Raw genomic sequence first — 57671 nt, forward strand, 5'->3', positions numbered from 1 at the left:
GGTGTAGTAAACACTCCGCAAGCTGTTTTAAATATATAAGGTCCGGACCACTCTCCGTATTTTCCGTTTCCACAACCAGTACGAACGTAAAACTCGTACACCGTATTATGCTTTAAATTGTCTCCATTCTTGTCTTTAGTTACAACAACTTCTTTATTTTTAGCTGTTGTTGTTTTAGTAACAGAAATTGGTATAGGTCCGCCCGCTTTCTGCACAACATATTCCCAGTCAGAACCAAAGTCATCCTGCCAATAAATAGTTGCTTTATTTTCCTTTTCATCTTTACTGCCAAGCTCAACCGGTTCAGGACAGTCTATTTCTTCAAAAAAGACATTGTCTATATATAAATAAGTTCCTGTATCAGGAGTAGTCACATGCCATCCAATATTGATATCTCCGCTTTCTCCTCCTATAATGATTTTTTGTTCATCCCAACTAGGATTACTATATCCAGCTTTTGCCAATAATACTTTTTTAAATTCAGAAAGATTCGTTCCATTATTGGAAAGCAAAACTTCAAAATCGGTCTTATAACTAATATCCGTTTTATAGTGGTATTTCAGTCTGTAATATTTAGCAGCATTTAATTTAAAAACAGGAGATATCAACCAGTCATCGTGTGGACTTTTTGACATATCATTTTGATATCCATAAAAATACATCATTTGATCACCTTCATATACATCATAATCAAATATTTTCCAAATATTATCTCCATTATTAATCACATCCTTATTATTGTCTACTATAATCCAACAACTCAATGTTGTGGAAGTTTTATTAAACCCTTCCCAAAAAGGTAGAGGCTGCACATCACATGGAGTTTTAAATGCAAATGGTCCTACCCAGCCACTGTTTTTTCCCGATCCGCAAGTAGAGCGAACCCAAAACTCATACTCTGTATCAGGCTCTAAATTTCCGCTGCCTGTGCCATTAGTTCGTGTTGCGGTTACTGGTTTACTGGTCACTAAAGTACCGCTGCCCGTGGGTTTTCCGCTTCCTGCCGCCTGAACATAGGTCTCCCACTGAGAATTTTCGGTATCCGTCCAGTTAAACTTAGCCTTGTCAATCTCCAGATCCCTAATTGTTATATCGTCTTCCGGACCGATACAATCAATTTTTTCAAGCTTAATATCATCAAGATATACATAAGTGCGATTACTATTACCTGACATTACATGCCATCCTATGTTGGCATCTCCATCTACCCCAGTAATGTATAATATCTTTTTTTCATAGTTTTCATTCTTATAAGCTTTCGATGCTAGTAAAGTAGTTGTAAACTGACTTGGATCTGTTCCTTTAGTTGACAACTTTACCTCAAAATTATTCTCATAAGATTCATTGGTTCTGTAATAATAAGTCAGTTGGTAAATATCTGTATTTTTCATCTGAATTACGGGTGATATCAACCAATCATCGTATGTTTTATTAAGCCCTCCATAAAAGCGCTGGCTGTAAGTTCCCCCATATGCATGTGCAGAACTACTGTAAAGTCCCCATGTATTTAATATTGTTGTAGTACCTTCTGAATCACCATGGACATCTATAATAGTCCAGCAATCCAACGTAGTAGAATTGGTTTCAAAAGTTTCTATAAACGGCAAATTAACTGCTGAACACTCTGTTTTAAAAACAAAAGGACCTATCCAATCGCCAAATGTTCCATCTATACACTTGGCACGAACATAAAATTCATATTCTTTATTAGGGTTTAAATTAGCTCCGCTATTTGTTTTAATTACTGTTACCTCATTAGTTGTTGTAGATATACCTACATTATTTGGATATCCTCCATCTGCTTCCTGAACAACATATTCCCAACTCGTATTCAAATCATCCTCCCATAAAATAGTAGCCTTGTTAGACTCAATATCTTTTACATCTAAATTTACCCCCTCCATACAATTTGCTATAACAATTCTAACATTGTCTAAATATAATACTGTTGAAGATAAAGGAGTAGTTACCTGCCAAGCAAGATTAATATTCCCTGAAATTCCTTTTATAAATAACGCCTCTGTTTCCCAAGTAGTACTACTATGTCCTTTCTTGTTAAGAAGTGTTGTTGAGAAATCACTTTTAGCAATTCCTCCTTTGGATAATAGTACTTTGAACTCATTACCAACAGAAAATGCCGATGTTTTATAATCATAAGTCAGTTTATAAACTTTAGTTGAATCTAGCGTGATTACGGGCGATATCAACCAGTCATCATGAGGAGCATAATTAGAAAGTGACGAAAAACGTATGCTTTGATCTCCCTCGCTAAATGATGTATCATACGTATGCCATATATTACTTGTAGCAGTTGGAATTCCCCCATTAGGATTAGTATATATTGTCCAACAATCTAACGTTTTTGAATCCGTATTAAAACCCTCCCAAAAAGGAATAACAAAAGGAGTACATTGTGTATTATCATCAGTAACTATATCACGTATTTCCATTTTATATTCTTCAATATAATCAGCAAATAGCATAGTGCTTTCAAATCTACAACATGACAATAAGCATAAATCTGAAAGATGAGAACTCAAATCCCGATTTCTTTTAGAAGTTGCCTGCATAATAATAGAACTAAGCAGCAACAAAGTAAACCATAAAACATATTTTTTTTTCATAATTTATTGTTTTTTATTATTAATCATTTTTTTGAGCAACATTTATAAATATGAAAAGTTTAATTATTGTTATTAATTTCAAGATACTCTCCTTTATTTTCATAGCTCCTTCTTTACTGTTATAATCTATTCAATCCTATCCTACTTTTTAATCATCAAGAAACATTACAGGAATCAAAGCTGCTCTTTTTGATATTATCGTCACTTATAGCTCCATAAATTGAACTAGTCTCAATAAGCAGGATATTTAACTTTAAACTTTTCTATTTTTGTCAACTATACTTGATATTATAAAAACAACTTTACTCTACAATTAAAGATCTTTCAAAGTAGTATTGATTTTTCTCTCCATCATTTTATAATCCTCACAAATGCGGAGTGAAGCTTCACTAGTTCTCTCACCTCTTAATGATTGCCCAATAAACTGTGGAGTAAATCCATACTTTTCAATTAATTTCCTAATAATTGCGGGGTTATAAGTTTTATACGCTGCTTTTTTTCTATTTTTGTCCATTGTTTAAATTGTTTCAATTTATCCAGCACTATATTTCTATGGCACAATATATAAACAAATGATGTTATAATCAACAAATGATGTCTAATTTTCTAAATATTAACAAAAGAATACTCTATATTATTGACAATATATGTAATGGAAGTCAAAAAAAATTCGCAGAACGCATAGGTTTTGCTCCTCAGGTTATAAACAATATTATATCAGGAAGGCAAAGCAAACCTAGCTTTGATGTTTTAAACGCAATAATAACATCTTTTGTTGATTTAAATCCAGAATGGCTTTTAACAGGCAAAGGAAGTTTTTTAAGAGATTATACAAATTTTGAATTTCAATTTCAGTCAGCTAGTTCTGATCAATTCTTAATACCTTTACTCGGAAATATCGATTCTAACCAACCAGACACAAAAAAATTTTCCTCTGATCAGCTTTATATTAATACTCAAATTCATTTTCCAGAAGCTACCTCCGCCCTTCAATACAATCATCAAAATATGTTAGAATTTCCTAAAGGAAGTATTATTATTTTAAAAGAAGTTTTAGATAAAGATTTAATTGTATGGGGCAATAATTATTGTATAGAAACTTCTGAATACAGAATTATTAAAAAGATACAAAAATCAGATAAAACAGATCATATTTTAGGTTATAGCACCAACCTAGAAAGATATAACGATGGAAAACTTATACATGAAACAATAGAAATTTCTTTAAAATCAATTAAAAGGTTATTTAGCATTGTTGGATATAGCATTAGACTATAAATTCCTATTATTGATCTCTTTTGCTAAGAATAAGAATTCAATAAGCTAGATATAAAGAACTATATTTTTAAAGTTTCGAAACTTCCTACAGCCTACAATTTAGATTATTTTTTATAAAAATCACAATATATAAAGGGAGTATTTTTCTTGAAGCAGTTTTGACATCTTTCTAATAAAAATCATTTTTTTTTCAGATCTGCCCATATACTCAAATTTACACTTATACGACTAAAATATATTTCTAGAACTTCTAATAAAAGGTAGCTCTTCAAAGTTTCCATATTTTCCAGCATACATGTAATAAACAGAATTTCTTTACTATATATAAAGAATTCATCGTAGTCATTTTATACTTAATAAAAATTTATATTAAATAAGGGGCTGTCTTCAGTTGTAAGACAGCCCCTTTTTAACTCAATTATATTTAAAAAAAGATAAGTTATTTATTTATCTGCACCCATCCTGTTCGGGTTTTTCCATGTGCAATAATCACATAGTAATACGTTCCGTCAGGAAGCTGTTTTCCGTTTTTGCCCTGACCATGCCACTGAGTAGTATAGCTTCCATCATAAGAATAAACTTCAGTTCCCCAACGGTTGTAAATCTTTATATTTTCCACTCCATGAGGAGTAAGGTCAAATACGTCGTTTAATCCGTCATTGTTAGGTGAAATTCCTCTCGGAATAGGACAATCATCATAATTTATAGTAAAACTACTCTCATCAATACACAAACTATCCTTTGAACTAGCATAAACATAAATTGTCTGTTTTTCGACAATTGTCATACCTTCATATAATTCTATACCTCCTCTTTGTGGTTCAGTATGATAGCTATTGTACTGTGAAAGCGGTTTTAATTCATAGTACTCACAGCTCAGCGTTGTATTTTCGAACACATCAGCAAATACAGGTGCTGTTATATCAACCCTATATGAAGTTTCTTCATAACAACCATCTTCACTATTTAGTTGTAGCAAATAAATTATATGTTCACCCGACTCAGCCAAAATGTCTCCGGCTTTATACTTTTTGCCATTTCCTCCAGATTCTGTATAATAATACTGATTTCCATCAACTTTAGGGAATATATATTCTGCACATACTGCAACGTTTTCAGGTTTAGAAGGAGTAACTCCCTGCTCTACCTGGATATGCAGAACAAATATCTCATGACAGCCTGTACGAGTATCCTCTACACGAATGTAAAGATTAACATTATTTGTCCCTTCTACCCTATAGGAGGTTTCATCAATAGTATTTTCTCCTCCTTCTAAAGCCTCTTCTTCCGTTAAATAATAAGCTATTGTATAATCTTCTTTGTTAACATCAGCAAACATTTCAGCCTCTACAAGGGATAAATCTACAATTCTATCGAACAATGAAAATCTACAAGTTTCAAACGCTGCAGGTTTGTGAACTACTTTTGAAATAGCAGGATATATTTCGATTCTTATATTGCCTTTAAACTCGCATTTAATTTCAGGATATCTAACAACCAATTCATAATCTCCTGTTTCATGTACTTCTAAATCAGGATTAGTAGCTCCGTCTATAATATTTCCATCTTTATACCATTGAAATTCTGTATTGCCACACTGATCAGTTTTTACACCCGATTTAATCGTATATACTTCCTGATCACATAATGCATTATTAGTCTCTACCAATAAGTCTTCTCCTAAATCAATATTTCCTAAATCAAAGCTTCGCGCATTGAAAAACACTGCAGAGGTATGACCTGAACTAGAACAAAAATCAGCGATTGCCAATTTAATTCTATACTTATGGCAAGACTTAACCTTCACCATTTCTGAACTTAGTGGTAAGGTCAATCCTACAAAATTAATAGGCGCATCTAAAATATTGTCAAAACCTCTATCATAATGTTTCCAATAGAATTCTTTATTTCTACTTTCACAAGAATGTCCTGATTTTTGTGTATCTCGGATTGTCGATAGAGCAATTGGCTGATTTGTTCCCGGAACTAAAGCCAAATTCTGTCCTTCTCCTGTTTCAAGATCGGTTAACCAAGCCGCAAACAGTGCTCCTCCTTCACTACATCCTGAAGTAGTGCAACTTATATGATAACTTTGAGATGCAAATAAGTATTCAAATTTAATAGAATCCGTTATAGGTGTAAAATCAAACTCTAATACAGCAACATGCTTATTACTTCCAAAACCGCTTCCACCAAGATCGTCAATTACTTTATTTAAATCCGGATCACCTGTCCACGTAGGAATTTTATCTCTTTGATCGTTAATACTCTTATAGGTATAAGGTCCCGGAATATGTTTAACATCTCCTGTTGCTAAAACAATTCCTTCTTCAAATGGAAACATAGAATTACTTTTATTAAAATACCCCAATGCATTTATACTATTATTTCCATCTCCTACCTGATATCTAACGTTCTCAACTAAATCACAATCTGAACCAATCAATACATCTTTAACTAACTCTTCTACAGAATATTTTTCTCCACTAGGACTTACTTCTACTGGTCCATACTCTGATGTAGTAATACAAATTGTAAAAATAAAATCTGGTTGATCTTCTTCTAATTTACCTTTATCATCCGCACGAACATAATTACCCAGTCTCACAAATATTTTCTGTCCAGGAGACATTCCCGTCATTAAAATATCATCACCTTCCTCACCTACACTAAAACATCCTATAGGTGATGCTGTCATCTTGGCACAATCCTGCACGTAAATTGCTCCATAAAGAAGTGGTGTTAAAGAAGTTGTTTGAAGTGCTTTTACTTCTTTTATACTAAAAAGATGCGTTTCAGAAGTTGCTGTAAATTCAAACCATACATCATTTTTCAAGTTACTTGCACAATTTGGAGCCGGAATACTGGATTCTGTTGCTCCGAGCAAAGTTCCACTTACAGTTTTGATACATTCTAAAGAGTTGTTTACCGGAATAACTTTTGCTCCTGTACAATCATCATATCCTCCCGTAACTTTGGTAACAGTATTAATAGGTGTGCTCCAGTCACTTACAGTACTACCATCTACACATTTAGCTCTAACATATATTGTATATACTTGTCCTCCTATAAGTCCGGAAATAGTTGCTTGTGGCAGTCCTTTAACACTTTGTTTTTGTATTGGTAAACCATTTTCATCATCTCCATAATTTACTACAAGTACTTCCCACTCAACCACACCTCCTTCTTGTTGCCATTCTATATCAATAGTCGTAGAAGTTTCACCTGTTCTTTTAACATAATATGGTTCAGGACAAGTTTCGATCTTCTTCACAATAATATTATCTATATACAAGTTTGTTCGTATAGACGATTTAGCATTAATATGCCACGCTAAATTAACATCTCCTTTTATTCCATTTATAAATGACACTTGTTCAGTATACTGATTGGTGTATTTATTTTGTAAAGGAACAATTACAGAAGTAAATTTATCATTTCCAATTCCATCTTTAGAAAGTAATACTTCAAATTGATTTTTAGCATTAGTCACTTCATTGGTACGATAATGATATTTAAGTATATACATACCTCCATCAAAGGTAATTTCCGGCGATATTAGCCAATCATCAAGATTTTTAGATGTGTCGGAAGAATATTGATAATAGATTGCCTGATCACCTTCATATTTTGTTGAAGTTGTTTTCCAAGTAGATCCTTCAGGAATTATACCACCAGATTGATCCATAATTGTCCAACATCTTATTGAAGGAATATCTGTATTAAATCCTTCAAAAAACGGAGTTGAGTATACTTCACAAAGAGTAACAAAATAATATGGTCCATTCCATACACTATACTCTCCATTTCCACAAACTGTACGTACATAAAACTCATAGTCTGTATTGGAATCCAAGCCACTACCAAAAGCATCTACATCCACCGTATTCTCTTTTTTTGTAGTAACAGTTCCATTGGTTTTAGGAAGCCCTTCATCTTTTCTTTGGATATAATATTCCCAAGAACTACCTCCCATATCATCTTCCCAAGAGATATCCACTTGATTTGCCTCAATATTATCAACTGAAAGCTTTAAAGGTTCCGGACATCCTTCAACCTCTTCTATAAAAACATTATCTATATAAATATATGTACCCCCTGGTGATGTTACATGCCAGGCAAGAGCTGACTCTCCTTTTACATTATCAATAAACACGTGTTCTTCTATCCATACAGACGAATTACTATATCTTCTGTTTGGTATGATTACTTTTGTAAATTGATCGGTATCTAATCCCGAATCGGATAATAAAACTTCAAATTCATTGGTATGACTAAGGTTATTATCTGTACTATAATGATATTTTAATCTATAAATTTTATTTTTATCAAAATTAAATAGTGGAGAAATCAACCAGTCATCATGTGTTTTATTGCTAGAACCATAAAAACTCATCGATTGGTCTCCTTCATACTTATTAGTTCTGTAATTCCATCTATCGGTAGACATTGTTAAAATTGCATCTTTATTTCTATCTACCACAGACCAACAAGATAATGTCGTTGAAGCCTTATTAAATCCTTCCCAAAAAGGCAAGTCTACAACGCCGCATCCGGTTCTAAATACATAGGGTCCTGACCAACTACTAAAATCCGTATTACTACATTTTGTTCTAACATAAAACTCATACTCCGTATTTGGGCTTAGTGTATTTCCATTCTTGTCTTTATCTATAACAATGCTATTCTGAGTTGAACTGGTTCCCGATACAGGAGCTATTCCTCTAGCCTTCTGAACTACGTATTCCCATTCACTGCCTATTTCATCTGTCCATTTTAATGTAGCCTTGTCCGCTTCAATATCTTCAACACCTAAATCAAAAGGCTCCGGACAGCCTTTTACTTCTTCGATAGTTATATCATCAATAAGAAGCATAGTAGTCACATTAGAAGATGTAACATGCCAGGCAATATTTACAACACCGTCATAACCATTAAGAATTATCACTTCTTCCTTCCAATTTGAATCAGAAGATCCTTTTTTTGAAATTAATGTTTTTGTAAAAGATGTAATATCTATTCCTGAATCCGATATCAGAACTTCAAAGTCAGAACTATATGAACTATTAGTTTGATATTGATATTTTAGCCTGTATGTTTTCGCTTTTTCTAATTTTATTTTAGGAGATATCAACCAATCATCATGAGGTCTCTTAGAGGTACTACTGGTATAACCGTAGTGTCTCATACTTTGATTTCCTTCATAAAATAAAAACTCATAAGGTTTCCAAATATTATCTCCTGTTTCTCCTCCTTGGGAATCATTATTGGCATCAATAATAGTCCAACAATCTATACTTTCTGAGCCCTCTATACCCCCTGAACCTTTATTAAATCCTTCTGAAAAAGGAACACTATATACCCCACACAAGGTTTTAAAAGAAACAGGTCCTATCCAAGCACTCATTTTTCCACTCCCACAACTTGATCTTACATATATTTCATACTCAGTATTTGCTTGTAATGAAGGACTTCCCGATATACTTTCTCTAGTCACCGTAATAGTTTTAGAGTTAGATAACGTACCGCCTCCTACAGGTGAAACCCCTCCTTTCTTTTGCAGGTAATATTCCCATTGAGTGTTGTAATCATCCTCCCAAGAGAAAACAGCTTTATCATGCTCCACTTGATCGATGTTTACATCTACTACCCCCATACAATCAACTTTTTCAATACTTACTAAGTCGATATTAACAGTCATATTTGCACTCGATGTTACATGCCATGCTATATTTACAGATCCTCCGGTGTTTTTAATATATACTACTTTTTTAAGGTATTCGGCATTTTTATATATTTCATTTGGAACTAATACAGTTTCAAAATCACTCGCTTGTGTGCCTTTTTTAGACAATAGTACTTCAAACTCATTACTAGTAGAGCTACTTGTTTTGTAATAATATGTCAATTGATATATTGCCGTTGAATCCATCTCTATGGTAGGCGAAATTAAGTAATCTCTAGTTGTTGAACCGACCACTGGTAAAGGTGATAAACTATTATTCGCTTTAGTTGCTAAAGGTAATTTAGGTGGTCTAGGAATTACAGGACCAGGAATTACAGGACCAGGAATTACAGGACCAGGAATTACAGGACCAGGAATTACAGGACCGATAATAATTCCTCCTCCTTTATAATATCTCATAGAATATGTTCCTTCATAAGGCGTAGTTTTAGATAACGTCCATTTAACCCCATCCCCGTCTTTATTAACAATTGCCCAGCAATCTACTGTTAAAGACTTTTCCTCAAAATCTTCTTTAAATGGTAAATTAACAGATTTACAGGTTGTTCTAATTTTAAAAGGTCCAGACCAGTCACTGAACTTACCATTTAAGCAAACAGCTCTAACATAAAATTCATATTCTTTATTTTCACTAATATTATCTCCTGAAAAATCCTTATTAATAATTACTTCATTAGCAGAAGTTGACGTACCAGCCCCCGAAGGTTCTCCTTCGCCTGAATCTTGTACATAAAATTCCCAAGAGTCATTCAATTCATCTTCCCAATAGATAGTAAACTTATCACCACCAATATCTTTTCCCCCTAAGCTTGAAGGTTTCATACATTCCATCTCTTCCAAAGACAAATGGTCTATATATATATCCACTGCTGCATCATGCGTAACGTGCCACGATAGGTTCTTCACACCACCTATTCCACTTATAAAAACAATTTCCTCTTTATATGCGCTATTAGTAATTGTTTTCGCCGGTACTATAATTTCTTTATCTGAAGCCATTGCTCCGTCTGAAATTACTACCTCAAACTGACCTCTAAAGCTTGTTAAGAAGCTACTTGGTTTTGTTTTATAATAAAAAGAGAGTTTATATATTTTTGTTGAGTCAAATTCAATAAGAGGAGAAGTTAACCAATCATCATGCTTTTTAGTACTTCCGGCACTCAATAACATTGCTTGATCTCCCGAAAATGCAGAAGAATCAGGCAACCAATACTTATCATCATTATTTCCGTCAATAACTGTCCAACAATCCAAAGTAAGTGAAGTGCTATCAAACCCTTCTGAAAATGGAATTGTAAAAACACTTTTACAAAGGGTAACAAAAAGAAAAGGTCCTGTCCAATCGCCATATTTATTATTTTTGCAACTTGATCTAACATAATACTCGTAATCTGTACTAGGTAAAAGTGAATTTCCTTTGCTATCTTTATCTATTTCAATTTCATTCGCATTAACTTTAATTCCAGCCGCTGTAGGAAAACCTTCTCCTTTTGCTTGAACAATATACTCCCACTCATCATTAAAGTCATCTTCCCAATAAATAGTAACTTTATCGCTTTTTATATTTTTAATTCGTTGTTCACTAAGGTTAGGGCAATCTATTGCTCTAATAGCAACTTCATCTATATATAAATCTGTGCTTCCTGTATATTTGATGTTCCAACCTATATTTACTACTCCTTGCTTTCCGGAAATATATATTACATCTTCAACATAAGTAGTGTTCTTTATAGTTTTGAGAGGAGAAAGCACATCAGTAAACTTAGTTACATCAGCTCCTTCGGTAGATAGATAGACTCCATAATCTCCTCTACCCGAACCTGTACCGAATAACCCTCCTCCAGCTGTCCTATAGTAATAGGTCAATTCATATATTTTTGTTGAATCCATCTGAATTGACGGGGTTATCAGCCATTCATCATTCTTAGGTGTGGGAGCTCCAATCTTTTGCATTCCACTAGAAAAATACATTGCCTGATCACCGCTATAGGATGAAGTAGTGGTTTTCCATGTAGAACCATCTCCATTTCCATCCACTATAGTCCAACAACTAAAGGTAGATGAGGTAGTGTTAAAACCTTCTACAAAGGGTATAGCTTGCGTACTACACGTAGAAGTAGATGAAGAAAAATTATTTTTTGAATTTTGTTTATCAAAATTATCATCAGATAATTTTAAATCAGGCTCTTGCTTAGAGTCCTTTTCTCCTGGTTCTAAAGACATAGAGTTGGGTAGGATTAAGTTATCTAAAAGCAAAAAGCTTTTATTAAATCCAGCCAACACATACTGTCCAAAAACAATAAAAACCAAGAAAACAGTAAAAATTAGTAGTTTTTTTTTCATGTTTATGAGGTGTTAGTTAAAAATAAAAATTTCTACTTTTCAACAACTCACTCCGCTTATTTATATTGAAAATTTTTTTAAAAGGAAAAGAGAATGTGAAAGAATAAGAAATTTTAATACTCTATAACAAACATAGACATTAAGAAAAATTAGACAATAAAAATTATGTTAATTAACATTTACCATAATTACAATACTTACAAAAAAACAAATAATTTTTCCTCAAACAACAAAAAAAAACATCTAAAATTTTTTATTAATTAATTATATTCTCAATAAATACACACTCAAATATATTAGTTTAGATTATACATAAAAACAGTAAAGAAATAGCCAAAACCATAAATTTATCAACTTATTTTTAATTTTCATAAAACTTTTATATCATAAATAAGCTTGTTAAATGTTTTAATGAAAGATTTAATAGATAGATATTTCCATTAACATTTTAAATCGTAAAAAGTTAATCCCCGGCAAGCCATAAATTACAAAATACTTGTCCGGGGATAACCAAATCTAACCAAAAAAACTACTTATTTATTTGCACCCATCCGGTACGAATTTTTCCATGGGCTCGGATCACGTAATAATACGTTCCATACGGTAACTGTTTACCATCTTTGCTCTGTCCATGCCACTGCGTTGTATAACCTTCTCCGTGAGCGTAAACCTCAGTTCCCCAACGATTATAAATCTTAATGCTTTCTACTCCATGAGGCGTTAAATCAAAGACATCATTTAAACCGTCGTCGTTTGGAGAGATTCCCCGTGGAATCGGGCAGTCTTCATAATCAATCGTAAAACTACTTTCATCTGTACACAAACCGTTGTCTGAACTCGCATAAACATAAACGGTCTGTTTATGAAGAATCTGCATACCTTCGTATAGCTCTGTGCCCTGTCTTTCTGGCTCAGTGTAGTAACTGTTGTGTTCAGAAAGTGGTGCCAGTTCGTAATACTCGCAACTCAGCGTTCGATCTTCAAAGATATCTGCCGTTACAGGAGCTGTAATGCTCACCTTATATGAGATTTCTTCATAACAATTCTCGTTATTATTGACCTGCAACAAATAAATCGTGTGTTCGCCCGGTTCAACTAAAACGTCTCCGGCTTGATATCTTGTACTCTGACCGCCCGGTTCGGTATAGTAATACTGGTTGTTTGCTGTGGCAGGGAAAACATATTCTGCACAAACGCTCACGTTTTCCAGTTGATCCGGAACCGCGCCTTCTTCAGGTTGAATATGTAATTCAAATACCTCGTGACAACCGGTTATGGTATTTTCTACGCGGATATACAGGATTTGCGCTTGCGGTTCTTTGCCCAAGGCATAATTTGCTACGTTGAGTATTGCATTTTCTGACGCTTCGGCATCTTCGGCGGTTTTGTAATAATCTGTTGTATATATACTTCTGTCTACAGCTGCAAACATAGCGGCTTCTACAGCAGTTAAATTAACTGCGATTTCCTGTAAAGACTGCTGACAAACCACAATTGTTTCCGCCTGATGTACCGTCTCAGAAATAGCCGGGTAAACCTCTACGATAATAGAATCTGACGACTCGCATTCCAGTTCCGGGAATTTAACTTTGATTGCATATTCTCCGGTTTCACTGACTTCTAAGTCCGGATCATTGGCGCCGGGAATTAAAACACCGTCTTTGTACCATTCTATTTCTGTTTTTAATTCTTCGGATAATACAAATCCGGATTTAATAACAACAGTTTCTCCTTTGCATATTGCATTATTTGTATCAATTAATAAGTCAGGCCCTAAATCTAATTTACCAATATCAAAACTCCCTCCTTTAAAAAATACCGCAGATGAATGGGCAACTACTGGACAAAAGTCCATCACCGCAAGTTTAATGTGGTATTTCCTCCCAGGAATTACATCTATTGTCCTAGATTTCATAGCCTTAGTAAATCCAATGAAATCAATTGGTGCATCTAATGGATTATCAACTTCATTATCATAATGTTTCCAATAGTATTCTTCATTTCTACTATCACATAAGATTCCCGACTTCTTAGCATCTCTAATGGTATTAACAGTAACCGCTGTTTCAGTTCCCTCAATCTTTGCTAAATTTTGACCCCTGCCGGTTTTAGTATCCACTAGCCAAACTGCAAAAAGAGCCGCATTACTACATGAGTAAGAACATCTGGAAGCATAGCTGTTTGACGCAAATAAATATTCAAATTGTATTGAGTCCTTGACAGGAATAAAATCAAATTCCAGCTGAGTAACGCGCATAACTGGATTAGGAGAATATGCCATTGGGTGTCCTCCTGCTTCGTTAATAGCTTCTTTCAGATCATCATCACCTCCCCACCTAAAATTATTCGTTCCTCTCTCACTAAATTGACCTCTAAATGGCCCCGAAACATATTCTACCTCATTAGTTGACAACACTATTCCTTCATCAAAAGGGAATATTGATTTTTCTTTACTAAAATATCCAAGTGTATTCATGCTCTTTGTACTAGGACTACCATCTCCAACTTTATACTGAACATTACTTACTAGATTACATTCTGATTTAATCAAAACTGATTTTACCAACTCTTCTTCGTTATACTTTTCATTATTAGGACTCACTTTAATAGCCAAATCATCTGAAGCCGTAGTAATACAAATATTAAACAAATAATCTGAAAAGGCTGTTGAACTTCCAAAACGCACATAGTATTTTTTCCCAGGAACCAGATTTCTCAACATCCAATAGCTACTTGCACTTTGTGCAAAACTTCCAGAACACTCTAAAGAAGCAGTCATACTTCCACAAGGTTGATCATAAATTTCAGCATATAAATTTGGTATTGAACTACCAGAAATACTGACTAAGTTCATTATTTCTAATTTATGATTATTTGAAATAGCAGTAAACTCAAACCAAACGTCTGTTTTACCTGCATATCCATTATTACAACTAGATTTAGGGTTCACTGAATTTGTAGCGCCATTAAGGGTTCCTGAAACTATTTTTACACACTCTAAAGTAGTATTCACAGGTATATTTACAGCCCCAGAACATTCATCATTTCCACCAACTTTTGTTGATGTATGTCTTGGTGAAGACCAATCGCTCATTAGTGAGTTTCCAGAGCATTTTGCTCGAACGTAAATTGTAAAAGGACTTCCTGTGTTTAATCCCGTTAGTGTTGTTTTAGGGGATCCCATTACGTTTTGTGTTAATAGTGGAGTAGCAGTCTCATCATCACCATAATTCACCACTATCACTTGCCAGTCATCAATTCCACCTGTTTGCTGCCATTCTATGTCGATGCTATTGGTAGTTGAGTTAGTTACCGTCACGTAAAAGGGTTCAGGACAATTTTCTACCTTTTTTAAAGTAACATCGTCTAGATAAACATAGCATGAACTTACAGCATTAACATGCCATGCTAAATTGATATCTCCAGGAATACCTTTAAAAAACACTACTCCTTCTTTCCAGTTTGCCTCTTTATAGATTTTACTCGGTAAAACAGTAGTATTAAAATCAACTATATCTGTACCATTAGAAGACAATAAAATCTCGAAAGAACTATTTTGGGTAGCTATAGCACTTGTCTTATAATAATATTTTAGAACATAATCATCTGCACTCATTTTGAATGTTGGAGAAATCAACCAGTCATCATTGGTTTTGCCTGCTGCACCATAAAAATACATACATTGTGTTCCATTCCTAACACCACTAGTATAAGTGCGCCAAATATAGCTGCCGGTTGGCGAGGTAGAATCCCCATTTCCGTCAACGATTGTCCAACATCTATATGTTTTATTCGATTCTTCAAAACCGTCTTCAAACGGGATGTTATAGATACCACAAGCCGTAGTAAATATAAAAGGACCTTGCCAGATACTTTTTTTTCCATTTGCACAATCAGTACGTACATAAAATTCATAGTCAGTATTAGGAACCAAAGAACTACCATTAAATTCTTTGGATACAATATTTTCTTTTTTATTTGTTACAACACCAGAAGTTGCAGGTGTTTTTCCGCCAGTTTTTTGTATATAATACTCCCATCCTGTTGCAATAAAGTCATCTTGCCAATAAATAGTGGTTTCATCATTTTTTATATCCTTTACTCCCAAATTAATAGGTTCAGGACAATCCATTACCTCTTCAATAAATACATTATCTATTGACAACTGAGTAGCAGTAGCACTAGTAATATGCCATGCTATATTTATATCTCCATCAATTCCTGACACAAATACAATCTCCTCAATCCAGTCACTTCCATATTTATACTTTTTCTTAGGTACTATAATAGTAGAGAACTTATCTATATTAACACCTGCTTTTGACAACAGCACCTCAAATTCATAATCGTAAGAAGCTCCTCCTCCTGTTTTATAATGATATTTTAAACGATAGATTTTATTCTTTTCAAAGAACATTGTTGGAGAAATTAACCAATCATCATGTTCTTCTCCAGCTACTTTGGCAGTACCATTAAACCACATCCCCGTTATTCCCTCATAAGCAATACTATGAGCTTTCCAAATATTATTACCCATAGGATTAATCGCATCTTGATTTCCATCAAGAATCGTCCAGCAATATAAAGTTTTTGAATCTGGGTTAAAACCTTCCCAAAAAGGAGCTTTAAGAACAGTGCAAGCTGTTCTAAACTTAAAGGGTCCAGACCACTCCCCGTATAATCCATTTCCACAATTTGTACGCACGTAAAATTCATATTCAGTATTAGGCTCTAATGCTGAACCATCATTTTCTTTTGTAACGGTGATTTCTTTATTGGCTGAGATTATACCAGCAACTGGAAGTAATCCTCCTGATTTTTGAACAGTATATTCCCAATCTTTTCCAAAATTATCTTCCCATAAAATGATAACACTATTACTATCTTCATCTTTAACGCCCAATTGAACAGGTTCCGGACAAGCAATCTCTTCCAAAAAAATATTATCTAAACTTAGTGTTGTAACTGATCCGGGATTACCTTTTATGTGCCAGCCTATATTTACTTCTCCATTAATTCCTCCTATGATAATCTTCTCTTCCTCCCATTTACCTCCTAAAGTCATGTGATCTTTTTTTGCCAACAACAAGGTTGTAAAATCACTGGCTTCTATTCCGTTTTGAGATAGTACCACATCAAAATTATTTTTAGAAACTGTATTTGTAAGAAAATGAAATTTTAATCTATAGTATTTGGTATCTTCAAACTGAAATGTCGGCGAAATTAAAAAGTCATTAAAAGGTGCTGCTGCCACAGCTCCTACAAAGGTTAGATATTGATCCCCTTCATATGGTGCGGTATCCCAAGGAGTGGTTGTTCTCCAAATCTTACTTGTAGACGATGGCTGCATAGATTTGTTGCTTTTATCTAAAACAGTCCAGCAGCTTAAGGTAGGAGAACTGGTATTAAAACCTTCCCAAAACGGTAATGACTGTGTGTCGCATAATGTCTTGAAAATAAGAGGTCCTGTCCATTCGCTGTTTTGATCTAATCCACAAACCGAACGGATCCAAAATTCATATTGTACATCGGGCTGTAGATTTACTGCTCCCACACCATTAGTACGAGTTATTGTGATCGATCTGTTATTACTTATAACTCCACTGCCAGTAGGTGGTATTGTAATACTTCCACCGCTTGGCTTAACATAAATTTCCCATTGAGAATTTATGCTATCAATCCAATTAAATTTAGCACTATCCTTAGTTAAATCACTGATTTGTATATCCGTGGGTTTAGGACAATCGTCTTGGGTAACAATTTCTTTGTTATGAACTATTTTTAAAGCAAAGCCCGAGAGAGAGAGAGTAACTATCAAACAAAACTGTAGCATTAAAAACAGGGTAAGTCTTTTTTTCATAATTTTAATCAAAGGGTTAATTTTAGTTTTGTGGCAATTAAGTTTTTTTAGAAAACACTATTTGCAATTACTCCTTTTAAAAAATACTAATCCAATATTCATGGTATACAAATGGTATACAAAATATGTTTTTAATAAATCACAAAACACTATGTAACAAATAACTACAAAAAAAAGTGTTAAAAAAAGCTATACAAGAGTATATTTACTTTTTATAAAAACGTCTTTTTAATAGGTAAAAAGAAAAATATTATTTGAAAACGAAATAATAAAGAGTAATGTTTTACCATAACTTTATAAGTTCGTCAAGTTCCTCATTTTGCTTAAGATTCAGCTTTTTTCGGATTCTGCTTCTAGCTACAATCACACTTCTGTATTCTATGTTTAACAAAGCAGCTATCTCCTGATTACTCATATTAATTTTAATATAAGAACAAATTCTGATTTCTGTTTTAGAAAGTTGCGGATACTCTGTTTGTATAGTTTTAAAAAAAAGAGGATGTACTTTTTCAAAAGCACTTTTAAACTGTTCCCATCCTTTTTCTTGAATATTTAACTTGCGAATAGCTTTCTTTAGCTCATTTTCAATTTCTCCAATATTTTTATTGTGTTCTAAAACTTTTTCAATTTCTGCCAAAAATTGATTCTTAGACAATAATAAAACATTGATAGCTACTAGTTCCTGATTTTTTTTATCTAATTCATATTCATACTTTTCCTGATGCATTTTTTTTATTTTTTCATCAGATTTTATTTTTTCAAGTAATCCTTTTTTTTCAAGCTCACTGATATAAAAAGCCCTTTTCTTATTTCTGTATAACAAACTCACAACAACAATAGCCCCAACAACAGCGAAAATAATAATTATAGAGGTTTTAGTTTGATTTAGGCGCTTTTGCTTTTCAATTTCATACTGAATGTTGAGCAATTGATTTTTATACTTTTGCTCTTTTATCTCGCTATTCCAGCGTATTCCTTCTATTTCAGACTTTACTGTTGCTCCTTTTAAACTATCCGATACCTGATAATATTTAGCTAAATAATAATTCCCTTTTTCGTATTTTTTTTGGGCAATATATAAATCAGATAGCTGTTTTAATGCTATTTGATCTATATGAGCATCTCCTGCTATATTAATTCCTTTGTGATAATATTCAATAGCTTTATCGGTTTGTTTTTGATCTTTATATAAATGCCCGTAGTGCAATAAAATATGTCCCTGAAAAATTTTATTTTTAAAATAATCTTTTGATTTTTTATAGGCTCTATCCAGATATTCTCGGGCAAAGGCTGTATTTCCTGCATGAATTTCAAGATCACCTAAAAACATTATAGCAATAATTTCATTTTCATAACTATGGTACTTTTCAAAAATTCGGACAGCTTTTTTTAATTGTGTTCTCGCCAAGTCATCTTTTCCCTCCTCTAACAATATTTTGTTTACATTGGCATAATATACCGCAAGTCCCAAGGAGTCATTTCTTTTTAAAAAAATCTCACTAGATTGGTCATAATACGATGCTGCCATTTCTTTTTCTCCAAGCGTATAGTAAATACTTCCCAAACTATTCATAGTATAAGCAACTCCGTCCGGCCTATCATATTTTTTAAACCCTCCCAACGCCTTTAGTAGATAGTCTACACTTTTAGCATACTGATTTGTTTTGGAATAATATAAGCCCGCTTCATAATTGAGTTTTGCTTCCAGATAATCGTTTTCATAATTTTGAGCAAATAAAAATGCTTTTTCTAAAAAAAAGAAATACTGTCGAGCTCAATTTTTTTGCGGTTCATAACAATTTTATGGTAATAAACATAAGCAAGCTTTAGCGTGTCCTTGTTTTGAATGCTTTCCTTATACAAACTGTCTATTTTAATTTCCGCTAAAGATGAGTTACTTTTTAGTAGTGAGTCTATTTCTTTATCCTGTGCAATATATTGAGACCAAATTGGCACTTGCTCTTTTTTTGGATTCCATTTTAAAAAAAACATAATACATCCTAAAGAAATACCCAATAATAACAATCCTATTTTTATTTTATTATTCATATTTTAAATATATTATGTACCTAATCATTAAAAAACAAAGGAATTGGAGTAAACATAATATTATAATAAATTTAATTTTATCTATTAATTAACAATACACGGCTCTATCTTTTAAAGACGCATTTATTTTACTAATTTATAATCCCACTTAAAAATACTAATTTTTTGTTAATATACAATTTTTCAGATGTCTTTGCGTATTTATAATTAATATCTTTCGAGAAATTTATACTATGTATATAAGCAATTAGAAAATTATACTCAAAAATTAATTAATGAAAAAAACAATTATTTTATCCGCCACTTTACTAACTTTTCATTTGTTTAGCTATGCACAAAGCGACTCAAATACTATAGAAAATCAATTTAACACCCTTATTAATCAATCTAATAACTGGCAAAATTATAAAGTTGTAGAAAAAAACAAATTACAACAGTTACAACATAATGTAAAAGATTCAATACACGGTTTGCAAACAACCATTCGTCAGAATAAAACCTCTTTGATAGAACAAAAACAGTCAATAGACTCCTTATCTAACCAACTGCAGATTATTCAAAAAGATTTAACTGCCGCACTTGACCGAGAGAACAATCTTGATTTTATAGGAATCAGCACACATAAAACAACTTTTAAAACATTGGTATGGTCAATCATCATTACTCTTCTTTTAATTTTAGGAATTCTATTTTTTCAATTTAAAAAGAGTTATGCTGACACAAAAGATGCTCGAAAAAAACGAGAGGAAACAGAAATTGAATTAGAAGAATACAAAAGAACATCCTTAGAGCGCGAACAAAAAATAAGACGCCAGTTACAAGATGAAATCAATAAAAACAAACAAAATTAAACTACTTATTACCTCTGATTTTTAACTACAGAGTTTTTTAATAATCATACTTTTAAGGATATTGATACATAAAAGCTATATATTTCTAAATAAAATATATAGCTTTTATAATTTCTTCTATATATATTAATTGTAATCTACAAAATTGCTCCCCAGTATATTTTGATTATCTTCGTATTATCAATAATCTAAACAACATTATGGAATGCATTTCTGTATTTGATATGCTCAAAATTGGAGTAGGTCCCTCAAGTTCACACACGCTAGGACCTTGGAGAGCAGCAGAGCTTTTTATCAAAGAATTAAAAAAGCTACAGTTTTTTCAAACTACAACTCATTTAAAAGTTGATTTATATGGTTCACTTTCTTTAACTGGCATAGGTCATGCTACAGATCTCGCTGTAATGCTTGGATTAAGCGGTGCTGATCCAGAATATGTACCTATTGAAAATATCGACAAAATTATTAATACAGTAAAAGAGTCAAACCAACTTAATTTGGGAGGAGAAAAACCAATTAATTTTAGCCCTAAAGAAGATATAGTATTCAACAAAAACTTTTTGCCATTCCATGCCAATGGGATGACATTTACAGCAAAATACAATAACAATCAATATTATGAATCCACTTTTTATTCAATTGGTGGAGGGTTTGTAGTTAAAGAAGAAAATGCTGAAAATGTTGAAAATGATATAATCAAAGCTTCTTTTCCTTTTCCGATAGACAAAGCAACAGAATTATTAATGTTTTGTAAACAAGAAAATAAATCGATTTCAGAAATTGTTTATGAAAATGAAAAATCTTTGCGTTCAGAAGAAGAAATTCACAATGAGCTATTGCGCATTTGGAATACTATGTTAGAATGTATTTATATAGGTTGTCATACTGAAGGCACTCTGCCCGGCGGACTAAACGTTCGTCGCCGTGCCTATGATATGTATCAAAACCTAAAAGGTGATCTGCCTTATGAAAATGCTCAAGAATGGCTGCAAACTATTAGAAAAACTAAAGTTTATTTTCGCCAAATATTGAAATGGGTAAGCTGTTTTGCTTTAGCTGTCAATGAGGTAAATGCATCATTAGGTCGGGTAGTTACCGCTCCAACTAATGGAAGTGCAGGAGTAATTCCAGCAGTTTTAATGTATTATTTAGTAATTGAAAATCACAAAGCGGGTGATAAAGAAATCAAGCAATTCTTAATGGTGGCAGGAGAAATTGGAAGTATCTTTAAAAAAGGGGCTACTATTTCTGCTGCAATGGGCGGTTGTCAAGCCGAAATCGGCGTATCCTCAGCTATGGCTGCGGGTGCTTTGTGCGAACTCATGGGAGGAAGCCCTGACCAAGTTACAATAGCTGCCGAAATAGCTATGGAACATCATTTAGGATTAACTTGCGATCCGATTGCAGGATTAGTTCAAATCCCATGTATAGAACGCAACACTATGGGAGCTCTTAAAGCTATTAATGCCGCTGAGCTAGCATTGGATACTGATCCTAAGAATGTAAAAGTACCATTGGATAAAGTAGTTAATACGATGTGGCAAACCGCACAAGATATGAATAACAAATACAAAGAAACTTCAGAAGGCGGATTAGCTGTTGCCGTAAATCTCTCTGATTGTTAAGATAATAAACAAATACTATATAATTTACTCTATCAAACAAGCACTTATTTCCATTCTTTTTATCTAATTTTGTATTAAATAACAAATCCAAACACCATGTCAGTAGCAAAAAAAGATTATAAAAAAGTGACTACCAAGTCTCTGATAGATATGAAAGCTAACGGAGAAAAGATTTCAATGTTGACTTGTTATGACTATTCCATGGCAAAAGTGCTTGAAGCCGGAGGAATTGATGTAATGCTTGTAGGAGATTCGGCAAGTAATGTTATGGCAGGACACGAAACTACACTTCCTATTACATTAGACCAAATGATATACCATGCACAATCTGTCGTTCGCGGAGCAGACAGAGCACTGGTTGTAGTAGACTTACCATTTGGTACTTATCAATCCGATCCTAAGGAAGCTTTGCGCTCTGCTATCCGCATCATGAAAGAAAGCGGTGCTCATGCAGTAAAAATGGAAGGCGGTGCTGAAATAAAAGAAGGTATTAAACGTATTTTAGGAGCAGGTGTTCCCGTAATGGGGCACTTAGGTTTGACCCCTCAATCTATTTATAAATTCGGAACTTATACTGTAAGAGCGAAAGAAGATCAAGAAGCAGAACAATTAATAAAGGATGCAAAAATGCTTGAGGATATAGGGTGTTTTGCTTTAGTTTTAGAAAAAATCCCGGCGTCTTTAGCCCAAAAAGTAGCTGAAAGTATTTCTATTCCTGTTATTGGTATAGGAGCGGGTAACGGTGTTGATGGTCAGGTATTAGTCGTACACGATATGATAGGGCTAACCCATGAATTCCATCCAAAATTTTTAAGAAGATACCTGAACATTTTCGAACAAATGAAAGAGGCTGTTTCTCAATATGTCAGAGACGTAAAAGCAGTAGATTTTCCTAACGAAAACGAACAATACTAATTAAATAATGGAAATTAAACGAAATTGAAATTTTTATTCCTTTTAATTTCGTTTAATTTATAAGTTTTTTACCCCCTCTACTAGATTTATTATTTTCTAATGAAAATTATTTCAACTCCTAAAAATTTAGATGTCTTATACGAAGATAATCATCTTATTGTGGTCAATAAGCGTGTAGGAGACATTGTTCAAGGTGACCGAACAGGAGATATTCCCTTAAGTGAAGTAGTAAAGCTATTTTTAAAAAATAAATACAATAAACCCGGAGCTGTTTTTTTAGGAGTCGTACATCGACTAGACCGCCCTACTTCCGGAATAGTTTTATTTGCCAAAACCTCTAAAGCTTTAACTCGTCTAAACAACTTATTTAAAAACAGAGAAACAAAAAAAATGTATTGGGCTGTGGTTAAAAATACACCTGAAAAAGAAGAAAACATTCTGGAACATTTCTTAATCAGAAATTCTAAAAACAACACTTCAAAAGCTTTTTTAAAAGAAATTAAGGGCAGTAAAAAAGCAAAACTGAGTTATAAAGTTATTCAAAAATTAAAACACTATTCTGTTCTGGAAATTGATTTATACTCTGGAAGACACCATCAAATCAGAGCACAACTTTCTGCAATCGGCTGTCCTATAAAGGGTGATTTGAAATATGGTTTTGATCGCAGCAATAAAGATGGAGGTATTCACCTACACGCCAGACAAATAATTTTTAACCATCCTGTAACTCAGGAAGTCATTACTATAGTAGCTCCGCCTCCCGATGACATTTTATGGAAAGAGGTCATTAATACTCTGTAGTATTTATTTTGTTTTTTTAACCTTTTTTATAAACAGATTATTCATCGGATTTATTCCTAATCCCGTAATATCTTTCTGATAGAATCGTATTGCTTTGTCGTAGAACAAAACTATGATCGGGAGCTCATCTGCAATTATACTATCCATTTGAGTATATAGTTCTGTACGTTTAGCGAAATCATTTTCTGAATAAGACAATTGATAAAGTTTATCAAATTCAGCATTTGAAAAACGCGTATAATTGGGTCCTTGAGGAGGAATATTTTTTGAGAAAAATAATGATAAATAATTTTCGGCATCTGGATAATCTGCAATCCAACTACCTCTAAAAAAGGCCGCTTTTCCTGAAGCAATTCCTTGTCTCAACGCAGAAGGAGGCGATATATCCACTGTTACGTCAATTCCTATTTTTTGCCATTCACGTTGCAGATACTCTGCAATATCTGCATACGAATCATTTATAGACAGGGTTACGTTAACCTGTTTAGTATTCGTTTTTTCCTTGTATTGCTGTACTAACTTTTGTGCTTCAACTTTATCATACTGCTTAAAACCATCAAAATTTCCATTCAATCCTTTTGGAATCATTCCCCCAACACTTCCATCCCCCATTCCATTGCGCAAATACCTCAACATTTTTTGCCTGTCAAAACCTATATCCAATGCTCTTCTCACTAGTTTATCACCAAGAGGAGAATCCCCTTCAAAATTAATACCCAAATATTCCGTATTTAAATAAGAACCCGTAATCATCTTAATTTTTGAAAGATACTTTTCTTTTAACTCTCCTGTTTCTGTAATTATATCATCTTTATAAGAAGGATCTAACCCTGAAATAAAGTCTATATTTCCCTGTATAAATTGTAAAAAAGCACTCTGTTTATCAGGTAAAAAAGTGATCGCCACAGATTCCAGATAAGGTAACTGCACTCCTTCCTCGTCTTTTTCAAAATAAAGCAGATTTTTCCTTAAAACCAGCTTTATATTTTCTTCCCAAAATTTAAAGTAAAACGGTCCGGTACCTATCGGATGGGAGCGAAAAACATGCAAAGGATCTTCTACAATCTCTGATGGCAAAACCGATGCATATCGCATAGAAAGCAAACCCAAAAAAGCAGGAAAAGGTTCTTTTAACCGAATTTGAAATACAGAATCATTCAATGCTTTAAATGATTCTACTTTTTGTAAAATCCAAGCTCCGGGAGAGGCTACTTGAGGACTGAGAAGCCTGTTAAAACTATATTCGAAATCTCCTGCAACAACAGTTCTAGTACTGTCTTTTCCAAAATTGATATGCTTGTGAAAATACACATCATTTCTCAGTGTAAAATTATATTCTTTCCCATCTTCACTAACCCTCCATTTTTTTGCTATATCTGGTTTAATATGCAAACTATCATCTAATTGAACCAAGCCATTAAACAACTGATTGCAAGGCCATATAATAGCCATATTACGAGCAAAAGCAGGGTCTAACGTTTGAATATTGGCACTTTCATTATACCTAAAAATTTGAACTTCATCGTTTTTTATTGCTTTATTTTGACATCCGCCTATCGTTAAAACAATACAAAATATTGATATATAAACTCTTATTGATTTCATCAAACCGATTTTTGTGTGTAAATTTGCAGTCCTTATTTTTATAAACAGAACCTCATAGCGTTCAAAGTTACTACTATAAAAGTAGTTAATTATTATGGAAAACAGAAAAAAAGTAGCCTTTTATACCTTGGGTTGCAAGTTAAATTTTGCAGAAACCTCAACCATTGCGCGTAGTTTTGCAAACGAAGGCTTTGATCGGGTAGATTTTGAGGAAACAGCAGATATCTATGTTATAAATACTTGCTCAGTAACAGATAATGCTGATAAACAATTTAAGCAAATTGTAAAAAAAGCACAAAAGAAAAATAGCAAAGCATTTGTTGCTGCAGTAGGTTGTTATGCTCAATTAAAGCCAGAAGAGTTAGCAGCAGTTGACGGTGTGGATTTAGTTTTAGGTGCAACCGAAAAGTTTAAACTTACCGACTACATCAATGACTTAACCAAAAACGAAATGGGTCAAATCCATTCTTGTGAAATTGAAGAAGCAGATTTTTATGTAGGCAGCTACTCTATTGGAGATCGTACACGAGCTTTTTTAAAAGTACAAGACGGCTGTGATTACAAATGTACTTATTGTACAATTCCCCTAGCACGGGGAATTTCTCGTAGTGACACTATGGAAAACGTACTAAAAAATGCTTCGGAGATTGCAACACAAAATATTAAAGAAATTGTTTTAACCGGAGTGAATATCGGCGATTACGGTAAAGGTGAATTTGGCAATAAAAAACACGAACACACTTTTTTAGAATTAGTGCAGGAGCTAGATAAAGTACAAGGAATTGAACGATTGCGCATTTCCTCTATTGAGCCTAACTTATTAAAAAATGAAACCATTGACTTTGTAGCGCAAAGCCAAACATTCGTTCCTCATTTTCATATCCCACTGCAATCGGGAAGCAATGCAATCCTCAAAAAAATGAAACGCCGTTATTTGCGTGAATTATATGTTGAAAGAGTAAACAAAATAAAAGAAGTAATGCCCGATTGCTGCATTGGCGTAGATGTGATAGTAGGATTTCCAGGAGAAACAGATGAAAAATTTTTGGAAACCTATAATTTCTTAAGTGAATTAGACATCTCTTATCTGCACGTTTTCACCTATTCAGAAAGAGATAATACCGAAGCAGTTACAATGGAAGGAATTGTTCCTATGGAGGTAAGAAATAAAAGAAGTAAAATGCTGCGCGGATTATCAGTCAAAAAGCGCAGGGCTTTTTACGAATCTCAGCTTGGAAAAGAAAAAACCATATTGTTTGAAGGTGAAAACAAAGAAGGATACATTCACGGCTTTACCGAAAATTACGTCAAAGTAAAAGCTCCTTGGAATCCAGAACTTGTAAACACCTTGCACCCTGTCAAACTTACTAAAATAGACGATGACGGGATAGTTCGTTTTGATTTTATAAAATAGAAAAAAATCCTGTGTGTTTCACAGGATTTTATACTTTTTGTCTGTTTGTGTATTGTTAAAACGCAATTTAAAATTTATTAAATTCTTATTCCGGGAGGTAAAAGCTCTTTGTACACCGGGTTTTTTCTGAAAAAAGAAACAATTTTCGGGTGGGTTGGCACTACTCTCAATTTTTTTTCTCCCACCACTTCTAAAATTGCCTTTAAAAAATCAGCTCCTTGATTTTGAACTGCATTTTCGAGTCCTTTTAATTTTGTTAAAAAAATCTTTCTCTCCTGAAGAGAATACTCAACACTAAGCAAACCATCGTCAGTTTGATATTCAAACTGTCTCAGTAACTCATTATTCTTAATTTTCATTATATAATTGTTTTTTAGTTTCCTTCTAACTAAGATTTTCTTTTTAGCAATAACACAATAGTTTTAAAAGACATTTTTATTTAAGATAAATTTAATCCTCAACCATTATTCTATAGTCAGTTTTTATATATATATTTAGCGAAGTTCGGGATTTTTTTTGAAACAGACCTCATCCATAACGTTAATTTATTTAATATGAACAAAATACCCGTGTATTTTATGCCCGGAATGTGCTCTACCTCTTCTATTTTTGAAAGAATTGTATTAGACCATAATTTGTTTGAATTGCATTATCTGGAATGGTTGCCTGTTGACAGTAATGAAAGTATGGAACAATACGCTCAAAAGCTCTCTCTTTTGATTACGCAACCTAATCCTATTTTGATTGGTGTATCCTTCGGCGGAATTATCGCACAAGAACTATCTCAGATAATCACTGTACAGAAAACAATTATTATCTCCAGTATTCGCTCTGCTCAAGAGTTGTGTCCTCTCTTTAAGTTTCTAAAGAAAACAAAACTTTACAAATTGCTCCCCACAGGGCAAATAAACAATATTTTTAAACTGTATCTGAAATTTAGTTCTCCTAAAAGAGCAAAAAGGTTAGCTTTGTACGATAAATATCTATCGCTGAGAAATAAAAAGTATATTAATTGGTGTGTTAGAGAAATTTTAAATTGGAAAAGAAATCAGCCCTTACAAGGCGTAATTCACATACAAGGAAGTAAGGATATTGTTTTTCCATTAAAATTTTCAACACCTGATATTGTAATTAAAGGCGGAACACACGCTATGATTCTTGTTAGATACAAGTGGTTTAATAAACATTTACAAGATTTAATTTTAAAATAGTTTATGAAAAGAAATTTAAAAACAATATTATCAATAGGAGGAATTATCCTTATTGCTTCAACTTTGATTTTTTCTGTATCAACCAATGACAACCAAACAGAAAAAACGATTGAAATGAAAGATCACTTTTTTCCTCTGCCTTCAAATGTAAACTTTGCAGGCGAAAAAACTCCGGTACACATTTTAGATGTCAAAGAAAGACTGGACAGAGAATTAATCGTGAATACAAATCTGCACTCTTCAACAATCTTAGTGATTAAAAGAGCTGAACGTTATTTTCCGCTTATTGAACCAATCTTAAAAAAGAACGGTATTCCTGATGACTTCAAATATCTTTGCGTCATTGAAAGCTCGTTATCTAACGCTGTTTCTTCCGCTGGTGCAAGCGGATTCTGGCAATTTATGAAAGGTACAGCAAAAGATTATAATCTTACAGTAAATGATTACATTGATGAACGTTATGATTTAGAAAAAGCAACCGAAAAAGCGTGTGAATATTTTAAAAACGCTTACGATAGGTTTAATAATTGGACATTAGTAGCTGCTGCATTCAACAGAGGAACAGCTGGTATGACACGTGCCATAGACTCTCAATACGTAAATAATTATTATGATTTATTTTTAAATCAGGAAACTTCCAGATATGTCTTCCGAATATTAGCCCTAAAAGAAATCATGAATAACGCTAATAAATACGGCTTCAACATTCCGGTTTACGAAAAATATAATCCTGTAAAAACAAAAAAAATAAGGGTTGATTATGACATTGAGGATCTTGCTTTATTTGCCAAAGAACAAGGAATCAACTACAAATTATTAAAATTATACAACCCCTGGTTGATTAATACCAAATTAAAAACAGAAAACAAAGTTTATTATATTGAAATCCCTATGGAAGGAATATAATCTTTGTTATGAAGTAATGCTGTAAGATATGGACAAGGAGAATTATATTAAAAAGGCTTTTGAGGCTATCCGTGCTAAAAATTTATCCGAACCTTTTCAATTAGCACCGGGAAGTACGATTACTGATCTAGAAAAATATCTTGAAAGCTTAAAGGCTGCTTATCTATCCGCAAAAGATCCGCGTCTAGAAAATTTATTTTTTCAAAAAATTGAAAAATTAAAAAATATATAGCAGAAAGAAATTAGCTGGATTCAAATACTAAATGTCTTATAAATAATAACAAATCAACTTCAATTTATTTAGTACTTTTGACTTTTTGACAAAAGCCAAAAGAAAATCACATTATGAAAAAGATATTATTTACCTATATATTAATGATTGCGACTGTTGTCGTAATGCTAACAGCTTGTGAAAAAGATGATATCTGTGGAGCTACAGAATCTACTACTCCTAAATATTTAATCGAATTTTATGATTATGAAGATCAGGATATTGCTAAAAACGGTATAGTTGAAGCTTATGTAGCAGGCAGAGAAGATGAAATTATCCAAAGTACAAGTAATCAGCTTTCCCTTCCTCTAAAACTTGATCAACAAGAAACTACATGGATTTTATTAATCAAAACTACTCAAGATCAAGAAACTATAGAGCTAAGAGACACATTAACTTTAAAATATAGGGTTAATACTTTTTACTTAAACAAAGCGTGTGGCTACATCTCTACCTTTTCTTTACTGCAAGACGGCACATCGCCCCTTTTAAATGGAAAATCAAATACGACTACAGGTAACTGGATTAAACAATACGTAACCGAAACCAACGAAATAGAAAATGAAGAAGAAGCTCATTTCAAAATATATTATTAGTTTTTGTTTTATTTTAATTGTGCTCTATGGACGAGCACAAGAAAATAACCCAAATACTACTCAGCAACAAAATTCAAAGGAAATAAAAATTTACCCTCAACGGTATGGGCTTCGTTTGGGTATTGATTTATTTAGGATTACACGTTCTGTATACGATAAAACCTATAATGGTTTTGAAATAACAGGAGATTACAGGTTCTCAAATAACTTATATTTTGCTGCAGAACTGGGGCATGACCGAATTAATAAAAATGAAGATATTTACGACTTTACTACAAATGGAAATTATTTAAAATTAGGCGTTGATATTAATTTGCATCAAAACTGGATGGATAGGGAAGACCTTATTTATGTGGGATTTAGATATGGTTTTTCTTCGTTTTCTCAAAATCTAAATTGGTATAAACCATACACAACCGATCCTTATTTCGAAACAAGCAAGGTATATGTTGATAAAAAATACAGCGGTTTATCTGCTCATTGGCTAGAATTTGTTGTTGGTTTAAAAACACGCGTTTTTAATAATGTATTTGTAGGTTTCAGTATGAGGCTAAACGGATTAATTACTCAAAAACAGCCTGATGATTTTGAGAATTTATTTATTCCTGGATTTAACAAAAAACACAGTGGTAGTATTGGAGTGGGATTTAATTATTCTGTATCTTATTTAATACCACTATATAAATCAAAGAAAAATCATTTTATTATTCCTGATAAATCAGTACATAAAACTGATCTAGAGGATAATTTATCAGAATCAGAAGAATTGAAAATAATAAATGAAAACAAACAAAGTATAGAAGAAGAACAATAGTTCACACAATACAAAAATGCCATAGTTTTTATGCTATGGCATTTTTAATGATTAAGTATTGTTTTTATTTTTAAGTCAACATTCCTCCATCAACATTCAAAACTTGACCTGTTATATAGCCAGACATATCACTAGCTAAAAATACACAAGCATTTGCAACGTCTTCAGGTGTTCCACCTCTTTTTAAAGGAATAGCTTCTCTCCATCCTTTTACCACATCTTCTGCTAATTTAGCTGTCATTTCTGTTTCAATAAATCCCGGAGCAATTACATTGCAACGGATATTTCTGGATCCTAATTCTAAAGCAACAGACTTGGAAAATCCAACGACACCGGCTTTAGAAGCAGCATAATTAGCTTGTCCGGCATTTCCTTTAATACCAACAACAGAACTCATATTGATAATAGATCCTTTTCTATTCTTCAACATTGTTCGTTGTACAGCTTTAGTCATATTAAACACAGACTTTAAATTAATTTCAATAACTTGGTCAAAATCAGCTTCTGACATACGCATTAATAAATTATCTTTAGTAATTCCCGCATTATTGACTAAAACATCAATAGTATTAAAATCTTTTAAAATTTCATCTACTAATTGTTCAGCGGCATTAAAGTCTGCCGCATTGGATTGATACCCTTTTACTTTTATGCCTTTTGCTTTCAGTTCCTGTATCAACTCTTCCGCAGCCTGAACTGAAGAACTGTATGTAAAGGCTACATGAGCTCCCTGATCTGCAAAAGCCATTGCTACTCCTCTGCCAATTCCTCTTGTGGCACCGGTAATTATTGCTACTTTTCCTTCTAATAATTTCATCTCAAAATTCAATTTTATTTTTCGAACCAAAAGCAAATATAAACAATTTGAATTTATTTGTTTTTTTAATTTATCAATAGTATATTTTTTAAAAGCCGGTTTTGCAACGCCATTACTATTCTGGTCTTAAAATAAATCGTTTGTAATTAAACAAAAAAGTTAATAATCTATTTTTCAGATATAAACGTTTTTTAGGAAAGTTGAGATTAAAAACCAAATCAAAATTAGCCTTTTATATTAAATATATTATAGTAATTTTGCTATAAACAAATAAAATTAGAGATGAAAAAATTATTGCTTTCAGCCGGAATATTATTCGGTATTGTTGTCACAGGTCAGGCACAAACAGGAGGGCCCAAAAATGCGCTTGGATTGAGATTCGGAGGAAATCACGGTTTGGGAACCGAAATTTCTTATCAAAGAAATTTAAAGCAAAACAATCGCTTAGAATTAAATCTTGGATGGAGAAATAACAAACACGTGGATGCTTTAAAAGTAACCGGACTTTATGAATGGGTTTGGAATATAGAAGGTAATTTTAACTGGTTTGCCGGAGCCGGAGCTGCTATCGGAACTTGGAATTACAGAGAAACTCACCATGGCGAAAGATATTCTGATAGTGGAACTTATGGATTACTAACCGGAAATATAGGTATTGAATATACATTTGATATTCCATTGCAGATTTCTTTGGATTTGCGTCCTGAACTTTACCTCAATGACAGCTATAGGGACGGGCTTTATGCTGATTTAGGATTGGCTATCCGTTACAAATTCTAAATAAAAAACTTACCATACTGAAAGCGATTTAATAATATAGAAAGGCTATTGGCGGCACCCCAGTAGTCTTTTGTTTATTTTAAACCAATTCTAATTTGTATTGAACCATTTCTCTCATTCTGTTTTTTATCGCTGTAGGTTCCAAGATAAATTCAAAATCTTTTTTAAAACCAACTTTTTCAGCAATTACGTGACTTGCAGAATTGTCTTTTTCTACGCTATAAACAGCACATTTCACCTTGCATTCATCTTTGGCTATTTTTAGTAAAGTATGCACTATTTCTACTCCTAATCCTTTCCCTTGAGCTTCACTTTTTAACCACAAACCTAATTCAGCTGATTCTTCATTGATATCATGTATTCCGCAGCTTCCTAAAAACTCATTTGTTTTTTTATCTTTTATAGCTAAAACAATTGCAGCGCCCCGAGCATATTCTGTTTCTGAACTCTGAACATATAGTTTTATAAACAACGGATTGGGAATCAAATCAAAGCTGAGATATCTGGTTACGTCTCGTGTTAGATTTTTCATCAAATCAGTCTGATGTTCCTCTGTAATTGGAGTAAAAATTAATCGGAATGATTGCCAGCTTCTGTTTTTTCCAAATATTTTTCTCTTTTGAGGCTTTACCATCTTAACAATAGTCAATATTTCAAAGATAATACCCTGCTCTATACCATCTTTTACTGCTACTTTTTCAAATATGGGCTTATAAGTGTTTAATACATCTACACAATAATGCCAGATATATTTTTGCAAGTTCTCGTCTTCTTCAATTTCTACTGTATTATTCTTATTTAAAAAAGTCGGTTCTTTCCATAAAATGTCAATAGTATTAAATAAACAATCCTGTTGATTATAATATAGACTCCACCTGCCTGCCAAGGCTTGAGAAACTTTTAATAAGATACGCAGTATTAAATCCTGATTAGCTGATTTTACAATCAATAGCCTGCATAAAAAGATTAGAATTATAGGAGTTATTACAATTATTTTTTGATCTTTCTCAATACAGCCTGCCAGTGTCAGAAGAGCCATCCTGCCTATAATGGTTCCATCTTCTTCTATAATTTTTAATAATGAAGGAATATCATCTGCTTTGCCATTCCAATGTGTCAAATCTTGCCAAGGGACATCCCCTATAGTCAATTCACGATAAAAAACATTCTCATTAGTCATGTTGTTAGCTGGCAAAATATTCTTATTTAGTTAGTCGATTTTACATATTGCAACATATCTAAAACTTTTTCTTCACTTACTTTCCTTAGAAAGCTTTTGTAATATACAAATCCTAATTTTTCCGCAATCTTAATACTTCCTTTATTATTTTTGTCTACATTATATATCAGACAATCAATAGAAAGGCTTTCATTAGCATAGTCTTCCAAAGCTTGAATTAATTCAGTTCCCAATCCTTTTCCTGAGGCACTTACTTTTAACCAAATACCCAAAGAGGCAGATTCTGATGTAATTTCATGAATACCGCAGCATCCCACAAAAGAATTGGTTTCTCTATCAAGAACTACAAATGTTATATCCTCTCCTTTTTTTAACTGATTTAAACTATAACTTACAAATCCATAAGTATCTTCAATTTTTCCGGTAGGTACAAAAGGTAAGAATTTAGCTACTTCCGGAGTAAGTTCTCTAAAGATATCTTGTACATATTGATCACTCACTATTTCAAAATGCAAACGTTGCGACGTAAATTGTATATCTCTTTGAAATTTCATTATTTTTTAAGGTATTAATATAATAGTAATAAAACATTTTATATAGAGACAAACACTACACAAAAAATATTTTACTATATTACTTCTATAATTTTTTCTTAATTAAATTTATAAAACCGTATAATCCCAACTCAAATCAGGATTATACCACAATGCTCCATTTTTAACGATAAGAGGAGAACTAAAATTATTGGTATATAAGGCTCCTGTTCCCAACCCTTGGGGCAAGGTAGTTTTCAATGTATAAGTCCACTGCGCAATTGCATTTAGCCCAATATTACTTTCTAACGCAGAGGTAATCCACCAACCTATTTTTAATTCATTTGCCAACTCAATCCACTCCAAACTGCCTTTAATACCTCCCACCAAACTTGGTTTTAAAATGATATATTGTGGTTTTATCTTATCTAATAATTTTCGTTTTTCTTCCAAATCGACAACTCCAATCAACTCTTCGTCCAAGGCAATTGGCAAAGGAGTTCTTTTACACAGTTCTGACATACTGTCATACTGTCTTTGCTTTATAGGTTGCTCTATACTATGTACATTAAATTCAGATATTTCAAGCAATCTATCTAAAGCACAACTATAATCAAATCCTCCATTTGCATCTAATCTTAATTCAATTTTTTCAGGTGGATAAAACTGCCTGATATAACGCAGTAATTCTAGTTCTTTTTCAAAATCTATTGCTCCGATTTTAAGTTTTACACATGAAAAACCTTGTTTAAGTTTTTCATCTATCTGTTCTTTCATAAAACTCTCCTCTCCCATCCAGATAAGTCCATTTATAGTAATTGATTTGTCCCCTTGTGTGAACTCCGAAGGAAACAACACAAACGGGTTACTGTTCTCCAAAGACAAAAAAGCTTGTTCCACTCCAAACTGAATAGATGGATAATCACGGAGTAATTCCCACAACCATTCCTTTCCTAAATGAATGTTATCAACCACCCATTTCAGTTTTTCTTCATAATCCGGACGATCGTCAAAACTGAGAGAGCGTAATATACCGCATTCTCCTATTCCACATTTACCGTCCTTTTCAACTTTAAGTAACCATGTTTCTTTTTCAGTCAAAATACCTCTCGATGTCCCGGACGGTCTTTTAAAATGAAGAATATACCTTTTAAAACTTGCTTTCAACATATTATAACGTCAGACTTTCTCCGATTTCCAGCAACATGAGATCTTTTCCTTTTTCAAAGAATTTTTTCTTAGCCTCTTCATGATCAATTTCAATATATCCAAATGTATCAAAATGATACCCCAAAACCTTGTCACATTCCACAAAATCAGAAGCAATTACAGCTTCATCTACATCCATTGTAAAATTGCTTCCTACCGGTAAAATTGCCAAATCCAGCTTCGTAAACAAAGGAATCAGCTTCATATCCATCGTAAGTGAAGTATCACCTGCTATGTAAATATTCTTGTTTTTACTTTCAATCACAAAACCTCCGGGCTGACCACCATAACCTCCATCAGGAAAAGAACTTGAGTGTATAGCTGGCGTATATTTTAATTTTCCAAAATCAAACATCCAGCTTCCACCATGATTCATCGGGTGTACCTGATAACCTTTAGATTCAAAATAACCGGCAATTTCAGCATTTGAAACAATCAGTGTTTCCGGATTATTTTTTACAATTAAATCGACGTCTAAGATATGGTCACCATGCGCATGAGTAATCAAGATATAATCAGCTTTAATACTATTTACATCAATCGCTTTTGCCTGAGGTAACGGATTACCGGTTATAAATGGATCTACAACAATATTAATATCTTCAATCTGAATACCCAAACAGGCATGTCCGTAATATACAATTTCCATAATTTGTCCTATTTTAGATTAATAATGCCAATGAAAATAAGATTGATAGCAAAAATGTAGAAAGAGCTACAACTTTCATTTGCGAATCTAATTCTCTTGGTTCGTGATTATTTTTAACAAAAATCAAATGTTTTACTAGGGGAATATAAGCTAATATAAAAAAATACTGCGATATTTTAAAATCAGCGTGTAATGCATATACAATTAACGAAAGTAATGCCACAGTAATAATAAAATAGTGATATTGCTTCGCTCCCTGTTTTCCCAGTTTAACTGCTAAAGTATTTTTATCCACTTTTTTATCCGCATCTAAATCCCTCATATTATTTATATTTAAAACAGCAATACTTAAATTTCCGATAGCCACAGCCGGTAAAAGCACCCATAGACTGATTACTTGACCATACAGGTAAAAACACCCCAAAACACTTACCATGCCAAAAAAGATAAAAACAAACAAATCTCCCAGCCCCCTGTAGCCGTAAGCATTTTTTCCGACCGTATATTTTATTGCAGCAACAACGCAAGCAATTCCCAAAAGCAGATAAACCAACGAAGTTGTAAATTTATCTTTTCCAAACGAAATATAAATAAGTAAACACGCACTCAACAATGCTAATACAGCAGTAACAATTACTCCTTTTTTCATTTCTGTTCCTGACAAAACTCCACTTTGTACGGCACGCTGAGGCCCTATTCTGTCTGCATTATCCGTGCCTTTTACTCCATCTCCATAATCATTGGCAAAATTTGACAATATCTGTAATAAAAGTGTTGTTAGTAAAGACAACAAAAATATAGTAACGAACAGAGAATTCTCCGAAAAAAAAGGATAAGCACAAGCAGAACCAACCAATATTCCTGAAACAGACAACGGAAGTGTCCTTAGTCGAGCAGCGCTTATCCAAGCTTTTATTTTCAACATTTCACAGGGTTTTCTATCCTCCAAAAATAATCAGAAAAAACGAATAAACCTTGAAATTACTTCCATCTATTTAACTAAAATATTGCAGGATAAAACAATTGTTTTATCGTTTAAAAAACACTTATAACTTTTTATTATAACACATAAAAATAAAATTTAAATATATTTAAATCAACAATTTAAAATAATCATATTAAACCTTTAGATTAAAAATAAGATATCTAATTTCAACAATGTTTTAAAATTATTATATTTTAAAACTAACTTACTTTTATAATTAAATTGTATTTTTGTTTTAGATATATATCTATATAAAGTATATGGCTGGGAATACATTTGGTAAGAGATTTAGAGTCACTACTTTTGGTGAGTCTCATGGTGAAGCAATAGGGGGAATTATCGATGGCTGTCCTGCTGGAGTGCCTTTAGACTTTGAAGCTATTCAAAATGAGATGAATCGGAGAAAGCCAGGACAATCCACTATAGTCACTCAACGCAAAGAAAATGATATTGTTCAGTTTTTATCTGGTATTTTTGAAGGAAAAACCACAGGGACACCAATTGGATTTCTGATACAGAATAATAATTCTAAATCTTCAGATTACGAGCATATTAAAGATATCTATCGCCCAAGTCACGCTGATTTTGTATATCAGAAAAAATACGGAATAAGAGATTATAGAGGCGGCGGTCGCAGTTCGGCAAGAGAAACAGCGTGTAGAGTTGTTGCCGGAACAATAGCAAAACAGATTCTTAAAACTATAAAAGTTACAGCTTATGTAGCTTCTGTGGGAGACATAAAACTTACGAAAAAATACAGTGAATTAGATTTTTCTAATATTGAAAAGAATGTTGTGCGCTGTCCTGATCTAAAGGTTGCCCAACAAATGGAAGACTGTATCAAAGCCGTAAAAAAAGCAGGAGATACGATAGGAGGAATAATAACCTGTGTGGTACAAAATATACCTGTAGGGTTAGGAGAACCTGTTTTTGATCGTTTAGATGCTGAATTAGCAAAAGCAATGTTGAGTATTAACGCTGTTAAAGGCGTAGAATTTGGTAGTGGATTTGAAGGAACAAAAATGAAGGGTAGTCAGAACAACGATGTTATTTTACCTGACGGAACTACTAAAACTAACAATTCAGGTGGAATAGTAGGTGGAATTAGTAATGGAATGGATATTTATTTTAATATTGCCTTTAAACCTGTGGCAACTTTAATGAGAGATCAGGATTCAATTGATTTAAACGGAAATATAGTAACTGTAAAAGGAAAAGGAAGGCATGATGCCTGTGTTTTACCCAGAGCTGTACCCATTGTAGAAGCGATGACTGCGATTACTTTATTAGATCTTTATTTAGAACAGTTTGGAGAAACTGACATAAGGTGATTTAATCAATAGACTACCTACTTGTTAACTATTTATATTACTATTAAAAAAGCAAAGTGATTTTTGTTCCCTCTTTTACTTTAGATTGAATATTGTATTCAATTCCATTTTGCTCAAAAATAAGAATGGCTAAAGACAATCCTATTCCGCTACCGGAAATAGATCCTACATTTTTACCTCTATAAAACATGGTATTAATATGTTTTAAATCTTCATTTTCAATTCCTTTGCCATAATCTTTAATAGTGATTTCAATTTTATTATGTTTATTTTTTAATTTAATATCAATTGGCTTTTGTTCCGAATATTTTACTGCATTTTCAATAATATTGTATAAAGCCACATGAATCAAGGTTTGATTAGCTTTGTAAATTAATATATTAAAATCATCTACCTCTATCTGTATATTAATTTGAGTTTTATATTCCTCTGCTTTTTCGAGAAGGGCATCGTGAATATCCCAAATTAATTCATCAATACGTATATTCTCTTTTTGTTGCTCTGCTGAATGCTTTAAACCCGACAGAAGTAATAAATTACTCAGAATATTTTCTATTTTGTAGACGTTTTTTAGTGCTTGTTGCGTAACTTCTTTATATTCTTTCGGATTGCGTTCTTTTTGAGCAAAAACTTCCAAACTTCCCGCAATAGCGGCAAGCGGAGTTTTAAATTCGTGTGAAGCGTAATTGATAAAGTTTTTCTGAATTAAAAAACTTTCAGACAATCTAAAAAAAAGCTTATTATAAGTTTTTATAAGTTCTTCAAGTTCATCATTAGTATCAGGTACTTCAATTCCGTGTTCTAAATTATTGTAGTTAATTTTATTAACTTGTTTTACAATATCTTTAATGGGTTTATAGGCTACATTGGAAATATACCGACTGAGAAAAAAAATAGAGATTAATCCAATTATATAGACTGTAATAAGAATAAAAATCAAGCTTCTAATTTGAGTAATAAATTCTTCGTTTGAGGTTTTTACAAAGACAACAAAATTCCCTTGATTATCAGGATAATAGATTCCGTAATAGGCATATTTATCATTTTTAAATTGAAAATATCCGTTTTGTCTGACCAACTCAAGAATCTTAGGCGTAATTCTTAAATCTTCCAACCTTCCGTATTCCACTTCATTACTACTATTATAAACTGCAACAAAACTACTTTGAATAGTGCTTCTAAATTGTTCTTTAATAGCAGAGTGCTCGCTTTGCGGCAATTCGTCCTGTTCCAAATAATAAATAGCAGATAATAAGGATGTATTTTTTAATTCATTAAATACAATATTTAGCGATCGGTTATAAAAAGCAAATAAAATAATGAGTGAGGCTGCTAAAAAAACAATGCCAAATGTAATGGTACTATAGAATGTTAATCTGTTGCGTAAATTCATATTTTATTCTTGAAACATATACCCTGTTCCTTTTATGGTGTGAATAAACTTACCGTTAGATTCATCAATCTTATTTCTTAAATATGACATATATACGTCTACTATATTCGTATTTGTGTCGTATTCAATACCCCAAACATATTTGAGAATTTGAGTTCTTGAAACAACTTTATTTTTGTTTTCTAATAAATATAAAAGCAGTTTGTATTCTCTGGGAGACAAGTCTATAATTTTATTATTTTGCGTAACAAGATGCTTTTCCGGGTTTAATTGTAAATCTCTGCAAATATAAAAGTATTCTTTTTTTTTCGTAATTAAATTTGGTTCGTCTGGTGAGTGCATTAATGCGCGCCAATAGTTCATTGAAGTGAAAAGGTTTTGTCAAATAATCGTCTGCTCCGCTGTCTAATGCAGAAGTTTTGTCTCCTATATCGCTCAAAGCACTTAACACTAAAATAGGAGTGTAAATTTTTTTGAACCGAATCAGTTTTGTAAGCTGTATACCATCAATATCAGGAAGCATAATATCCATTAAAATTAAATCCCAATCAATAGTTTGGATGTATTCTTGAACCTGCTGTCCGTTGGTTGCCAATTGCACATGCATTCCGTTTTCCTCCAGTCCTTTTACAATAAAGTCACTGATGCGGCTATCATCTTCCACTAATAAAATATTCACAATTATGTTTTTTCTGAATTTGATTTAACAAAATCGGTTACTAAATATGTTATTAACTTGCCCACTAAATGGTTATTGGTTTCAAAATCTAAAGCAGGTGCTCCTTCACAAATATGTAAATAGCTCGCATTTTTTGATTTTCCGAAAAAATGCAGAAACTGTCTTAGTTTTTCTACAGTAAATCCGGTTGGCGTGATAGCGCTACTGGCTATATTTGGCAAAGCATCCAAATCAATTTCTATGCCATAAAAATTATTATCGACATGTTTTTTGGCAGTAAACAACTCTGTTTCAAATGATTTCTCTTTGCAAACTCTTATTTGTTCATACGTATTGTATTTTATTCTTTCGGTATGAACTTTAATATCGCCAAAGACAGATTTTGAAGTATAATTTTCATGTAGTCCAAAAATAAAATAATTTTTCAAAAAACCTTCTTCATATGCATATGAAAAGCCGTTACCGCTATGCCGTCCTTCTAACGGTCTGAAATCAGTATGGGCATCAAAATTAATTACGTTAATTGCTTTTCCTTTTGCCAGTGCTACCCCTTTTATATTGCCATACGAATTATTGTGTCCTCCTCCTATAACAATAGGGATTTTCCCTGCTGCAGTAATTTGGGAAATGGTATGAGAAACTTCTTTGTCGATAGCAGCAACTAATTCAAATAATTTTTTGCGATCTTCCTTTACCTTAATATCTAGTTTTTGAGCTTGTTTCATCTCATCCTGAAAGTTCAAGTGTCCGATTAAAGTAAACCAATTTCCTTTGCAAAATCGATTGTGCTGAATGTTTAAAAAACTGTTTAAAAAAGAACTCCACGCTGTTGATGCACCCGTTCGCCCCCAGTTTGCTTTAATACCGACATCTTCGGGAATACCTAAAACAGCATATTTTGGCTCTGCATCTTTTAGTTCTTCTGTCCACGATTCAGTTTCTAAAAGATGTATTCTTTCACCTAGCTTAATCTCTCCGTTTCTGTATTTGGTGTATGCAATTAAATCGGATTTACTGAATAAGGTTAGTTTTTTACTGTTCATCTCTTTTAGTTTTATATTCAGAATTAGTTTACTGAAGTTCGCCGTTCAAAATAACTTTGTCAATCAAATTACTGCCAAAAGCGTAAGGAAGCTCATAAAAAGAATTGAGAGGTTTGGTTATAATCAAACTTGCTTTTTTACCTTTGGTAATACTTCCGTAATCTGTACCAACTTCCATGGCATATGCTCCATTAATTGTAGCAGCATTGATTGCTTCTTCTGGCGTCATTCTCATTTTAATACAAGCTGTTGCTACTACAAAATTCATATTTCCTGAAGGCGTTGTACCCGGATTGGAATCAGAGGCGATAGCAAGCGGCAACCCGGCATCAAGAAGTTTCCGGGCAGGTGTATAAGGTATAGAAATAAAAAATGAACACGTGGGTAATGCTACCGGCATCGTCTTGCTCCCTTTCAAGGCTTCTATATCTTCTTCCGTTACAACTTCGAGGTGATCAACAGAAAGTGCTCCATTTTCCACACATGATTTTATTCCGCCAATAGCGGTAAACTGATTAACGTGTATTTTGGGTGTTAAGCCATATTTTTGCCCGGCTTGCATAATTTTTTCTGTTTCTGCAACTGAAAAATATCCTGTTTCCAGAAAAGCATCAATATAATTTGCCAGGTTCTCTTGTGCAATAGCCGGAATCATTTCATTTATCAGTAAATCAATATACCCTTGATGATTATCTTTATATTTTGTTGGAAAAGCATGAGCCCCCAAAAAAGTAGCCTTAATTGCTACCGGATAATTTTCTTTTAGTCTTTTTATAACGCGAAGCATTTTTAATTCAGATTCTAATGTCAATCCATATCCGGATTTTATTTCGACCGCTCCGGTTCCTTGCTTTATGATTTCTTCTAATCTTTTACTGGATTGTTGATACAGGTCATCTTCTGAAGTTTCTTGCAGTTTTTTGGCAGAATTAAGTATTCCGCCGCCTCTTTCAAAAATTTCTTCATAGCTCAGTCCGTTTATCCTGTCTACAAATTCCAATTCTCTGTTTCCGGCATATACCAAATGGGTATGACTGTCCACCCAAGTCGGTAAAACAGTCTGTCCGGTTGCATCAATAACTTTATCAATTGCTGTTTCAGAAGGACAATCCATCATGGAGCCATAATCTTTTATATTATCGTTTTCAATAAGCAGATAAGCATTTTGTATCACTGGAAGGTTTTTCATTTCGCTGCCTTCAAGTTTATCTATATGAATATCTCGTACCTGAAGTAATTCTTTAATATTTTTAATCAGTGTTTTCATGAATTGTGCTGTGTGTTTATTTTTTAAGTAAAAATAGATTGTAATTTTAAAAACTCCTATCTTTATTCAAAATTAATAATTGTGAGGAGAGCAAAGTATAAAAAAATAAAGAAACTTCAACCCAATTATTTAGAATATTCCGGAAATTATCCGGATGTTCCTATTTCGATGCAGTTGTTTATCTATAATGAAGATGTTTTTCATGAATATAACAATTTGAGTTTGTCCGAAATGATCAATGTTATCAACCAAGCTGAACCTGATACTGTAAAATGGTTTAATTTGCACGGGCTGCACGATATTGAACTATTAAGAGAAATAGGAAGCTTTTTTGCTATAGAATCTTACATTATGGCTGAAATTTTAAATTTTGGCAGACGAACCAGAATGGAAGAGCTGGAAGATATAATGTTTTTTAGCGTAAAAGCCATTCTTCCTTTCAGAGAAGAAGAATCTATTGTTGACGTAGAACAAATAAGCTTTATCCTAAAAGAAGACGTTTTGTTGTCCTTCCAAGAAAAAAAAGGTGACTTTTTTAATCTTATCAGAGAGCGTATTCGCACCAAAACCGGACAAACCAGAAAAAGAGACACCAGCTATTTATTATACGGGTTGTTAGATTCATTAATGGATAGTTTTTTAACTACATTAGACTGGTTTGAAGATAATGTGGAAATGGTTTTGATAGAAGCTAAAAGCAGATATAAAAAAGAAACATTAATCCGGATAGAAGAATATACTCAAGAGCTTCAGGATATTAAAAGAGCCATAATTCCTTTAAGAGAGGTACTCTATAATTTAAGAGATAAAAAAAGCATTACCAGTAGTGTAATTAGCAAAAATAGTATTTCCTTTTTTGAGCGCTTACAGTATAAATCGATAGAGATGCTGGATCAGATAGAATATAATTTAAACAAATTAGATAGTGCCACCAACTATTTTTTTGCTTCACAAAGCAATAGAATGAACGAGATCATGAAAGTACTGACAATTGTATCTGTTATTTTTATTCCGCTCACTTTTATCGTTGGTATATACGGAATGAACTTTGATAATATGCCAGAGTTACATTCTCCAAATGGATATTACTGGACACTAGCTGCTATGTTACTAATCGTTTTATTTATGATTATCTATTTTAAATGGAAAAAGTGGTTTTAAGAGATAGGCGGTCATCTTATTTCTACCTTGACTACTTTTTAACGGTAATTTTTCTAAAAAATCCCCGGCAAGCAAAATTACAATATAGCTTGTCCGGGGATAACCAAATTTAACCAAAAAACTAATAAGTTACTTATTTATTTGTACCCATCCGGTTCGGGTTTTACCATGGGCGATAATTACATAATAATACGTTCCGTCCGGAAGTTGTTTGCCGTTTTTACTCTGTCCGTGCCACTGGGTGGTATATCCAGCTCCATGCGAATAAACTTCTGTACCCCATCGATTATAAATTTTTATATTTTCCACGCCGTGAGGTGTCAAATCAAAAACATCATTTAAACCATCGTTATTGGGAGAGATTCCCCTTGGTATAGGGCAATCTTCATAATTAATGGTGAAGCTGCTTTCATCCGTACATAAATAGTCTTCTGAACTCGCATAGACATACACTGTTTGTTTTTCGAGAATCTGCCTGCCTGGATATAGTTCCTCGCCATTTCCTCCCGGTTCTGTAAAATATTGATTGTACTCAGAAAGTGGTTTTAGCTCGTAGTACTCACAGCTTAGTGTTTTATCTTCAAATACATCTGCCACTACAGGTGCTGTTATTTTTACTTTATAAGCTATTTCCTCGTAACAACCTTCCTCATTGTTTACCTGCAACAGATAAATTGTGTGTTCTCCCGGTTCAGCTAAAACATCTCCGGCTTTATACGTTTTACCCGCTCCGCCCGGTTCTGTATAATAATGCTGATTGTTTGCCGGGACAGGGAAGATGTATTCCGCACAAACTCTCACGTTTTCCAATTGATCCGGAACAGCACCTTCTTCGGGCTGAATGTGTAATTCAAACACTTCGTGACAGCCGGTTACCGTATTTTCTACGCGGATACACAGTGTTTGTGTTTGGGGATCTTTGCCCAATGCATAATTTTCTACGTTGAGTATTGCATTTTTGGCTGCTTCAGCATCTGCAGCGGTTTTGTAATAACCCGTCATGTAAATACTTCTGTCTACAGCTGCAAACATAGTACTTTCTACAGTGGTTAAATCAACAACTGTTTCCTGTAAAGAATGTTGACAAACCACAATCGTTTCCGCCTGATGCACCGTTTCGGAAATAACCGGATAAACCTCTACGATAATGGAATCTGACGACTCGCATTCCAGATCCGGAAATTTAACTTTAATTGTATATTCTCCGGTTTCACTGACTTCTAAATCCGGATCATTAGCGCCGGGAATTAAAACACTATCTTTGTACCACTCTATTTCCATATAAAGCTCATCGGAGGCAACCACTCCTGAGTGGAGAACTGTCGACTCACCCTCACAGAGAGCTGTATTGGTTGCAATTAGTAAATCGTTACCTAAACTAATTTCTTCTCTCCATCCTAATTGTAAACTTTTTGCATTAATAAAAACGGCACTACCAGAACCATTTGTACATTCGTCCTTACAGAAATCTGCAATAATCAATATCATTTTATATTCTCTTCCTGATATTACAGGTATAGACTCTGTAGTCATTGGTATTGTCATTCCTATATAATTAACAGGTGCTTCGAAAGGATCATTATTTGTATCATAATGTTTCCAAAAATATTCTGGATTTTCACTATCACAATGTCCATAACTATATATTTTCTTCATATCTCTTATGGTTGCAACTGAAATCGGAACATTTGTATCTGGAATTAATGCAATATTCTTTTTTTCTTTAGTTTTTAAATCTGTTAGTTGAGCAGCAAAGAAACTATTTGTAGTCTTACAAAGCATTGGATTTACATAGCTATCTGATGCAAACAAATACTCTAGCCTTATAGAATCTTTTAAAGAGGTAAAATCAAACTCTAACATTGCAATTTCTGCATCACGTCCATTTAGAAATCTTTCTCCTCCAGTCTTTCTCATAACCTCATCAATTATTTCTTTTAGATCATCATCTCCTGACCATAAAGGTATCTGTTGTTTATAGGATTTCGCATCGTATGGTCCCGGAACACCCTCCAAAGAATGTGATGCCAATACAAGTCCTTCTTTAAAAGGGAAATCGACACCTAAAGGCGTATTAAAATATCCAAGGGTATTCATCCTATTGTTTCCATCTCCTGCCTGATACCTAACATTTTTAACCAAATCACAATCAGAATCTACTAACACCTCTTTTACCAATTCTTCTACCGTATATTCTTCTCCACTTTCACTAACTTCTATAGCTGGAGATGTTAAACATAGATTAAAATTAACATTAATATCCCTCGTAGCTACACTAATTCGAATATAATATGTATTTCCAATTTGTAAATTACTGAATGTTCTAGAAAAAGCCCCCCTATTCGTCATAAATTCAAAACATTCTAAAGCACCTCCATCAAGTGGAGAACAATTATAATCATATAGAGCGCCATAAACAACAGAGCCTCCAAGCGTGCCAAAAAGAGGATCCATACCAGTAATTTCAAATATTTTTAAGATATGTGTTGGGGCTAAAGCTGTAAACTTAAACCAGATCTCTTTCTCACCCCAAAGATCATTACAACTTGGTGGAGGAAGTAAAGATTTTGCTCCTATAAATACTCCTTTTGCGGTTTCATCACAATTTGTTCCCTGATTAACCAACAACTCTAAGGCCGAACTGCAATCTATATTGGTTACATCCATATGTATATCTAACGGAGAGGACCAGCTACTAAATGTATTATCAGCACACTTAGCCCTAATATATACACTATATGATTCTCCTGAATTAAGACCCGTTATAGTCGTTTTTGGCGTACCTGTTATACTAGCGGTAAAAATTGGTATTGCTGTTTCTTTTTCACCATGCTCTACCACAGTCACTTCCCATTCTGTTTCATCACTATATTGCTCCCACTCAATATCTACAGACGTAGAGTTTTGCTGTATTATCTCTACATAATAGGGTTCTGGACAAGTAATTACCTTTTCTAAACTAACATCATCAATATAAATAAAACTCAAGCCCGACGATATAATGTGCCAAGCAATATTAACTTCACTTTTAACAGCATCTAAAAACAGTACTTCCTCTTTCCATACATTTTCCGAATATATTTTAGAAGGTTTCAAAATATCTGAAAAATCAGTTGGTTTTATTCCTTTTGAAGACAACAAAACCTCAAAAGAATTATTTACCGGCAAACCGAAATCACTACCTGTTGTTACATAACGATATTTTAGTATATACCTCCCCCCTTCCAGTTGAATTGTTGGAGAAATTAACCAATCATCATTTAATACCAAACCCGTAAAATCAAAACTACCAAAACTCATAGAACTATCCCCTTCATAATTCGGTCCAACTCCGCCTTGCCATGTGTTTGCATCTAAGTTCTCATCAACAACAGTCCAACAATTCATTGTAATAGAGTCAGAATTAAACCCTTCCCAAAAAGGAATGGTGTATATATCACATGTTGTTGTAAACTGATAAGGTCCTTGCCAGATACTATATTCTCCGTTACCACAATCGGTACGTACATAAAACTCGTAATCTGTATTTGACTCCAGCATTTTCCCCGAAGAATCTTTAGCCACTGTATTCGCCTTATTTTTGGTAACAATTCCTGAGCCTGGAGAGGTTCCTTCTCCAGCTTTTTGTATATAATATTCCCAACTGGTTGCACCAAAATCATCTGTCCAAGAAACAGCTATTTCATTAGCTTCAATATTATTTATCTCTATTTGCAAGGGTTCTGGACATCCAACAATCTCTTCTATCGATACATTATCAATACCTAGAGCCATAGGTCCTTCACCAAAAATGTGCCAGGCTATATTAACTTCTCCATATATATTCTCAATAAGACAAACCTCTTCTTGAGTTTTTTCGTTGCTATATGTCTTTAAAGGCACTATCACTTTGTCAAAGTCTATTCTATCTTTTCCGGAATTAGATAATAATACCTCAAATTTGGTTTCATATATGCTTTTTGTTCTATATTGATACTTTAATCGATACATTTTATTAGCTTCAAAACGAATTGTTGGCGAGATTAACCAATCATCAATTTCTCCATCTTTCTCAAATATTGCTGAGTAACTATCTATGCCAATAAATGCATCACTAGCAAATCTCCATCTATCATCCTCCGGATATCTTGTAAAGTGCATAGGTATATCATGAACACTCCCTGTTGAATCAATTTGCGTCCAACATTGAGGTCTAACAAACCCTGCAGTATGAACCCATGCTTTAAAATCCTCGAAATAGGGTACATCAAAAATGCCACAGGTAGTTCCGAAATTAAAAGGACCTATCCACGAACTATATTCTCCTGTTTTGCATATAGAACGCACATAAAATTCATATTCGTTTGTATGTTTTAAAATGTCCCCTTTATAATCTGTAGTAATAAAGTTTTCTTTAAAGTTTGTTTTAATACCTACACCAGTCGGAACGCCCTTATTGATTGATTGAACCCAATATTCCCATTCTGTATTAAGTTGATCTTCCCATAATATTGTAGCTTTATTCTCTGAAACATCCTTTATTCCTAATCCCCATGGCATTGGACAGCCAGAGATTTCTTCAATTAAAAAATCATCAAAATAAAACAGAGTTCTTCCCTGCTGCTTTAAGTTCCAAACAAAGTTAATCACCCCGTCTATTCCTTGTATTACAACTGATCTTTCAATCCATCCATTTTTTTCAATATTAGATTCATCAGGAATCTCTATCTGTTTAATTTCAGAAATATTTTCTAAATCTTGGACACTGCTATACCCTCCCTCCAAAATTGAAATATCGTATTTTATTCCATCAACAACTTCATAAGTTTTATAACTCATTTTATATACTTTATTCCCTTCAAGTAAAATAGAAGGGGACACTAACCATTCATCATGTACATTAGACCGTTCTCCATAATCTCTATACACTAAACTACTATTCCCTTCATAAATTTCCCACGCCACCGTTCCATATACAAAAGGATCTTCTGTTGTATGATGATTGTCCAAAGTAAACCTTTTCCAGCATTCTCTTGTTGTAGAGCTTGTATTAAACCCTTCTTGGTAGGGCACTACAAATATATCACATGGTGTCTTGAAAGAGAAAGGTCCTATCCATTCGCTATTGTAACTGTTTCCACATACAGCTCTTACATAAAATTCATATTCTGTATCTGCCTGTAAAGCAGTCGGAACAACCCCATTGGTATTTGTAATCGTTACTCCTTTTGTGTTTGACAAATTGCCACTTCCCGCAGGAAAAGTACCTCCCATAACCCACTTCTCTTCTATGAAATATTCCCATAAATTATTTTTATTATCTTCCCAACTAATATCTACACTATTAGTTGACAAATTTAAAATTTGTATATTATATGGGGATATACAAGTTTCTGTATTCACATTTACATTGTTAAATGTAATAACAGATAATTTTTCATTATTCCAATTTGAAAAAGCTAACGTTATTCCTAACAGAATAAAAATAAAAATAACATAAATAATTTTCTTCATAATATTATAATTCTAATTAGTAACTAAATATTTTCATAAATCATATTTACCAAAACAACATATAAAACAACATATAAAACAACATATAAAACAACATTAAACCTAATTTTAACAGTAAACTAATAGTAAACAATTTGAAAATTTAACAATTAGTAATTGTTTAAAAATCAACATGTTAAACAAATCCCAATAATTTGATAGATTTTAAATCCAAAATAAGCTACAACATAATGTCTGATAAACTAATTGCCATTACTTTTTAGCATCATCTTTTTATCTATAGTTTTTATTTTTTATTAAAACCTTATTTCCCCACAAAAGTTATAGAGCCAGTATTTAAAAGAATAAATTATATTATATTTTAAACTCAATCTTGTACCTAATAATAAAATTTAGTAATTTCGGATTTTAAAAAATTAACTGAGCAGAAATATAATTTAGAATGATTATACAACCCAGAACAAGAGGATTCATTTGTCTTACTTCTCATCCGGAAGGATGTGCAGAAAACGTGCAACAACAAATTGACTATATAAAGTCCAAAGGAATAATAAAAAATGGTCCAAAAAACGTTTTAATTATAGGAGCTTCTACCGGATTTGGATTAGCTTCTCGTATCGCGACAGCTTTTGGATCTAATGCAGCAACAATTGGTGTATTTTTTGAAAAGCCAGCTACAGAAGGACGTCCAGGTACCGCAGGTTGGTATAATTCTGCTGCTTTTGAAAAAGAAGCGCATTTAGCTGGTTTATATGCTAAGAGTATAAATGGAGATGCTTTTTCTGACGAAATTAAAAAACAAACAATAGAGCTAATTAAAAAAGATTTAGGTCAAATTGATTTAGTAATTTACAGTCTGGCATCTCCAAGGCGTACACACCCTAAAACTGGAGTTGCTTACTCCTCTGTATTAAAACCCATTGGAGAGCCTTTTACTAATAAAACAGTTGACTTTCATACTGGAGTTGTTTCAGATATAACTATTGACCCTATAAAATCTCAAGACGATATAGACAATACAATAGCTGTTATGGGAGGCGAAGATTGGAAATTTTGGATAGAGGATTTAAAACAAGCAGGAGTGCTGGCAAATGGAGTTAAAACAGTTGCTTATTCATATATTGGTCCTGAACTAACGTATCCGATTTATCGAAATGGAACAATAGGTATGGCTAAAAATGATTTAGAAAATACTGTTCCAATAATCAATGATATATTAAAGAATTTAGATGGAATTTCTTATATATCTGTAAATAAAGCTTTAGTAACTCAATCCAGTTCTGCTATACCAGTAGTTCCTTTATATATTTCACTATTATATAAAGTGATGAAACAAAAAGGAATTCATGAGGGGTGCATTGAACAAATGCAAAGGTTGTTTCAAGATCGTATTTATTCAGATAATGTTTTATTGGACAATAAAGGCAGAATTCGCGTGGACGATTGGGAAATGAGAGATGATGTTCAGGCTGAAGTTGCAGAATTATGGAATAATGTTACATCTGAAAATATAATGGATATTTCTGATTTAGAAGGATATAGAAAAGATTTCTTTAACTTATTTGGATTTGAATTCGATAACATTGATTATGATAAAGATACTAACGAATTAATAGAAATTGAGAGTATAAAAGAAACTAAATAATATAAAAATAGAAAGAGGTGAAATTCACCTCTTTCTATTTTTATACAGATTTATCCTTTTAATTTTTTTTAAAACTTCTTTCTTACTATTATAATCTTGTAATTTTACAAACTTAAATTACATTCAACCAAAACACAAAAAATGAAAGGTATTATTTTGGCCGGAGGTTCAGGAACTCGATTGCATCCGCTTACACTGGCAATTTCGAAACAATTGTTGCCTGTATATGACAAACCTATGGTTTATTATCCTCTCTCCACTTTAATGCTCGCTGATATAAGGGAAATTCTGCTTATCTCTACCCCAAGAGATTTACCTCTTTTTAAAAGTCTGCTGGGCGACGGTAGTTCTTTTGGCATACAGCTTTCTTATGCAGAACAATTTGCACCAGAAGGCATCGCTCAGGCCTTAATTATTGCACAGGACTTTATAGGAGAAAGCGATGTGTGTTTAATTTTAGGAGATAATATTTTTTACGGAAATGGACTACAAGCTAAACTCCTCCAATCCAAAGAAATTGTTGAAAAAGAAAATCAAGCTGTCGTTTTTGGATATAGTACTAAAGACCCTCAACGGTATGGTGTCGTAAGTTTTGACAAATCCGGCAAAGCAGTAAGCATTGTAGAAAAACCCGCCATTCCTCAATCCAATTATGCTGTTGTAGGTTTATATTTTTATCCTAACAATGTTATTCAGCATACTAAAACACTGACTCCTTCGGATAGAGGCGAGCTAGAAATAACCGATTTAAACAATATTTACCTCAAGCAATCCCAGTTATCTGTGACTACCTTAGGAAGAGGTTTTGCATGGTTAGACACCGGAACGCACGAGTCCTTGGTTGAAGCCACAGAATTTGTTAAAACCGTAGAAAAAAGGACGGGACTAAAAATAGGGTGTTTAGAAGAAATTGCTTTATTTCAAAACTGGGTTTCAAAAAAACAGATTTCGGACAATATAGCTGATATGAAAGGAGAATATTACGATTACATCAGACAGATTACTTTGAAATAAAACCTGATCGGATCGGCTTATAGCTTATATTGTTCATCATAATATTGATATGTTCCGTCTATTATGTTTTTTAACCAATTCTGATTTTTCAAATACCATTCTATAGTCTGTTTCAGTCCTTCTTCAAAAGTAACTTCCGGAGTCCAACCTAATTCTTTATTTATTTTTGAGGCATCAATAGCATACCTAAAGTCGTGTCCCGGACGGTCTTTGATAAATGTTATCAGTTTAAAGCTACTCCTTTGTTCTCTGTTTAAGATAGTATCCATCTGTCTGCACAATTCTTTTATCAAATCAATATTTTTCCACTCATTAAATCCTCCGATATTATAAGTTTCTCCAATTTTTCCTCTATGAAAAATCAAATCTATCGCCTTAGCATGATCTTCAACAAAAAGCCAGTCTCTTGTATTATTTCCCGTACCATAAACAGGTATGCTTTTGTTATTCAAAATATTATTGATACATAATGGTATCAATTTTTCAGGAAATTGATTAGGTCCATAATTATTTGAGCAACTACTTATAAAATAAGGCATTCCATACGTTTTTCCATAAGCACGAACCAAGTGGTCTGCTCCTGCTTTTGATGCCGAATACGGAGAGTTAGGAGCATAAGGTGTAGTTTCAGTAAAAAAGCCTTCTTCTCCCAAAGTTCCGTAAACCTCATCAGTGGTAACATGATAGAAAACTTTATTATTCCAGTTATTATTCCATAATTTTCTAAAAGCCTCAAGCAATATTGCTGTCCCTGTTATATTGGTTTTCATAAATTCCAGAGGAGAAACAATCGACCGATCTACATGAGATTCGGCAGCCAAATGAATAACAGCGTCAAATTTGTGCTTATTAAAAAGATTATTGACAACATTTTCTTCCGTAATATCTCCTTTGATAAAAAAATAGTTGTCGGCATATTCAATATCTGTCAAATTTGCTAAATTACCGGCATAAGTTAAATTATCCAGATTGTAAATCGCGTAATCGGGATATTTCAATACAAAATGACGTACCACATGTGAACCTATAAAGCCAGCTCCTCCGGTAATTAAAATTTTTTTCATTTTTGTTGTTATCCGTTTATAAAATATTATTTGATTAAAAATTATTTTTAGCTCTTTAATTACACAAGCTAATATCTATAATTTTATTTAAAAATCACCCTTTTACTGCCCTAATCATTCTGTCATTGCCAAACATATCTTTTTTTAACTCTATATCTTTAAATTCGTTTTTATCAAACAGCATTAGCATTTCCTTTCCCAAATATTGATTGATCTCAAAAAAAAGCATTCCACCGCTTCTAAGATTTATTTTAGCCCAATCTACAATATTTCTGTAAAACAGCAACGGATCATTATCTTCTACAAACAATGCCAAATGAGGTTCATAATTTAAAACGTTATTTTTTATTTCTTGTTTTTCCAAATTTCTTACATAAGGGGGATTCGAAACAACAATATCAAATGGTTCTCTACAATCTTCCAGTGCCACAATATTCTGTAAAATAGCATTAACTTTTACTTTATTATTCAAAGCATTTTGTACAGCTACATCCAGCGTTTGAGGTGAAATATCCATCAAAGTAATCTTAGCAAAAGGCAATTCTTTTCCCAATGTTACCCCTATACAACCACTACCCGTTCCTAAATCAACAATATTGTACTCCTGAGCGACGTCAATGCTTTTTAAAACCCATTCTACGAGTTCTTCGGTTTCAGGACGTGGGATCAGCGTATGCTCATTTACTTTAAATTCCAATCCGTAAAAATAAGCTTTTCCAAATATATACTGAATCGGTTTCTCTTTTTTTAATTCTTCCAAAACCCTATCCCACTGCTCCTTATCCGTCAACTTCAAATCAGGAGTCATCACAACATCGATGCGTGATTTGCCTTCTATTTCTTCTAAAGCTATCCAAAAAAACTGTTTGCATTCCTCTTCTTCAAAGAGCGGAGAAAGCTCACGAATAAATAAGTGTAAGTAAGATTTTATTTCCATAGAATAACGTAAAAGCTTAAATTTGTTCAAATATACAGTTTTATCAATTTTGGAAGAACACGAATTATATATTTCTCGCTGCATACAATTAGGTTTACAAGGAACTTTCTCCGCTTTACCCAATCCGTCCGTCGGTGCTGTAATCGTTTATAACGGTAAAATTATTGGCGAAGGATATACTTCTGATTATGGCGGAGCGCACGCAGAGGTAAACGCAATTAATTCGGTTAAAAATCAGGAATTACTGAAAAAAAGCATTTTATATGTCAGTTTAGAACCTTGCAGTCATTTTGGAAAAACTCCCCCTTGCTGTGACTTGATTATCGAAAAAAAAATTCCAAAAGTAGTGATAGGCACTGCTGATCCTTTCGCCAAAGTTTGCGGCACGGGAATACAGAAAATGAGAAACAGCGGAATTGAAGTAATCACTGGTGTATTGGAAAATGAGTGTCAAACAAGCAATAAACGCTTTTTTACATTTCATCAAAAAAAACGCCCTTACATTATTTTAAAATGGGCTGAAACTGCGGACCATTTTATTGCTCCACTGCAAAAAGAAAGCAGCTCTTCTTACTGGATTTCAAATATTTATGCACAGCAAAATGTACATCAATGGCGAAGTGAAGAAATGGCTTTCCTAGTTGGAACAAATACAGTTTTGGACGATAATCCTTCACTGACTACCAGAAATTGGTTTGGCAAAAATCCGGTACGCGTGTATTTGGATCGAAACGGTAAAATAGATAATTCGTTTGCTGTAAAAGACACAAGTTCTCAAACAATTTGTATCACCAACCAAACTGAGTTACAAAACACAAACAATGTAACTTACGCTTTTGCAGACTTTGACCACAATCTACCAGAACAAATTTGTAATATACTTTATAAAAACCACTTATTATCAGTAGTTATAGAAGGCGGAACGAAAACTTTACAGTCTTTTATAAACGCTAACCTTTGGGATGAAGCCCGTATATTCATTAGTGATTCTATTCTGAAAACAGGTGTAAAAGCCCCTGTATTTTCCAGTTTTAGTAAATCGGAAACCAAAATCATTTACAACAACAATCTAAAAACTGTATACCCGTAATATGACATTAGAGAAAGATTCATACCACACAATTTCACAACCTACAGACGAAGTTTTATATAAAGAGAAAAACAGCAAATTTTTTGGCTATGCATTTCCAATACAAACAGAAGAAGAAGTTAAGGATATTTTAGACAATATTAAAAAACGACATTACAACGCTCGTCATTGGTGTTATGCTTTTCAAATAGGTACGGAACAGCCTTATTACCGTGCCAATGATGACGGCGAACCGAGCAATACTGCTGGGATGCCTATTTACGGACAAATACAATCATTTGATGTAACTAATATATTAATTATAGTTGTTAGATATTTTGGAGGCATAAAACTTGGTGTTGGCGGTTTAATTACTGCCTATAAAGCTACTGCTCAAATGACTATGGAAAATGCAAATATTATAGAAAAGACAATTGATAAACAATTTAAAATCCGCTTTGAATACAAGGACATGAATAATGTAATGCGAGTAATAAAAGAAAGAAACCTTAAAATTATTCAACAAAAAATGGAAATGAACTGCGAAATAGAGTTGTCAATACGAAAAAGCGAATACCCTCAAGCTTTAGAAGCATTTATACCTTTTTATGAAATTAGAGTTATAAAATCCGATCGTAAAAATTCCTCACAGTAAAACTCATACTTTTATCTTCCAAAGTGTACTCCTATTTTAAATTGAATGCGATGGGCATTAGCAAAGTAATCTTTATAGGCACTGTTGGCTTCTACTCTTAACCTTGTATAGTTGTAGTGTATGCCGCCAATGAAGGCAAATTTATGAGCTGCAAAAAACATATAGTCCGCTCCTATTAAAAATCCTTTTCCTCCATAAACGGCTTCTCTTCCTTCACTCCTATCTTTGGCATCAGTTCCATAATATCCAATTTCTGGTTTTAATATTGTTTTTTCAGTTAAAGGAAGCCGATAACTTAAAATCATTCCCGATTCGTTGTATTTAGTATATTCAAAATCAGCAATCATATCAATATCATTAATGCTGTGCTTTGTATAATTATAAAACAAGCTAAAACCTATATTTTTATATTCGACTGCACTCAATTTAAATCCAAATCCTCCACCGTAATTACGATGGGCATCCTGAGTCATATTGTTTCCCACATTGACAAAAGAAGTGTAATACATATCGAAACCATTAAAAACTCTCCACTTTTTTTCTGTTTCCTGTGTGTATGCTGTTAAGCAAAAGAGGTTAAAAAAAACTATTATTTTTTTCATGGCTCTGCTGGTTTGTCTTCTTTCAGATTTAACTCTCCTATATGGTAATAATAATCAGGCATATTTCGGTATGAAAAATAACCGTAAGATTTATTTTTTACTCTAATATAAAACACCCAATCATCACCACCCGGAAATCCAAATCTAAAATTTCCATTGCGATCTGACGTAACTGCTGAAAGACTATTATAGCCTCTTTCATAAGACAATCCTCCAACCGGTAGAGTATATCTTTCTTCTTCTTCTCTACTGATTCTATTATTATCAATTTTTACAGAAAATAGTTCTACTTTTTCGTTTTTCACCACTTCTGTTCCATTTAAAAATGTTCCTTCAATCACATAGCGCTTTTCTCCATCATAAACGTCTTTACAGCTTACAGCTATAAATGCTAATATATACAAAATAGAGAGATACCTTTTCATACTTTTCTAAAATGATTATACTCAAATATAGTAAAATTAACCTAAAAAATAAAAAGATAAATGCTTTTTAAAACAAAAGGATATCCGTCACCGAATATCCTTTTGTTATTTAAAAAAATTATTGTAGATAATTATTTGCCAGCTGCTATTAAATTTAAAGCAGATCCTGCCTTAAACCAATCGATTTGGCTTGCATTATAAGTATGGTTAGCAGCAATTACATCTTTTGATCCGTCACTGTGAACGAACTCTAAATGCAATTGTTTTCCAGGTGCAAATTCAATTAAGTCTAAGAAGTTGATTGTGTCATCTTCTTGGATTTTATCATAATCCATCTCATTTGCAAACGTCAAGGCTAACATCCCTTGTTTTTTAAGGTTAGTTTCATGAATACGGGCAAATGATTTTACCAATACTGCTTTAACCCCCAAATGACGAGGCTCCATAGCTGCGTGTTCACGAGATGACCCTTCACCGTAGTTTTGGTCGCCTACAACTATAGTCGGAATGTCGGCTGCTTTATACGCTCTTTGCACTGCAGGTACAGCTCCATACTCACCAGTCAATTGATTTTTGACACTGTTTGTTTTATGATTAAATGCATTTTCTGCTCCAATCAACATATTATCAGAGATATTGTCTAAGTGCCCACGGAAACGCAACCATGGACCAGCCATAGAAATGTGATCCGTAGTACATTTACCAAATGCTTTAATCAATAGTTTAGCACCTGTAATGTTTTTACCGTCCCATGGAGTAAAAGGTTCTAATAGCTGAAGGCGATTAGACGTTGGATTAACTTCTACAACTACATCTGAACCATCAGTTGCG

The 57671-nt window shown here is 33.1% G+C and carries 41 protein-coding genes and 1 pseudogene (1 of these 42 running past the window's edge); 18 read left to right on the forward strand and 24 right to left on the reverse strand.

Annotated features, from left to right (window positions below; translation table 11 throughout):
* Positions 1–2624: choice-of-anchor J domain-containing protein (locus tag C8P70_RS02305; protein WP_133711742.1), on the reverse strand; the 2624-nt coding region annotated here is incomplete at its 3' end.
* Positions 2625–2937: 313 nt separating this feature from the next.
* Positions 2938–3138, reverse strand: coding sequence for a hypothetical protein (locus C8P70_RS02310; protein WP_133711743.1), 201 nt, complete (start codon positions 3136–3138; stop codon positions 2938–2940).
* A 77-nt stretch (positions 3139–3215) separates the two neighbouring features.
* Between C8P70_RS02310 and C8P70_RS02315 the strand changes: the two genes are divergently transcribed.
* Positions 3216–3902, forward strand: coding sequence for a helix-turn-helix domain-containing protein (locus tag C8P70_RS02315; RefSeq protein ID WP_133711744.1), 687 nt, complete (start codon positions 3216–3218; stop codon positions 3900–3902).
* A gap of 439 nt (positions 3903–4341) precedes the next feature.
* Here C8P70_RS02315 and C8P70_RS02320 read toward each other — a convergent pair whose 3' ends face one another.
* The 4 genes from C8P70_RS02320 to C8P70_RS02335 form a co-directional block, all read right to left on the reverse strand.
* Positions 4342–11991: a choice-of-anchor J domain-containing protein gene (locus tag C8P70_RS02320; RefSeq protein ID WP_133711745.1), complete on the reverse strand. Its 7650-nt coding sequence runs from the start codon at positions 11989–11991 to the stop codon at positions 4342–4344.
* A gap of 529 nt (positions 11992–12520) precedes the next feature.
* Positions 12521–17851 carry a choice-of-anchor J domain-containing protein gene (locus C8P70_RS02325; RefSeq protein WP_133711746.1) on the reverse strand — a complete coding sequence of 1777 codons (5331 nt, stop codon included), beginning with the start codon at positions 17849–17851 and terminating at the stop codon, positions 12521–12523.
* Positions 17852–18134: 283 nt separating this feature from the next.
* Positions 18135–19559, reverse strand: a complete 1425-nt coding sequence (locus C8P70_RS02330; protein WP_243832650.1) for a tetratricopeptide repeat protein — start codon at positions 19557–19559, stop codon at positions 18135–18137.
* A 41-nt stretch (positions 19560–19600) separates the two neighbouring features.
* Positions 19601–19900: a hypothetical protein gene (locus C8P70_RS02335; protein ID WP_133711748.1), complete on the reverse strand. Its 300-nt coding sequence runs from the start codon at positions 19898–19900 to the stop codon at positions 19601–19603.
* Positions 19901–20175: 275 nt separating this feature from the next.
* Between C8P70_RS02335 and C8P70_RS02340 the strand changes: the two genes are divergently transcribed.
* The 4 genes from C8P70_RS02340 (at position 20176) to C8P70_RS02355 (ending at position 24092) form a co-directional block, all read left to right on the forward strand.
* Positions 20176–20751: a hypothetical protein gene (locus tag C8P70_RS02340; protein WP_133711749.1), complete on the forward strand. Its 576-nt coding sequence runs from the start codon at positions 20176–20178 to the stop codon at positions 20749–20751.
* Positions 20752–20951: 200 nt separating this feature from the next.
* Entirely contained in the window at positions 20952–22376 is a 1425-nt protein-coding gene (locus C8P70_RS02345) for an L-serine ammonia-lyase (protein WP_133711750.1), read from the forward strand.
* A 96-nt stretch (positions 22377–22472) separates the two neighbouring features.
* Positions 22473–23291, forward strand: a complete 819-nt coding sequence (gene panB / locus C8P70_RS02350; protein WP_133711751.1) for a 3-methyl-2-oxobutanoate hydroxymethyltransferase — start codon at positions 22473–22475, stop codon at positions 23289–23291.
* A 99-nt stretch (positions 23292–23390) separates the two neighbouring features.
* Positions 23391–24092 (forward strand): RluA family pseudouridine synthase, encoded by a 702-nt coding sequence (locus C8P70_RS02355; protein WP_133711752.1) that lies wholly within the window; start codon positions 23391–23393, stop codon positions 24090–24092.
* Positions 24093–24095: 3 nt separating this feature from the next.
* Here C8P70_RS02355 and C8P70_RS02360 read toward each other — a convergent pair whose 3' ends face one another.
* Positions 24096–25697 (reverse strand): ABC transporter substrate-binding protein, encoded by a 1602-nt coding sequence (locus tag C8P70_RS02360; protein ID WP_133711753.1) that lies wholly within the window; start codon positions 25695–25697, stop codon positions 24096–24098.
* Between the two features lie 94 nt (positions 25698–25791).
* On the opposite strand from C8P70_RS02360, the gene mtaB reads away from it, so the two are divergent.
* Complete coding sequence (gene mtaB, locus C8P70_RS02365; RefSeq protein WP_133711754.1) at positions 25792–27111, forward strand: tRNA (N(6)-L-threonylcarbamoyladenosine(37)-C(2))-methylthiotransferase MtaB; 1320 nt, start codon at positions 25792–25794, stop codon at positions 27109–27111.
* 77 nt (positions 27112–27188) lie between these two features.
* Here mtaB and C8P70_RS02370 read toward each other — a convergent pair whose 3' ends face one another.
* Positions 27189–27470, reverse strand: a complete 282-nt coding sequence (locus C8P70_RS02370) for a GNAT family N-acetyltransferase (RefSeq protein ID WP_133711755.1) — start codon at positions 27468–27470, stop codon at positions 27189–27191.
* Positions 27471–27665: 195 nt separating this feature from the next.
* Here C8P70_RS02370 and C8P70_RS02375 point away from each other — a divergent pair, with 195 nt between their 5' ends.
* From C8P70_RS02375 to C8P70_RS02395, 5 genes are all read left to right on the forward strand, one after another.
* Entirely contained in the window at positions 27666–28322 is a 657-nt protein-coding gene (locus C8P70_RS02375) for an alpha/beta hydrolase (protein ID WP_133711756.1), read from the forward strand.
* 3 nt (positions 28323–28325) lie between these two features.
* Positions 28326–29228: a lytic transglycosylase domain-containing protein gene (locus C8P70_RS02380; protein WP_133711757.1), complete on the forward strand. Its 903-nt coding sequence runs from the start codon at positions 28326–28328 to the stop codon at positions 29226–29228.
* 28 nt (positions 29229–29256) lie between these two features.
* Positions 29257–29460 carry a DUF6965 family protein gene (locus C8P70_RS02385; protein ID WP_133711758.1) on the forward strand — a complete coding sequence of 68 codons (204 nt, stop codon included), beginning with the start codon at positions 29257–29259 and terminating at the stop codon, positions 29458–29460.
* A gap of 113 nt (positions 29461–29573) precedes the next feature.
* Entirely contained in the window at positions 29574–30095 is a 522-nt protein-coding gene (locus tag C8P70_RS02390) for a DUF6452 family protein (protein ID WP_133711759.1), read from the forward strand.
* Positions 30061–30909 carry a DUF6048 family protein gene (locus C8P70_RS02395; RefSeq protein WP_133711760.1) on the forward strand — a complete coding sequence of 283 codons (849 nt, stop codon included), beginning with the start codon at positions 30061–30063 and terminating at the stop codon, positions 30907–30909. The genes C8P70_RS02390 and C8P70_RS02395 overlap by 35 nt, the downstream gene beginning before the upstream one ends.
* Positions 30910–30979: 70 nt before the next feature.
* On the opposite strand, the gene fabG is transcribed toward C8P70_RS02395, so the two are convergent.
* Entirely contained in the window at positions 30980–31726 is a 747-nt protein-coding gene (gene fabG, locus C8P70_RS02400) for a 3-oxoacyl-[acyl-carrier-protein] reductase (RefSeq protein WP_133711761.1), read from the reverse strand.
* A 282-nt stretch (positions 31727–32008) separates the two neighbouring features.
* Here fabG and C8P70_RS02405 point away from each other — a divergent pair, with 282 nt between their 5' ends.
* Entirely contained in the window at positions 32009–32506 is a 498-nt protein-coding gene (locus C8P70_RS02405) for a hypothetical protein (protein ID WP_133711762.1), read from the forward strand.
* Positions 32507–32585: 79 nt separating this feature from the next.
* On the opposite strand, the gene C8P70_RS02410 is transcribed toward C8P70_RS02405, so the two are convergent.
* The 5 genes from C8P70_RS02410 to menA form a co-directional block, all read right to left on the reverse strand.
* Positions 32586–33686 (reverse strand): GNAT family N-acetyltransferase, encoded by a 1101-nt coding sequence (locus C8P70_RS02410; RefSeq protein WP_133711763.1) that lies wholly within the window; start codon positions 33684–33686, stop codon positions 32586–32588.
* A 26-nt stretch (positions 33687–33712) separates the two neighbouring features.
* Complete coding sequence (locus C8P70_RS02415) at positions 33713–34240, reverse strand: GNAT family N-acetyltransferase (RefSeq protein WP_133711764.1); 528 nt, start codon at positions 34238–34240, stop codon at positions 33713–33715.
* A 108-nt stretch (positions 34241–34348) separates the two neighbouring features.
* On the reverse strand, positions 34349–35386 hold the full coding sequence (locus tag C8P70_RS02420; RefSeq protein WP_133711845.1) for an o-succinylbenzoate synthase: 1038 nt from the start codon (positions 35384–35386) through the stop codon (positions 34349–34351).
* Positions 35387–35390: 4 nt separating this feature from the next.
* A complete protein-coding gene (locus C8P70_RS02425) occupies positions 35391–36077 on the reverse strand; it encodes a metal-dependent hydrolase (protein ID WP_133711765.1) in 687 nt (228 codons plus the stop codon).
* Between the two features lie 13 nt (positions 36078–36090).
* Entirely contained in the window at positions 36091–37002 is a 912-nt protein-coding gene (gene menA, locus C8P70_RS02430) for a 1,4-dihydroxy-2-naphthoate octaprenyltransferase (RefSeq protein WP_133711766.1), read from the reverse strand.
* Between the two features lie 320 nt (positions 37003–37322).
* Between menA and aroC the strand changes: the two genes are divergently transcribed.
* A complete protein-coding gene (aroC, locus tag C8P70_RS02435; RefSeq protein ID WP_133711767.1) occupies positions 37323–38393 on the forward strand; it encodes a chorismate synthase in 1071 nt (356 codons plus the stop codon).
* Positions 38394–38436: 43 nt separating this feature from the next.
* Here the strand turns inward: aroC and C8P70_RS02440 are convergent, their stop codons facing one another.
* From C8P70_RS02440 to hutI, 4 genes and pseudogenes are all read right to left on the reverse strand, one after another.
* Positions 38437–39786 carry a sensor histidine kinase gene (locus tag C8P70_RS02440; RefSeq protein WP_133711768.1) on the reverse strand — a complete coding sequence of 450 codons (1350 nt, stop codon included), beginning with the start codon at positions 39784–39786 and terminating at the stop codon, positions 38437–38439.
* Positions 39787–39789: 3 nt separating this feature from the next.
* Positions 39790–40465 (reverse strand): annotated as a pseudogene (locus tag C8P70_RS02445) (response regulator transcription factor).
* A 2-nt stretch (positions 40466–40467) separates the two neighbouring features.
* On the reverse strand, positions 40468–41508 hold the full coding sequence (locus C8P70_RS02450) for a formimidoylglutamase (protein WP_133711769.1): 1041 nt from the start codon (positions 41506–41508) through the stop codon (positions 40468–40470).
* Positions 41509–41536: 28 nt separating this feature from the next.
* Positions 41537–42775 carry an imidazolonepropionase gene (hutI, locus tag C8P70_RS02455; RefSeq protein WP_133711770.1) on the reverse strand — a complete coding sequence of 413 codons (1239 nt, stop codon included), beginning with the start codon at positions 42773–42775 and terminating at the stop codon, positions 41537–41539.
* 81 nt (positions 42776–42856) lie between these two features.
* On the opposite strand from hutI, the gene corA reads away from it, so the two are divergent.
* Positions 42857–43936, forward strand: a complete 1080-nt coding sequence (corA, locus tag C8P70_RS02460) for a magnesium/cobalt transporter CorA (RefSeq protein ID WP_133711771.1) — start codon at positions 42857–42859, stop codon at positions 43934–43936.
* A 129-nt stretch (positions 43937–44065) separates the two neighbouring features.
* Here corA and C8P70_RS02465 read toward each other — a convergent pair whose 3' ends face one another.
* Positions 44066–49429, reverse strand: coding sequence for a choice-of-anchor J domain-containing protein (locus tag C8P70_RS02465; protein WP_133711772.1), 5364 nt, complete (start codon positions 49427–49429; stop codon positions 44066–44068).
* A 442-nt stretch (positions 49430–49871) separates the two neighbouring features.
* On the opposite strand from C8P70_RS02465, the gene fabV reads away from it, so the two are divergent.
* Both fabV and rfbA read left to right on the forward strand, forming a co-directional pair.
* Positions 49872–51074 (forward strand): enoyl-ACP reductase FabV, encoded by a 1203-nt coding sequence (gene fabV / locus C8P70_RS02470; RefSeq protein ID WP_133711773.1) that lies wholly within the window; start codon positions 49872–49874, stop codon positions 51072–51074.
* A gap of 141 nt (positions 51075–51215) precedes the next feature.
* The gene (gene rfbA, locus C8P70_RS02475; RefSeq protein ID WP_133711774.1) at positions 51216–52088 is read left to right on the forward strand and encodes a glucose-1-phosphate thymidylyltransferase RfbA; all 873 of its coding nucleotides are present in this window, start codon (positions 51216–51218) and stop codon (positions 52086–52088) included.
* A 17-nt stretch (positions 52089–52105) separates the two neighbouring features.
* On the opposite strand, the gene rfbB is transcribed toward rfbA, so the two are convergent.
* Both rfbB and prmC read right to left on the reverse strand, forming a co-directional pair.
* Complete coding sequence (rfbB, locus tag C8P70_RS02480) at positions 52106–53152, reverse strand: dTDP-glucose 4,6-dehydratase (RefSeq protein ID WP_133711775.1); 1047 nt, start codon at positions 53150–53152, stop codon at positions 52106–52108.
* A gap of 94 nt (positions 53153–53246) precedes the next feature.
* Positions 53247–54089, reverse strand: a complete 843-nt coding sequence (prmC, locus tag C8P70_RS02485) for a peptide chain release factor N(5)-glutamine methyltransferase (RefSeq protein WP_133711776.1) — start codon at positions 54087–54089, stop codon at positions 53247–53249.
* Positions 54090–54111: 22 nt separating this feature from the next.
* On the opposite strand from prmC, the gene ribD reads away from it, so the two are divergent.
* Positions 54112–55179, forward strand: a complete 1068-nt coding sequence (ribD, locus tag C8P70_RS02490; protein WP_133711777.1) for a bifunctional diaminohydroxyphosphoribosylaminopyrimidine deaminase/5-amino-6-(5-phosphoribosylamino)uracil reductase RibD — start codon at positions 54112–54114, stop codon at positions 55177–55179.
* Position 55180: 1 nt separating this feature from the next.
* Positions 55181–55813 (forward strand): IMPACT family protein, encoded by a 633-nt coding sequence (locus C8P70_RS02495; RefSeq protein WP_133711778.1) that lies wholly within the window; start codon positions 55181–55183, stop codon positions 55811–55813.
* 11 nt (positions 55814–55824) lie between these two features.
* On the opposite strand, the gene C8P70_RS02500 is transcribed toward C8P70_RS02495, so the two are convergent.
* The 3 genes from C8P70_RS02500 to C8P70_RS02510 form a co-directional block, all read right to left on the reverse strand.
* Positions 55825–56415, reverse strand: coding sequence for a hypothetical protein (locus C8P70_RS02500; RefSeq protein ID WP_133711779.1), 591 nt, complete (start codon positions 56413–56415; stop codon positions 55825–55827).
* Positions 56412–56840, reverse strand: coding sequence for a hypothetical protein (locus tag C8P70_RS02505; protein WP_133711780.1), 429 nt, complete (start codon positions 56838–56840; stop codon positions 56412–56414). The genes C8P70_RS02500 and C8P70_RS02505 overlap by 4 nt, the downstream gene beginning before the upstream one ends.
* A gap of 131 nt (positions 56841–56971) precedes the next feature.
* On the reverse strand, positions 56972–57671 hold the 3' end of the coding sequence (locus C8P70_RS02510; protein ID WP_133711781.1) for an aconitate hydratase. Its footprint extends 1562 nt past the window's final position; only the last 700 of its 2262 coding nucleotides appear in the window; the start codon falls outside the window, past its right edge; it ends in the stop codon at positions 56972–56974.

Source organism: Myroides indicus, assembly GCF_004364575.1.
GTDB lineage: Bacteria > Bacteroidota > Bacteroidia > Flavobacteriales > Flavobacteriaceae > Flavobacterium > Flavobacterium indicum_A.

Bases quoted from the DNA above. Each gene is read 5' to 3' on its own strand.
- C8P70_RS02390 (WP_133711759.1), top strand. From the start codon at position 29,574: ATGAAAAAGATATTATTTACCTATATATTAATGATTGCGACTGTTGTC.
- C8P70_RS02395 (WP_133711760.1), top strand. From the start codon at position 30,061: ATGAAGAAGAAGCTCATTTCAAAATATATTATTAGTTTTTGTTTTATT.
- C8P70_RS02440 (WP_133711768.1), bottom strand. From the start codon at position 39,786: ATGAATTTACGCAACAGATTAACATTCTATAGTACCATTACATTTGGC.
- mtaB (WP_133711754.1), top strand. From the start codon at position 25,792: ATGGAAAACAGAAAAAAAGTAGCCTTTTATACCTTGGGTTGCAAGTTA.
- panB (WP_133711751.1), top strand. From the start codon at position 22,473: ATGTCAGTAGCAAAAAAAGATTATAAAAAAGTGACTACCAAGTCTCTG.
- C8P70_RS02495 (WP_133711778.1), top strand. From the start codon at position 55,181: ATGACATTAGAGAAAGATTCATACCACACAATTTCACAACCTACAGAC.
- C8P70_RS02415 (WP_133711764.1), bottom strand. From the start codon at position 34,240: ATGAAATTTCAAAGAGATATACAATTTACGTCGCAACGTTTGCATTTT.
- C8P70_RS02450 (WP_133711769.1), bottom strand. From the start codon at position 41,508: ATGAACAGTAAAAAACTAACCTTATTCAGTAAATCCGATTTAATTGCA.
- fabV (WP_133711773.1), top strand. From the start codon at position 49,872: ATGATTATACAACCCAGAACAAGAGGATTCATTTGTCTTACTTCTCAT.
- C8P70_RS02500 (WP_133711779.1), bottom strand. From the start codon at position 56,415: ATGAAAAAAATAATAGTTTTTTTTAACCTCTTTTGCTTAACAGCATAC.
- rfbA (WP_133711774.1), top strand. From the start codon at position 51,216: ATGAAAGGTATTATTTTGGCCGGAGGTTCAGGAACTCGATTGCATCCG.
- C8P70_RS02380 (WP_133711757.1), top strand. From the start codon at position 28,326: ATGAAAAGAAATTTAAAAACAATATTATCAATAGGAGGAATTATCCTT.
- fabG (WP_133711761.1), bottom strand. From the start codon at position 31,726: ATGAAATTATTAGAAGGAAAAGTAGCAATAATTACCGGTGCCACAAGA.
- prmC (WP_133711776.1), bottom strand. From the start codon at position 54,089: ATGGAAATAAAATCTTACTTACACTTATTTATTCGTGAGCTTTCTCCG.
- C8P70_RS02505 (WP_133711780.1), bottom strand. From the start codon at position 56,840: ATGAAAAGGTATCTCTCTATTTTGTATATATTAGCATTTATAGCTGTA.
- C8P70_RS02320 (WP_133711745.1), bottom strand. From the start codon at position 11,991: ATGAAAAAAAAACTACTAATTTTTACTGTTTTCTTGGTTTTTATTGTT.
- C8P70_RS02385 (WP_133711758.1), top strand. From the start codon at position 29,257: ATGGACAAGGAGAATTATATTAAAAAGGCTTTTGAGGCTATCCGTGCT.
- C8P70_RS02335 (WP_133711748.1), bottom strand. From the start codon at position 19,900: ATGAATAATAAAATAAAAATAGGATTGTTATTATTGGGTATTTCTTTA.
- C8P70_RS02310 (WP_133711743.1), bottom strand. From the start codon at position 3,138: ATGGACAAAAATAGAAAAAAAGCAGCGTATAAAACTTATAACCCCGCA.
- C8P70_RS02325 (WP_133711746.1), bottom strand. From the start codon at position 17,851: ATGAAAAAAAGACTTACCCTGTTTTTAATGCTACAGTTTTGTTTGATA.
- C8P70_RS02465 (WP_133711772.1), bottom strand. From the start codon at position 49,429: ATGAAGAAAATTATTTATGTTATTTTTATTTTTATTCTGTTAGGAATA.
- C8P70_RS02410 (WP_133711763.1), bottom strand. From the start codon at position 33,686: ATGACTAATGAGAATGTTTTTTATCGTGAATTGACTATAGGGGATGTC.
- C8P70_RS02370 (WP_133711755.1), bottom strand. From the start codon at position 27,470: ATGAAAATTAAGAATAATGAGTTACTGAGACAGTTTGAATATCAAACT.
- C8P70_RS02360 (WP_133711753.1), bottom strand. From the start codon at position 25,697: ATGAAATCAATAAGAGTTTATATATCAATATTTTGTATTGTTTTAACG.
- rfbB (WP_133711775.1), bottom strand. From the start codon at position 53,152: ATGAAAAAAATTTTAATTACCGGAGGAGCTGGCTTTATAGGTTCACAT.
- C8P70_RS02355 (WP_133711752.1), top strand. From the start codon at position 23,391: ATGAAAATTATTTCAACTCCTAAAAATTTAGATGTCTTATACGAAGAT.
- C8P70_RS02340 (WP_133711749.1), top strand. From the start codon at position 20,176: ATGAAAAAAACAATTATTTTATCCGCCACTTTACTAACTTTTCATTTG.
- C8P70_RS02315 (WP_133711744.1), top strand. From the start codon at position 3,216: ATGATGTCTAATTTTCTAAATATTAACAAAAGAATACTCTATATTATT.
- C8P70_RS02405 (WP_133711762.1), top strand. From the start codon at position 32,009: ATGAAAAAATTATTGCTTTCAGCCGGAATATTATTCGGTATTGTTGTC.
- C8P70_RS02425 (WP_133711765.1), bottom strand. From the start codon at position 36,077: ATGGAAATTGTATATTACGGACATGCCTGTTTGGGTATTCAGATTGAA.
- aroC (WP_133711767.1), top strand. From the start codon at position 37,323: ATGGCTGGGAATACATTTGGTAAGAGATTTAGAGTCACTACTTTTGGT.
- C8P70_RS02345 (WP_133711750.1), top strand. From the start codon at position 20,952: ATGGAATGCATTTCTGTATTTGATATGCTCAAAATTGGAGTAGGTCCC.
- hutI (WP_133711770.1), bottom strand. From the start codon at position 42,775: ATGAAAACACTGATTAAAAATATTAAAGAATTACTTCAGGTACGAGAT.
- C8P70_RS02375 (WP_133711756.1), top strand. From the start codon at position 27,666: ATGAACAAAATACCCGTGTATTTTATGCCCGGAATGTGCTCTACCTCT.
- menA (WP_133711766.1), bottom strand. From the start codon at position 37,002: ATGTTGAAAATAAAAGCTTGGATAAGCGCTGCTCGACTAAGGACACTT.